This window comes from Sporosarcina sp. P18a (assembly GCF_002743135.1).
Classification (GTDB): Bacteria; Bacillota; Bacilli; order Bacillales_A; family Planococcaceae; genus Sporosarcina.
Window position 1 is genome coordinate 57,672 of the sequence record NZ_PDYQ01000007.1, and the last position, 57,671, is coordinate 115,342.

At 40.6% G+C, this 57,671-nt stretch carries 55 protein-coding genes and 1 pseudogene (2 of these 56 cut by a window edge); 30 read left to right on the forward strand and 26 right to left on the reverse strand.

The genetic code is table 11. The annotated features are described in order from the left end of the window. Together CSV75_RS14360 and CSV75_RS14365 are read left to right on the forward strand one after the other, a co-directional pair. Window positions 1–864, forward strand: the 3' end of a protein-coding gene (locus CSV75_RS14360; protein ID WP_099676383.1) for an AAA domain-containing protein. Its footprint begins 2,985 nt before the window's first position; 864 of the gene's 3,849 nt are visible here — the last part of the coding sequence; the start codon falls outside the window, past its left edge; the stop codon is at window positions 862–864. A 4-nt stretch (window positions 865–868) separates the two neighbouring features. Continuing rightward, window positions 869–1,603, forward strand: a complete 735-nt coding sequence (locus CSV75_RS14365; protein WP_099676384.1) for a hypothetical protein — start codon at window positions 869–871, stop codon at window positions 1,601–1,603. Between the two features lie 41 nt (window positions 1,604–1,644). Here the strand turns inward: CSV75_RS14365 and CSV75_RS16475 are convergent, their stop codons facing one another. Then, window positions 1,645–1,803: a hypothetical protein gene (locus CSV75_RS16475; protein ID WP_199171374.1), complete on the reverse strand. Its 159-nt coding sequence runs from the start codon at window positions 1,801–1,803 to the stop codon at window positions 1,645–1,647. A 234-nt stretch (window positions 1,804–2,037) separates the two neighbouring features. Between CSV75_RS16475 and CSV75_RS14370 the strand changes: the two genes are divergently transcribed. The 3 genes from CSV75_RS14370 to CSV75_RS14380 all read left to right on the forward strand — a co-directional run bounded on the left by CSV75_RS14370 (window position 2,038) and on the right by CSV75_RS14380 (window position 4,936). Further along, window positions 2,038–2,322, forward strand: coding sequence for a con-10 family general stress protein (locus CSV75_RS14370; protein ID WP_099676385.1), 285 nt, complete (start codon window positions 2,038–2,040; stop codon window positions 2,320–2,322). Between the two features lie 161 nt (window positions 2,323–2,483). After that, window positions 2,484–3,842, forward strand: a complete 1,359-nt coding sequence (locus CSV75_RS14375; RefSeq protein WP_099676386.1) for a sodium-dependent transporter — start codon at window positions 2,484–2,486, stop codon at window positions 3,840–3,842. Window positions 3,843–4,132: 290 nt separating this feature from the next. Beyond that, a complete protein-coding gene (locus CSV75_RS14380) occupies window positions 4,133–4,936 on the forward strand; it encodes an alpha/beta hydrolase family protein (RefSeq protein ID WP_099676387.1) in 804 nt (267 codons plus the stop codon). Between the two features lie 191 nt (window positions 4,937–5,127). On the opposite strand, the gene CSV75_RS16770 is transcribed toward CSV75_RS14380, so the two are convergent. After that, window positions 5,128–5,310 carry a hypothetical protein gene (locus CSV75_RS16770; RefSeq protein WP_158231677.1) on the reverse strand — a complete coding sequence of 61 codons (183 nt, stop codon included), beginning with the start codon at window positions 5,308–5,310 and terminating at the stop codon, window positions 5,128–5,130. 98 nt (window positions 5,311–5,408) lie between these two features. Here CSV75_RS16770 and CSV75_RS14390 point away from each other — a divergent pair, with 98 nt between their 5' ends. The 7 genes from CSV75_RS14390 (at window position 5,409) to cax (ending at window position 14,481) form a co-directional block, all read left to right on the forward strand. Continuing rightward, window positions 5,409–7,349: an alkaline phosphatase family protein gene (locus CSV75_RS14390; RefSeq protein ID WP_099676389.1), complete on the forward strand. Its 1,941-nt coding sequence runs from the start codon at window positions 5,409–5,411 to the stop codon at window positions 7,347–7,349. A gap of 208 nt (window positions 7,350–7,557) precedes the next feature. Further along, the gene (locus tag CSV75_RS14395) at window positions 7,558–8,583 is read left to right on the forward strand and encodes an ABC transporter ATP-binding protein (RefSeq protein WP_099676441.1); all 1,026 of its coding nucleotides are present in this window, start codon (window positions 7,558–7,560) and stop codon (window positions 8,581–8,583) included. Continuing rightward, window positions 8,558–9,577 carry an ABC transporter ATP-binding protein gene (locus CSV75_RS14400; RefSeq protein WP_099676390.1) on the forward strand — a complete coding sequence of 340 codons (1,020 nt, stop codon included), beginning with the start codon at window positions 8,558–8,560 and terminating at the stop codon, window positions 9,575–9,577. The genes CSV75_RS14395 and CSV75_RS14400 overlap by 26 nt, the downstream gene beginning before the upstream one ends. After that, window positions 9,574–11,202 carry an ABC transporter substrate-binding protein gene (locus CSV75_RS14405; protein WP_099676391.1) on the forward strand — a complete coding sequence of 543 codons (1,629 nt, stop codon included), beginning with the start codon at window positions 9,574–9,576 and terminating at the stop codon, window positions 11,200–11,202. Before CSV75_RS14400 ends, CSV75_RS14405 begins: the two co-directional genes overlap by 4 nt. Before the next feature lie 93 nt (window positions 11,203–11,295). Further along, on the forward strand, window positions 11,296–12,300 hold the full coding sequence (locus tag CSV75_RS14410) for an ABC transporter permease (RefSeq protein ID WP_099676392.1): 1,005 nt from the start codon (window positions 11,296–11,298) through the stop codon (window positions 12,298–12,300). Window positions 12,301–12,317: 17 nt separating this feature from the next. Then, window positions 12,318–13,214, forward strand: coding sequence for a nickel transporter permease (gene nikC / locus CSV75_RS14415; protein WP_099676393.1), 897 nt, complete (start codon window positions 12,318–12,320; stop codon window positions 13,212–13,214). A 220-nt stretch (window positions 13,215–13,434) separates the two neighbouring features. Next, window positions 13,435–14,481, forward strand: coding sequence for a calcium/proton exchanger (cax, locus tag CSV75_RS14420; protein WP_304442355.1), 1,047 nt, complete (start codon window positions 13,435–13,437; stop codon window positions 14,479–14,481). 689 nt (window positions 14,482–15,170) lie between these two features. On the opposite strand, the gene nspC is transcribed toward cax, so the two are convergent. The 6 genes from nspC to speD are packed head-to-tail and all read right to left on the reverse strand — an operon-like array spanning window position 15,171 to window position 21,524. After that, entirely contained in the window at window positions 15,171–16,307 is a 1,137-nt protein-coding gene (gene nspC / locus CSV75_RS14425) for a carboxynorspermidine decarboxylase (protein WP_099676394.1), read from the reverse strand. A gap of 10 nt (window positions 16,308–16,317) precedes the next feature. Beyond that, the gene (locus CSV75_RS14430) at window positions 16,318–17,517 is read right to left on the reverse strand and encodes a saccharopine dehydrogenase family protein (protein ID WP_099676395.1); all 1,200 of its coding nucleotides are present in this window, start codon (window positions 17,515–17,517) and stop codon (window positions 16,318–16,320) included. Window positions 17,518–17,533: 16 nt separating this feature from the next. Then, complete coding sequence (gene speB, locus CSV75_RS14435; protein ID WP_099676396.1) at window positions 17,534–18,394, reverse strand: agmatinase; 861 nt, start codon at window positions 18,392–18,394, stop codon at window positions 17,534–17,536. Beyond that, entirely contained in the window at window positions 18,384–19,235 is an 852-nt protein-coding gene (gene speE / locus CSV75_RS14440) for a polyamine aminopropyltransferase (RefSeq protein ID WP_099676397.1), read from the reverse strand. Before speE ends, speB begins: the two co-directional genes overlap by 11 nt. Continuing rightward, the gene (locus CSV75_RS14445) at window positions 19,235–20,713 is read right to left on the reverse strand and encodes an aminotransferase class I/II-fold pyridoxal phosphate-dependent enzyme (RefSeq protein WP_099676398.1); all 1,479 of its coding nucleotides are present in this window, start codon (window positions 20,711–20,713) and stop codon (window positions 19,235–19,237) included. The genes speE and CSV75_RS14445 overlap by 1 nt, the downstream gene beginning before the upstream one ends. Further along, window positions 20,700–21,524 carry an adenosylmethionine decarboxylase gene (gene speD, locus CSV75_RS14450; protein ID WP_099631735.1) on the reverse strand — a complete coding sequence of 275 codons (825 nt, stop codon included), beginning with the start codon at window positions 21,522–21,524 and terminating at the stop codon, window positions 20,700–20,702. The genes CSV75_RS14445 and speD overlap by 14 nt, the downstream gene beginning before the upstream one ends. A gap of 384 nt (window positions 21,525–21,908) precedes the next feature. On the opposite strand from speD, the gene CSV75_RS14455 reads away from it, so the two are divergent. Together CSV75_RS14455 and CSV75_RS14460 are read left to right on the forward strand one after the other, a co-directional pair. After that, on the forward strand, window positions 21,909–22,316 hold the full coding sequence (locus CSV75_RS14455; protein ID WP_099676399.1) for a PaaI family thioesterase: 408 nt from the start codon (window positions 21,909–21,911) through the stop codon (window positions 22,314–22,316). 42 nt (window positions 22,317–22,358) lie between these two features. Beyond that, the gene (locus CSV75_RS14460) at window positions 22,359–23,267 is read left to right on the forward strand and encodes a DMT family transporter (RefSeq protein WP_099676400.1); all 909 of its coding nucleotides are present in this window, start codon (window positions 22,359–22,361) and stop codon (window positions 23,265–23,267) included. Between the two features lie 22 nt (window positions 23,268–23,289). Here the strand turns inward: CSV75_RS14460 and CSV75_RS14465 are convergent, their stop codons facing one another. Next, window positions 23,290–23,445 (reverse strand): DUF1540 domain-containing protein, encoded by a 156-nt coding sequence (locus CSV75_RS14465; RefSeq protein ID WP_099631738.1) that lies wholly within the window; start codon window positions 23,443–23,445, stop codon window positions 23,290–23,292. Window positions 23,446–23,540: 95 nt separating this feature from the next. On the opposite strand from CSV75_RS14465, the gene CSV75_RS14470 reads away from it, so the two are divergent. Further along, window positions 23,541–24,857: a cytochrome P450 gene (locus CSV75_RS14470; RefSeq protein WP_099676401.1), complete on the forward strand. Its 1,317-nt coding sequence runs from the start codon at window positions 23,541–23,543 to the stop codon at window positions 24,855–24,857. Between the two features lie 53 nt (window positions 24,858–24,910). Here CSV75_RS14470 and CSV75_RS14475 read toward each other — a convergent pair whose 3' ends face one another. From CSV75_RS14475 to CSV75_RS14485, 3 genes are all read right to left on the reverse strand, one after another. Continuing rightward, window positions 24,911–26,644, reverse strand: a complete 1,734-nt coding sequence (locus CSV75_RS14475) for an AAA family ATPase (RefSeq protein ID WP_099676402.1) — start codon at window positions 26,642–26,644, stop codon at window positions 24,911–24,913. A gap of 270 nt (window positions 26,645–26,914) precedes the next feature. Further along, window positions 26,915–27,454 carry a GDYXXLXY domain-containing protein gene (locus CSV75_RS14480; RefSeq protein ID WP_099676403.1) on the reverse strand — a complete coding sequence of 180 codons (540 nt, stop codon included), beginning with the start codon at window positions 27,452–27,454 and terminating at the stop codon, window positions 26,915–26,917. After that, a complete protein-coding gene (locus tag CSV75_RS14485) occupies window positions 27,444–28,526 on the reverse strand; it encodes a DUF2157 domain-containing protein (RefSeq protein ID WP_099676404.1) in 1,083 nt (360 codons plus the stop codon). The genes CSV75_RS14480 and CSV75_RS14485 overlap by 11 nt, the downstream gene beginning before the upstream one ends. A gap of 244 nt (window positions 28,527–28,770) precedes the next feature. Here CSV75_RS14485 and efeO point away from each other — a divergent pair, with 244 nt between their 5' ends. The 6 genes and pseudogenes from efeO (at window position 28,771) to CSV75_RS14515 (ending at window position 37,046) form a co-directional block, all read left to right on the forward strand. Then, window positions 28,771–29,619 (forward strand): iron uptake system protein EfeO, encoded by an 849-nt coding sequence (gene efeO / locus CSV75_RS14490; protein WP_099676405.1) that lies wholly within the window; start codon window positions 28,771–28,773, stop codon window positions 29,617–29,619. Between the two features lie 4 nt (window positions 29,620–29,623). Continuing rightward, a pseudogene (gene efeB / locus CSV75_RS14495) lies at window positions 29,624–30,900 on the forward strand (iron uptake transporter deferrochelatase/peroxidase subunit). Then, entirely contained in the window at window positions 30,875–32,626 is a 1,752-nt protein-coding gene (locus CSV75_RS14500) for an FTR1 family iron permease (RefSeq protein WP_233191684.1), read from the forward strand. Before efeB ends, CSV75_RS14500 begins: the two are co-directional and overlap by 26 nt. 319 nt (window positions 32,627–32,945) lie before the next feature. Then, window positions 32,946–34,760 carry an assimilatory sulfite reductase (NADPH) flavoprotein subunit gene (locus CSV75_RS14505; RefSeq protein WP_099676443.1) on the forward strand — a complete coding sequence of 605 codons (1,815 nt, stop codon included), beginning with the start codon at window positions 32,946–32,948 and terminating at the stop codon, window positions 34,758–34,760. Between the two features lie 25 nt (window positions 34,761–34,785). Beyond that, window positions 34,786–36,510: an assimilatory sulfite reductase (NADPH) hemoprotein subunit gene (cysI, locus tag CSV75_RS14510; RefSeq protein WP_099676406.1), complete on the forward strand. Its 1,725-nt coding sequence runs from the start codon at window positions 34,786–34,788 to the stop codon at window positions 36,508–36,510. A gap of 191 nt (window positions 36,511–36,701) precedes the next feature. After that, on the forward strand, window positions 36,702–37,046 hold the full coding sequence (locus CSV75_RS14515) for a DUF6568 family protein (protein WP_099676407.1): 345 nt from the start codon (window positions 36,702–36,704) through the stop codon (window positions 37,044–37,046). A gap of 71 nt (window positions 37,047–37,117) precedes the next feature. On the opposite strand, the gene CSV75_RS14520 is transcribed toward CSV75_RS14515, so the two are convergent. The 6 genes from CSV75_RS14520 to CSV75_RS14545 all read right to left on the reverse strand — a co-directional run bounded on the left by CSV75_RS14520 (window position 37,118) and on the right by CSV75_RS14545 (window position 41,805). Beyond that, entirely contained in the window at window positions 37,118–37,783 is a 666-nt protein-coding gene (locus tag CSV75_RS14520; protein ID WP_233191685.1) for a precorrin-2 dehydrogenase/sirohydrochlorin ferrochelatase family protein, read from the reverse strand. Next, a complete protein-coding gene (locus tag CSV75_RS14525) occupies window positions 37,734–38,495 on the reverse strand; it encodes a sirohydrochlorin chelatase (RefSeq protein ID WP_099676409.1) in 762 nt (253 codons plus the stop codon). Before CSV75_RS14525 ends, CSV75_RS14520 begins: the two co-directional genes overlap by 50 nt. Then, window positions 38,492–39,268 carry a uroporphyrinogen-III C-methyltransferase gene (gene cobA, locus CSV75_RS14530; protein WP_099676410.1) on the reverse strand — a complete coding sequence of 259 codons (777 nt, stop codon included), beginning with the start codon at window positions 39,266–39,268 and terminating at the stop codon, window positions 38,492–38,494. The genes CSV75_RS14525 and cobA overlap by 4 nt, the downstream gene beginning before the upstream one ends. 12 nt (window positions 39,269–39,280) lie before the next feature. Next, window positions 39,281–39,877 carry an adenylyl-sulfate kinase gene (gene cysC / locus CSV75_RS14535; protein ID WP_099676411.1) on the reverse strand — a complete coding sequence of 199 codons (597 nt, stop codon included), beginning with the start codon at window positions 39,875–39,877 and terminating at the stop codon, window positions 39,281–39,283. 11 nt (window positions 39,878–39,888) lie between these two features. Further along, a complete protein-coding gene (gene sat, locus CSV75_RS14540; RefSeq protein ID WP_099676412.1) occupies window positions 39,889–41,031 on the reverse strand; it encodes a sulfate adenylyltransferase in 1,143 nt (380 codons plus the stop codon). A 66-nt stretch (window positions 41,032–41,097) separates the two neighbouring features. After that, window positions 41,098–41,805: a phosphoadenylyl-sulfate reductase gene (locus CSV75_RS14545; RefSeq protein ID WP_099676413.1), complete on the reverse strand. Its 708-nt coding sequence runs from the start codon at window positions 41,803–41,805 to the stop codon at window positions 41,098–41,100. A gap of 545 nt (window positions 41,806–42,350) precedes the next feature. On the opposite strand from CSV75_RS14545, the gene CSV75_RS14550 reads away from it, so the two are divergent. Then, entirely contained in the window at window positions 42,351–43,067 is a 717-nt protein-coding gene (locus CSV75_RS14550; RefSeq protein ID WP_099636944.1) for a YebC/PmpR family DNA-binding transcriptional regulator, read from the forward strand. A 39-nt stretch (window positions 43,068–43,106) separates the two neighbouring features. Here the strand turns inward: CSV75_RS14550 and CSV75_RS14555 are convergent, their stop codons facing one another. Next, window positions 43,107–43,481 (reverse strand): SLAP domain-containing protein, encoded by a 375-nt coding sequence (locus CSV75_RS14555; RefSeq protein ID WP_099676414.1) that lies wholly within the window; start codon window positions 43,479–43,481, stop codon window positions 43,107–43,109. 221 nt (window positions 43,482–43,702) lie between these two features. Between CSV75_RS14555 and CSV75_RS14560 the strand changes: the two genes are divergently transcribed. The 3 genes from CSV75_RS14560 to CSV75_RS14570 all read left to right on the forward strand — a co-directional run bounded on the left by CSV75_RS14560 (window position 43,703) and on the right by CSV75_RS14570 (window position 46,161). Beyond that, entirely contained in the window at window positions 43,703–44,170 is a 468-nt protein-coding gene (locus CSV75_RS14560; RefSeq protein ID WP_099676415.1) for a low molecular weight protein-tyrosine-phosphatase, read from the forward strand. Further along, entirely contained in the window at window positions 44,167–44,868 is a 702-nt protein-coding gene (locus CSV75_RS14565; RefSeq protein WP_099676416.1) for an RluA family pseudouridine synthase, read from the forward strand. Before CSV75_RS14560 ends, CSV75_RS14565 begins: the two co-directional genes overlap by 4 nt. Before the next feature lie 75 nt (window positions 44,869–44,943). Then, the gene (locus CSV75_RS14570; protein WP_099676417.1) at window positions 44,944–46,161 is read left to right on the forward strand and encodes a carboxylate--amine ligase; all 1,218 of its coding nucleotides are present in this window, start codon (window positions 44,944–44,946) and stop codon (window positions 46,159–46,161) included. Window positions 46,162–46,206: 45 nt separating this feature from the next. Here CSV75_RS14570 and CSV75_RS14575 read toward each other — a convergent pair whose 3' ends face one another. After that, complete coding sequence (locus CSV75_RS14575) at window positions 46,207–47,940, reverse strand: methyl-accepting chemotaxis protein (protein WP_099676418.1); 1,734 nt, start codon at window positions 47,938–47,940, stop codon at window positions 46,207–46,209. Window positions 47,941–48,226: 286 nt separating this feature from the next. On the opposite strand from CSV75_RS14575, the gene CSV75_RS14580 reads away from it, so the two are divergent. Together CSV75_RS14580 and CSV75_RS14585 are read left to right on the forward strand one after the other, a co-directional pair. Then, on the forward strand, window positions 48,227–49,270 hold the full coding sequence (locus CSV75_RS14580) for a lipid II:glycine glycyltransferase FemX (protein ID WP_099631763.1): 1,044 nt from the start codon (window positions 48,227–48,229) through the stop codon (window positions 49,268–49,270). A 38-nt stretch (window positions 49,271–49,308) separates the two neighbouring features. Then, window positions 49,309–50,490, forward strand: coding sequence for a DEAD/DEAH box helicase (locus tag CSV75_RS14585; RefSeq protein ID WP_099631764.1), 1,182 nt, complete (start codon window positions 49,309–49,311; stop codon window positions 50,488–50,490). Window positions 50,491–50,653: 163 nt separating this feature from the next. On the opposite strand, the gene map is transcribed toward CSV75_RS14585, so the two are convergent. From map to CSV75_RS14600, 3 genes are all read right to left on the reverse strand, one after another. Continuing rightward, window positions 50,654–51,403, reverse strand: coding sequence for a type I methionyl aminopeptidase (gene map, locus CSV75_RS14590; RefSeq protein ID WP_099631765.1), 750 nt, complete (start codon window positions 51,401–51,403; stop codon window positions 50,654–50,656). 94 nt (window positions 51,404–51,497) lie between these two features. After that, entirely contained in the window at window positions 51,498–51,839 is a 342-nt protein-coding gene (locus CSV75_RS14595; RefSeq protein WP_099676419.1) for a magnetosome magnetite crystal formation protein family, read from the reverse strand. A gap of 101 nt (window positions 51,840–51,940) precedes the next feature. After that, window positions 51,941–52,678 carry a hypothetical protein gene (locus CSV75_RS14600; protein ID WP_099676420.1) on the reverse strand — a complete coding sequence of 246 codons (738 nt, stop codon included), beginning with the start codon at window positions 52,676–52,678 and terminating at the stop codon, window positions 51,941–51,943. A 231-nt stretch (window positions 52,679–52,909) separates the two neighbouring features. Here CSV75_RS14600 and CSV75_RS14605 point away from each other — a divergent pair, with 231 nt between their 5' ends. Next, the gene (locus CSV75_RS14605; RefSeq protein ID WP_099631768.1) at window positions 52,910–53,455 is read left to right on the forward strand and encodes a GNAT family N-acetyltransferase; all 546 of its coding nucleotides are present in this window, start codon (window positions 52,910–52,912) and stop codon (window positions 53,453–53,455) included. A gap of 345 nt (window positions 53,456–53,800) precedes the next feature. On the opposite strand, the gene CSV75_RS14610 is transcribed toward CSV75_RS14605, so the two are convergent. The 3 genes from CSV75_RS14610 to CSV75_RS14615 all read right to left on the reverse strand — a co-directional run bounded on the left by CSV75_RS14610 (window position 53,801) and on the right by CSV75_RS14615 (window position 55,966). Continuing rightward, window positions 53,801–54,379 (reverse strand): beta-class carbonic anhydrase, encoded by a 579-nt coding sequence (locus tag CSV75_RS14610; protein ID WP_099676421.1) that lies wholly within the window; start codon window positions 54,377–54,379, stop codon window positions 53,801–53,803. 106 nt (window positions 54,380–54,485) lie between these two features. Further along, window positions 54,486–54,626 carry a hypothetical protein gene (locus CSV75_RS16480; RefSeq protein ID WP_169535197.1) on the reverse strand — a complete coding sequence of 47 codons (141 nt, stop codon included), beginning with the start codon at window positions 54,624–54,626 and terminating at the stop codon, window positions 54,486–54,488. Window positions 54,627–54,733: 107 nt separating this feature from the next. Further along, entirely contained in the window at window positions 54,734–55,966 is a 1,233-nt protein-coding gene (locus tag CSV75_RS14615; RefSeq protein ID WP_099676422.1) for an aminopeptidase, read from the reverse strand. A 185-nt stretch (window positions 55,967–56,151) separates the two neighbouring features. Here CSV75_RS14615 and motA point away from each other — a divergent pair, with 185 nt between their 5' ends. Further along, window positions 56,152–56,961: a flagellar motor stator protein MotA gene (motA, locus tag CSV75_RS14620; protein ID WP_099676423.1), complete on the forward strand. Its 810-nt coding sequence runs from the start codon at window positions 56,152–56,154 to the stop codon at window positions 56,959–56,961. Beyond that, window positions 56,945–57,671 carry the 5' portion of a flagellar motor protein MotB gene (gene motB, locus CSV75_RS14625; RefSeq protein WP_099631772.1) on the forward strand. 41 nt of this gene lie beyond the right edge of the window, so 727 of the gene's 768 nt are visible here — the first part of the coding sequence; the start codon lies at window positions 56,945–56,947; its stop codon lies off the right edge, out of view. The genes motA and motB overlap by 17 nt, the downstream gene beginning before the upstream one ends.

Consider the following 57,671-nt stretch of genomic DNA (forward strand, 5'->3'; position numbering starts at 1 on the left):
GACCATCATCAGTTACCGCCACTTGTAGGTCAAGAAACGATGGACGAACTGGTAGATCAGCAAAAAGATCCTGAAGTGCAACGTGAAATGAAAAAACTACTTAATGAATCATTATTCGAACGGTTATTCCGTACGTTGCCCAAGCAAAACAAAACGATGCTCAGTATTCAGTACCGGATGCATGAAAAAATCATGCAAACTATCGCACCATTTTATAAAGACGGGGACTATCAATTACAATGCGGGCTTCCCAATTCAGACGAATTGCGTGATCATCTGCTCGAAAGCAGTAATATCACTAGAAAAGACCATTTGCTATGGCTAGATACACCCAATACACCTTCATTTTTCGAAAATCAAGTCAAAGGGGGGACAAGTCGTTTCAATGAAGCGGAGCTCACCATCGTTCAAGATACGTTGCTAGATATTGAACAAGCGACGGAAAAAGCTAAAAAAGACGGCCTAATGAAGCCAGACGAAAAGAAAAGCGTCGGTGTTATTAGTTTTTACGGTGAACAAGTGAAGCGAATTGATCGATTGATCCAACAAGAAATTCGTCCCAAACAATTACATTGCCGAACAGGTTCGGTAGATAAGTTCCAAGGTATGGAAATGGATATTATTATTTTGAGCTTCGTTAGAAATCATGATAATAAAAATGGTGACATTGGATTCGCTAAAGATTATCGACGTCTGAATGTGGCTTTATCACGTGCAAGAGAACTGCTCATTATCGTTGGGAGTTCTGATATGTTCACCATCCATACTAAAAATGCCACTACGAGGAATATGTATAAACACTTGCTAGAAGTTGTAGATCATCAAGGTGGATTGCGCAAAATAAACCAAATCCAGGGGAGATGAGTATATGGATTTGCTTCGAAAAAAGTTGCAACAAGAACTCGAGCAACAGCCCGATATCCAAATACAACAATCAGACAGCTGGGGATTGCCGGTCGAGCTAATTAATATACCTTACACAATCATTAAGCGTACGACGATGGACATATTAATGAAAATGATCTTATTAACGATTCAAAGGTTAGATGTATCTGAACCCAAGGTAATTGCAGATTTTCTTGCCGTCGAACCACTGTTTATAGAGAATTTGTTTGGAAAGATGGAAGCTGCACAGATGATCAAGTTGCGTGAAGACAGTTTTGAATTGACGGGCCTAGGAGTAAATCAATTACAATCAGGTATATACGAACATCCACCTGAAGAGGCTGAAAAAAAGTTTTATTATAGTCCTTGCCACAATTCAATTTTATGTGAACAACCTGAAAAAGTTTTCACGGCAAAAGGTAAAGAGTTTAGATTAGCAAAGAAATTCCCGAGAAGTCCGCAACGACTGGATGATGAACAATTGCGGGTGGCACTACTTGCTACTCGCGTAGAAGTTACAGAAGGTTCACTTCAGAATGTGGTGGATAAAATAGAGATCCCACAAAAGCTTGATAACCAACATATTCCTTGTGTGGAGTTCTATGTTTATAATCGTGCGGAAAACAGCTATTTCACTAGAGTGTGGAATACTTTAACGGAAGAATGGGACGAGCATTTGGAAAAGCTTCTAGATGATCAAGCGCCACTTCGGAAATAAATAAAAAAAGATCAGGGATACTTTCCCCTGATCTTTTTTATTTAGGACTTACGCTTTTTTTGTGCGGGAGCTTTACGTAATTCGGCGAATTCTTTCGCGATTTCTTCATGCATATCACGTGCCGCAATCGTTTGGTTCTTTGGTGTTTGTGGTAAGGAGCCGGCCGATTTACTTCCTTTAGTATGTTCATCTCTTCCCATTTGTCAATCTCCTTTCTGTAAGTACCTTCATACGTAAGTTGGTTCAAAAATGAAAAGTTATACGTGAAAATAGGGATAGCGTTTGGCAAATTCATTTAAATGGGGAATGAATTCTATTCTGTAAGTCTTTCATTCGAAAAGAAGCTGTTTAAGATGTCGTGTGTTTAGCACGTAGTATATTGGGAATATATTCATTAAGCTTTGTAAGTTGAATAATAAGGAGGAAGAATATATATGGCTAACCAACATCATACAGAACAAAAGAAGAAAATGACTTTGAAAGAAGCGGGACGTAGAGGCGGTCAAGCAACCTCTAAAAAGCATAACAAAGAGTTCTATGAACAGATTGGTCGTAAAGGTGGGGAAGCCACAGCTAAAAAGCATAGTAGCGAATTTTATAAAGAAATTGGTCGTAAAGGTGGAAAAGCTACTTCCGAGAAGCACGATAAACAATTTTACGAGAATATTGGACGTAAGGGCGGTGAAGCTAGAGCACAGCAGAATAAGAGTATGAACTAAACAGCAAAATGAAACATATTTTGTTAAGAAGACGTAACCGAATGAAGTATTTCGATTTCGGTATGTCTTTTTTTGTTGTGCATAACTATAAAGGATACAAATATGCTATTGTTTCTAATAGTGCAGTACAGTATAACTATAATAAGCAGAAGTAAAAGGAAATGGGTGAAAAAGTGGAACAACGTAAAGAACAATGGTCTTCGAAGCTTGGATTTATTATGTCCTCGGCAGGTGCAGCAATTGGCCTTGGAGCAATCTGGAAATTCCCATATGTTACAGGAATGAGTGGTGGCGGTGCGTTTTTCCTATTATTTGTAATATTTACAGTTTTGATCGGATTACCGATGTTGATTTCCGAATTCATTATTGGACGTGGTTCAGGTAGAGAAGCAATTAATGCCTACAAGAAGTTGGCGCCAGCCAGTGCATGGCCGTGGATTGGTAAGCTCGGTGTTGCTGGATGTTTTCTTTTACTATCTTTCTATAGTGTAGTCGGCGGTTGGGTATTCGTATACAGCGGGTTATCTATTGGTGGCAAGATCATTAGTGAAGGTGCTTCCTATTCGGATCAATTTGGTTCAGTTGTCGGTTCACCAATAACGACATTGATCGGTCTGTTTCTATTTACGATCATTAACATATTAGTTGTATCTTCCGGTGTACAAAACGGGATTGAAAAAGCGAATAAATATATGATGCCTTTATTATTTGTGTTTTTTATCATTTTAGTTATTCGTTCATTGACGTTGCCTGGTGCAATGGAAGGTGTATCGTTCTTTCTGAAGCCTGATTTCTCTAGCATTACAAGAGAATCCGTGTTATATGCACTTGGCCAGTCTTTCTTTTCATTAGCCGTCGGATTTTCTTGTATGGTAACGTATAGTTCATATTTGAAAAAAGATGTTAGTTTGACTTCATCTGCTAGTTCCGTAGTGGGGATGAATTTATTTGTTTCATTACTAGCAGGTTTAGCTATTTTCCCAGCAGTCTTCGCGTTCGGTCAAGAACCGGCTGCAGGACCAGAATTACTATTCATGGTGTTACCGGCAGTCTTTTCACAACTTCCACTCGGGCAAGTATTCTTGGCGTTATTTTTAATTTTGTTTTTGTTTGCAACATTGACGTCCTCGTTTAGTTTGTATGAGATTATTGTGGCAGCCATGACTGCAAGTGGCAAGCGGACACGTAGGTCAGTGACTTGGTTGATTGGTGCGGTTGTTTTCATTGCCGCGATTCCTTCTGCATTGTCTTCGAGTACGTTGTCAGAGTTCTTACTATTCGATAAGAGCATTTTTGATGCGACCGATTATCTGGTTAGTAATATTTTACTACCAGCAGGATGTTTGCTGATTGCGTTGTTTATCGTCCACAAGATGGACCAAGTGTTGGTGCGCGATGAATTTACATTGTATAATACGCAATCCAAAGGCTTCTATCCGCTATGGCACTTTTTAATGAAGTGGGTAGTGCCATTGACTATTATTGTGGTGTTCTTGAATACACTCGGGATTGTGAAATAAGGTAGGTACGGTAAAGAACTATTGATCCAACTAGTTCGCTAATGCAATGAATGTTCCTCGTGCTCATTATAATGAAACTAACTCTCATACTTTGGGAAGTTTCCTCTTCCGAAATGAAAACCGGTCACAATAAAAATAGCATTTTGTTCTTTAAGACTCTCTTCTACGAGAGTCTTTTTTAATATGAAAAATAGAGATTCCTACAGGTTGATTTGACTTATTCATATCAAAATTATATAATACCTATTAAACATGTTGGAATAATATATTCTGACAGGAGTGGGGAAGAAATGCAAAAAATGATCGCGATTCGTTCTGGGGAAAATAATTTATCTGGTGCATTGCATCTGCCTGAATATAGAAAAGAAGCCATACCACTACTTATATTTGTTCATGGATTTGTGGGCAGTAAAGTAGGGGAGCACCGTTTGTTTGTAAAAGCTGCACGGTACTTTACGGAGCGTGGATATGGGGTATTCCGCTTCGATTTTAGCGGTTGTGGTGAAAGTGATGGGGATTATGCAGATGTAACTATAACCAATCAATTGAAGGAATTACAGGATGTCATAAATTATTTAAGTTCAATCCGAGGGATAGATAAACAACGCATTACGATAGTGGGACACAGTATGGGTGGAGCTGTTGCATCACTTACGGCAGCGAGCGATACACGAATTAAGCAATTAATTCTTTGGTCTCCGGTAGGCACGCCATACGAAGATATTACAGGGATTCTTGGACCGAAAGCAGTTCATGAGATTGTTAGACAAGGCAGTCATGATTACCATGGGTTTATGATCAGCCAAACGTTCTTGAAAGATTTGAAAAAACATCACCCAATTGAATCAGTTCGTTCATTTACGGGGCCAACGCATATTATTCATGCAAGGGCCGACGAGCAAATTCCGAAAGAACATGCGGCGCGATACGCTAATTCACTCAATAAACGCGTAAATGCCGAGCAAGTAGTTGAACAGTATATCGACAAAGCAGATCACACCTTTTCTGGTTATTCTTTTGAAGATGAACTATTTGATAAAAGTTTGGCGTGGCTAAAAGGTAATTCGGCAGAAAGGTTTGTAGTGCAAAAATAAAGTGATTGAGATCTCCCGCAGAGTATAAATATGGCGGGAGATTTTTTTGAAATAAAATTAGGGTGACCTGATCTGTTCCCGCCGATGGTTTAGCAACTTGAATGAAACGCTCATTCAAAATGTCCCACTTTACAACAAATTCCAAATTTATACAAATTCAGAGCGGCGGTTCTTGAACGATAAATAATAAGCTATGTCGGCAATGTCCACCGCCTATATTTTGAATGCAGTGCGAATCTACTCAGGTACCTAAGGAAATCAGTCCCTATGGTATCAGGAGGTTGGGACTGAAACCCTTCGTAATTTTGCAGCGCTGCATTCAAGTTATTGACGTACTTCTGATGATGTTTACTATGGTGGATTTCATTTTTCACCTCCAGGAAAACGGTAAAAAACTATTCACGATTTTTTAGTTAGCAAGTTTACCTTGTTTTCATCAAGGGAATAGTTTGATAAAGCGAGGGATGTCAATATGTTTAAACCTATAAATATCTTTTTCATTATTATTTTATGTAGCATGACCGTTACTACAACTCATTCAACTGGAAAAGCCGCTGAGACAACTGGCACAATTAGTGTCGTGTCATTTGACGGCTTGGGATATGGGGATGCACAACGTTACATAGCTAAAGGAATCATGCCCAATTTAGAAGAATTTCAGCAACAGGCAGCCTACGCCACAGATTTTGTTACCATTACACCATCATTGACGGCACCATCACATGCAGCAATGTCTACTGGTGCTGAACCTTCAAAGACAGGTATTGTCAGTAATCAGTTCCATTCATCAGGAGAAAAAGTGAAAGATGACCAAAGTGGGTTTTCACAGACGTTAGGTGTTACGCCTATATGGAAAGAGGCAAGAAATCAAGGGAAGGTCACAGCAACCGTCTCCTTTCCCGACTCGAATCCGGATAACGCATCTGCTGCTACGTACGCTGTTTATTCGGGTGGAACCTTAGCAGAATCGAAACTTCATGACTTGGAGTTTTCAGAGATTAAGGATGGACGCGTTGAACAAATAAATGCAAGAACTTCCAAGGTAGAAGAAGCAGTTATTTCATTGGATATAAAAAACTCGCCTACTCAAAAGTTATACATTTTGCGAACAGATGAAAAAGAATCGAACTATTATATTTCCATGGATAGAAAGAAGTTGGGCGAAGAAGTATCACCCAATGATTGGATGGCTGTCGCGCTGAACTTACATAATCTCGATAGCGCAGGATTTTATGTGAAACTAAAAGGAGATCCTGAGAACAAAGAAGAACTTCAGCTATTTCAAGGTACTGTAATGGGCGGACTATACAAAGGACCTGGTCAATTTGCAGATAAGATTCAATCTGAATTCGGATTTTACCCAGCAGCTGATGAAATTGATGCGTTCAAAAATGGGGATATAACGAGGAAGGAATATGAACAAGTTGGCGAACGATTTGCGAATTGGGTGACGGATGTCAGCTTTTATATTAAGGAGCATTATCAGCCCGATCTGCTATTTTACTATTACTCCCTAGTAGATAATGAATTACATGAATTCCTATTAAGAGAACCCGCACAACCTGGATATCAATTAGCGAATGTGTTGGAAAAAGAGGCATATGTCAGCTGGGCGTTTGGCCAAGCAGATCGAGCAATCGGTCGAATTAAAAACAATCTTAATGATGACGATCACTTATTGATTGTTTCCGATCATGGGTTGGAACCAATTCATACCAGACTTTCGCCGAATAAGGAATTGGAAAAGGCAGGACTACTTGTAAAAGATAAAAAGGGAAATATAGATGCATCTAAAACCAAAGCTTATGCAGAAGCGAGTGGAACGATCGCTCATGTCTATGTAAATTTGAAAGGCAGAGAGAAAAAAGGAATTGTGAAAAAAGAAGAATATGAACAGGTGAGGAATGAAATTGTATCGACCTTTACTAATAGGACCGTTTTTACTAGCCTAACCCAAGATCCGGAAAAGGTAGCACAACCTATTTTACGTTGGCTTACTAGTAAAGGTAAAAACGTTGAAAAGGTTTATATGTATCCGACTTTGTCTGTATTATCTAGCGAAGAGCAGTCACAGGTGTATCCATATGAGACTATTTGGACAGACGACTCAGAAGGGTATTCTGAGTTAAATAATAATAATAGTGGAGACGTGTTTTTATCTGCAGCTCCTGGATTTTTAATGGGGAAAGACGCAAAAGTTGCTGTCGAACCAACGCAGGAATTAGGGAGTCATGGCGGAAATCCTGAGCGTTCGCAATTACGGCCAATATTATATGCGTCAGGACCTATGATTCCACCGGGGGAAATGAACAAAAGAATTACGATGACAGATATTGCTCCAAGCGTATATGAGTTATTGGACTTGCAAATTCCCGTTTTTGTAGATGGAGAAGCCATTTGGTCAAGGGAATAGTTATATAGGTGAAATGAAAAGGATAAAATTCTGAACCATTTTGTTTTTCAGGAAGTGCGTAGGTAGAACATTACCTATCGCACTTCTTTTGTTATTAACAGAAGTCTCTTAACATATTACTTTATTAAAAAAGCATCTTGCGTTTAATCAGAATAAAAGTATAATAGTGATTAATTGGTTATTTCAGAAAATGGAAAAAGGTGAGCAAATGAAAGAAAGAAAGAAATTACTTGAAGTGAATGATTTGCAAACGACCTTTTTCACGGATTCAGGAGAGATTCCAGCGGTAGATCATGTAGACTTTTATGTAAGAGAAGGGGAAGTCTTAGGGATCGTTGGAGAGTCAGGTTGCGGAAAGAGTGTCACCTCTTTATCTATCATGCAGTTAATACCAAGTCCACCAGGGAAAATCACCGGAGGGGAAATCCTATTTGAAGGTCAGGATCTCCTGAAAAAAACAGAGAAGGAAATGAGAGAGATTCGTGGGAACGACGTCGCGATGATTTTTCAAGAGCCTATGACTTCTTTGAATCCGCTATTCACTATTGGCAATCAGATGTCTGAAGCCATTTCACTTCATCAGAAAAAGTGGTCGAAAAAGCAAATTAAGGAACGGGCAATCGAAATGTTGAAATTAGTCGGACTACCCCGCTCTGAAGAAATTATGAAAGAATATCCTCATCAGTTATCTGGTGGTATGCGACAACGTGTCATGATTGCAATGGCGCTTGTATGCGATCCGAAAGTCCTCATTGCGGATGAGCCTACAACAGCACTTGATGTAACTATTCAAGCACAAATTCTCAAATTGATGCGAGAGTTAAACGAGCGCATGAATACAGCAATTTTACTCATTACACATGACCTAGGAGTAGTGGCTGAAACCTGTGAACGCGTCGTAGTCATGTATGCAGGACAAGTCATTGAAGAAGCAGCGACAGAAGTGATTTTTAAGAATCCTTGTCACCCATATACACGAGGATTGATTCAATCCGTGCCGGATATGCGCAATAAAAAAGATCGTCTCTATTCGATTCAAGGTAACGTACCAAAACCAGGATCTATTGAAAAGGGATGTAGATTTGCAGCGAGATGTGAAAGCGCTTTCTCGAGATGCTGGACAGAAACACCAGAATTGTACCGAAACTCCGACAATCATCAAACAAGATGCTTCTTATATGACGAACGAGAAGGAGTGATAAGTGCAAATGAACAAACCATTGCTAAGAGTTGAAGGGTTGAAAAAATACTTCCCGATTCGCAAAGGATTGATTGGTAAAACAGTAGGTCATGTCAAAGCAATCGATGATGTTTCATTTCATGTAAATGAAGGAGAGACGCTCGGGATCGTTGGAGAAAGTGGTTGCGGGAAGTCTACGACAGGGCGGACGATAATGCAATTGCTGGAACCTACAGAGGGAGTCGTCGAATTCCAAGGGAAAGATTTGACGAAGCTCTCGGCTAATGAAATTCGAGCGGTTCGTCGAGATATTCAAATGGTCTTCCAAGATCCTTATGCCTCTTTGAATCCTCGTCATACAATCGGAAAGATTTTAGAAGAACCATTGATTGTCCATGGTGGGGGCAATGCAAAGGAACGTCGTGAAAAAGTCGTAGAGTTCCTAAAAATTGTCGGTTTGAGTGAATACCACGCAAAACGCTACCCTCACCAATTCAGTGGGGGGCAGCGTCAGCGAATTGGTATAGCACGTGCTTTGATGACGAATCCCAAATTGATTATTGCAGATGAACCAGTGTCTGCGCTTGACGTATCCATTCAGGCGCAAGTATTAAACTTAATGCAAGATTTACAAAAGGAATTCAGTTTAACGTATATCTTCATCGCACATGATCTTGGTGTTGTACGCCACATCAGTGATCGTGTGGCAGTCATGTACTTGGGAAAAATTGTGGAGATTACTGAAAGTGAAGAGTTATATGCAAATCCACTCCATCCGTATACACAGGCTTTACTGTCTGCGGTACCTGTACCAGATCCAAATTATAAAAAGGAACAAATCATTATTGAAGGGGATATGCCAAGCCCCGCGAATCCGCCAAGCGGTTGTGCATTCCACACTCGCTGCCCTTTCAAAATGGATGTGTGTACGAAAGTAATTCCTGTATTAGCAGAGGAGAAAATTGGTCATTCTGTTGCTTGCCATCTTTATACGTCGGAAAGCAACGATGATATAGAAAGAAAAAAACAATTGGAGGGATCTGTATGAGAAAAGGGAAACTGTGGTCGTTCGCATTGATCATGCTTCTTGTCTTATCGACTGCTTTGGCAGCTTGTTCAGGCGGTGATGATCAAGAAGGCAGTGGCGACAAGGACAAAGATGCTGCAGATAAAGGCGGCAGTGAGAACAAAACGTTAGTATTTGGACGAGGTGGAGATTCAACATCTCTTGACCCATCCCGCGTAACAGAAGGGGAAACATTTAAAGTAACGGTCAATTTATTCGAAACCTTATTAAACTTTGGGGAGCAGGATACTACGATTCAACCAGGACTTGCTAAAGAGTATGATACAAGTGAAGATGGATTGACGTATACATTTCAATTGGAAGAAGGCGTGAAATTCCATGATGGCACTGATTTTAATGCAGAAGCAGTCGTAAAGAACTTTGAGCGTTGGGCTAATGGAGATTCAGATACATTCCCATACTATAACTCTATGTTCGGTGGATTTAAAGACGATGAAGAGCACGTAATTGAATCTGTTAAAGCAGATGGAGATTCCACAGTGATTATTACATTGAAGCGCCCACAAGCGCCATTCTTGAAAAACCTTGCGATGAGTATGTTCGCTATTTCAAGTCCCACGGCTTTCGAGAAGGGCGACGATGAGTATGAGCGTAACCCAGTCGGAACAGGTCCATTCAAGTTTGTAGAATGGAAGCCAAATGAAACCATTACAATTGAAAAGAACGAAGACTATTGGCAAGAAGGATTGCCGAAATTGGATCGCATCATTTTCCAAGCAATTCCTGACAACTCTGCCCGTCTGAATGCTTTACTTTCCGGTGAAATTGATTTAGCAGATGGAATCAATCCAGCTGATGGAGTAAAGATAGAAGATAACGATGCATTGCAGTTATTCGAGCGTCCTTCCATGAACGTAGGATATCTTGGATTAACAGTAAATCGTGAACCATTTGATAAAAAAGAAGTTCGTCAGGCAATGAACTATGCTATTGATAAACAATCAATCATCGATTCATTCTTTGAAGGACGTGCAGAAGTAGCGAAAAATGCTATGCCTTCCTCTATCTCCGGTTATAACGATGATGTAGAAGCATATGCATATGACCCGGAAAAAGCAAAAGAGCTATTGAAAGAAGCAGGTCTTGAAGATGGATTTGAAATGGAGCTATGGGCTATGCCAGTTCCACGTCCATACATGCCAGACGGCACAAAAGTAGCTGAAGCTATTCAAAGCAACTTGGCTGACGTAGGTATTAAAGCAAAAATCGTTTCGTATGAGTGGGCGACTTACCTGGATAAGGCGAGCAAAGGGGAAGCAGATGCTTTCATGCTTGGTTGGACTGGGGATAATGGAGACGCAGACAACTTCCTGTACGTATTGTTGGATGAAGACAATATCGGAAGTAATAACTACACGTACTTTAAAAACGACGAAACACATAAGCTATTCCTAGAAGCGCAAACAGAAGTAGACGAAGACAAGCGTATTGAGTTGTATAAGCAAGCTCAAGAAATTCTTCACGAAGAAGCTCCTTGGGTACCACTTGCACACTCTATTCCATTATTAGGCGGAGCGAAGGAACTAACAGGGTTTGTTCCGCATCCTACTGGTTCTGATCTGTTGTCGAATGTAGAATTTAAGTAAAAATAGGTAAATTACATGATGAAAGAAGAGGGAGATGCCAGCATTCTCCCTTTCTTTGATTAATAAATAATAAAAGCCGGAGGGGTGAAAGAGTTGTTCAACTATACGATTAAGAGGCTTTTACAGCTGATTCCTGTCCTGCTTGGTATGACATTTTTAGTTTTTATGTTGATTCGCGCAATTCCTGGTAATCCAGCGCAAGTTATTTTAGGACAACAAGCAACAAAAGAAGCGGTGGAAGCTTTGACGATCAAGCTAGGTCTTGATCAACCATGGTATACACAATACTTCAGTTATCTTGGCGGCATTTTACAAGGTGATCTAGGGGAATCCATGCGTACTCGACTTCCTGTGGCGGACGAAATTTGGCCTTATCTAGCAGCTACATTAGAGTTGGCCTTATTTGCGATGATTATCGCGGTCTTTGTAGGGATTAATGCGGGTATTATTTCTGCTTGGTTCCAAAACTCGTGGTTTGATTATTCAGCAATGGTATTAGCACTAGTCGGTGTTTCCATGCCTATTTTCTGGTTAGGATTAATGGGGCAATGGGCATTTGCAATTGAATTGCAATGGTTGCCGACAACTGGGCGTGAAAATGTCCGTGATCCCGTATCTGCCATAACCAATTTATACATAATTGATACGCTCATCCAGGGCAGGTTTGATCAATTATGGGTAGTCATTAAACATTTGATCTTACCTGGGCTAGCGCTTGCGACCATTCCGATGGCGATTATCGCCCGGATGACGCGTTCGAGCATGCTAGAAGTGATGCGTTCTGACTATATTCGTACAGCACGAGCAAAGGGTCAGAAAATGTTTTGGATAGTATATAAGCACGCATTAAAAAATGCAATCATTCCTGTTTTGACAGTTATCGGTCTGCAAATTGGTCTACTCCTAGGTGGAGCTATTCTGACAGAAACAATCTTCGCGTGGCCTGGAATTGGACGCTATATCTATGATGCAATCAACTTTAGAGATTATCCCGTTATTCAATCAGGCATTCTTATCGTAGCATTTATCTTTGTCATGATTAATCTAATCGTCGATTTACTATATGGACTGATCGATCCAAGGATTAAGTATGATTGAGGAAGGAGGAACAGTTCATGTCAGAGTTTACACCTAAGGTAGACGGAGTGGTGGAAGCAGAATTAGAAAAAACAATAGGACCTTGGCGGGAAGCTTGGGTAGGTTTTCGCAAAAGTAAAGTAGCAGTCGTAGGCGCAGCCATTGTGGTATTCTTTATCCTCCTTGCACTCTTCGGTCCTCTTGTCACAAAAGAGGGCATCAACGAACAATTCATGACAGATCGACTGCAACCTCCTTCTTCGGAGTATTGGTTTGGAACGGATGACTTTGGCCGTGATATATTCTCACGCATTATCCACGGTGCTCGTATTTCGTTATCTGTCGGATTCTTCTCGGTCGTCGGTTCGATTGTAGTGGGGAGTTTTCTTGGGATCATTGCGGGTTATTACGGCCGCTGGATCGATACTATTATCTCTAGGATATTTGATATTATGCTTGCTTTCCCTTCTATCTTACTGGCTATTGCGATTGTATCCGTATTGGGACCAAGCTTACGTAATGCGTTGATTGCGATTGCAATCATTAACGTACCGAACTTCGGACGATTGATACGATCCAAAGTATTGAGTATTAAAGAAGATGAATATATTATAGCGGCAAAGGCAATTGGTATGAAAGACTTTAGAATTCTGTTTTCGCATATTTTACCTAACTCAATGGCACCTGTTATCGTACAAGGTACATTGGCGATTGCTACAGCTATTCTCGAAGCAGCAGCACTCGGATTCCTAGGATTGGGGGCAGAAGCTCCATACCCTGAGTGGGGAAAGATGTTAGCTGACTCCAAAGATTATTTACAAAATGCTCCCTGGACAATGATTTTCCCGGGACTCGCCATTATGCTGACCGTATTAGGCTTTAACTTGATGGGTGATGGGTTACGTGATGCGTTGGATCCGAAAATGAAGAGTTAAGCTGTTTTTTTATGATGAATATAATCTAAAACGATAATGGATAGAGGACAGTCTAATGTACAGACTGTCCTCTATCCTTTTTTAATTCTAATAGGCAATAATTTTTTATGCGCTATTTGCCATATCTATACTCGGTTGAAAAGTCATTTTTTAACCAGTTTATTTGCCCTCAGAATAGGGAATGCTTATAACAAATTGATTATGAAAAGAGGTGGAGACACTGAATAAAGTATTTACTGTCATGGCATTTACAGGTGTACCTTTAGTATTTATTGCATCATTCTTGAATTGGTCGGATTTATGGATGTTTGCATTGTGTTGTTACAGTATTATTGCTCTAGCTGGATTCATTGGAAGAGCAACAGAAAGTTTAGCGATTGTCAGTGGACCACGAATTGGTGGTTTATTAAATGCAACATTTGGTAATGCAGTTGAACTTATTATTTCCATATTTACATTGAAAGCTGGATTGATTGCAATCGTACTAGCATCGTTGACAGGTTCAGTATTAGGAAACTTATTATTAGTTCTCGGTCTTTCGTTTTTCGCAGGCGGTGTAAAGTATAAAAGACAAAACTTTAATATTTTTGATGCCCGATTTAATTCCGCATTATTAATTTTTGCGATTGTCGTAGCATTTGTCATTCCGGAAGTTTTCTCAATGACGATGGATACTAGAACTGGACTGAACTTAAGTGTCGGTATTTCCATCATTCTCATCCTGATTTACTTGGCGGGTCTAGTATTTAAGTTATTTACTCATCGAGGCGTGTTCGGTTCAGAAAATCATGAGACAGAAGAAGTGCCGGAGTGGACAAAGAAGAAATCTATAGTGGTCCTGTTAGTTGCGACAGTAGCAGTTGCATTTGTTTCTGAAAAGCTTGTGCACACATTTGGTACGCTAGGTGAAAAGTTTGGCTGGTCAGAATTATTTATCGGTGTAATTATCGTTGCTATTGTTGGTAACGCGGCAGAGCATTCTTCTGCAATTACATTGGCAATGAAAAATAAAATGGATGTATCTGTAGAGATTGCAATCGGTTCTACATTGCAAGTAGCGATGTTTGTCACACCGGTTCTAGTATTAATATCATTACTGATGCCTACCGCAATGCCGCTGGTATTCACGTGGCCCGAGTTGGTCGCGATGATTACTGCCACATTACTAGTCGTCAATATATGTCATGACGGAGAGTCAAACTGGTTTGAGGGTCTCGTGCTATTTTCAGCCTATCTAATTATGGGCATTGGATTCTTCTTACTATAAGTGGTAAGTATTAGGTTTAAGAGCAGGATAGAGGTAAGTAACGTTGATCTGCGTTCTAGGCGGACGCGTTCAGGAGGGCCCGCGGTGAACCAACTAGTCGCGGTGCTCCTTTAGTTGTTTCACCTGATCGGGCTGATCCTCCTCGAGTCGCCGCCTTCCACTTCGATCAACTGGCGTTATCTTCTGATGGTCGCGAGTGGAATGAAAAACTAATGTACTATTCTAACTTGAACTGGAATATAAAAAGTATCAGTGTGTTGATTGATAATTCTAATGAGACCTTAAACTATTATAGACTTTTACTCATTACTTATTTGTATCAAAGTGTAAAAACCCGATTTGCATTTTTCAGCGAATCGGGTTTTTACATCTTAAACGAAATAGTCGAATGGAGTAAAGAAAATGATGTAATTTTGATTAGTAGTTAGGAACTTGAACTCCACTTTCTAAAATCAGAAAAAGACACCAGTTGATTGTAGTGGAAGGTGGCGGCTCCCGATGGATAAGCGTGCGCCTTGGGACCCCGCAGGTAGCGAAAGCCGTAATGAAGAACGGCTTTTGCGAGTAAAAGCGAAGCGTTAGGAGCACGTCTTTGCACTTAGCGGACGAGGAGGCTCAAGCCACGCCCATGGGAAAGCGTCCGCCTGGAACGCAGATCAACTTGTTCTCACTTTTCACACTCACTACTCTTAAGACAACCGCTGCCTAAAATCCTCATAACCAAATTGCTTCACAACGTTGATTTCATCATCGACAGTATGTAGAACAATCGATGGCAAATTAACGCCATTGAACGTATTGTTCTTCACCATCGAATAATGTGCCATATCGCAAAATACTAGTCGATCACCAGGTTGTAATGGCTGATCGAATGAATAATCACCAATAACATCACCTGCAAGACAAGTTGGCCCGCCTAATCTATAGGTATGGGCTTTTTCATTTGGTGTACCTGCCCCGATAATCTCAGGACGATAAGGCATCTCTAAAACATCTGGCATATGGCAAGAAGCCGAAGTATCAAGAATAGCAATGTCCATCCCATTATGCATCGTGTCAAGTACTGTTGCGACGAGGAAGCCTGTGTTAAGGGCAACGGCTTCACCCGGTTCTAGGTACACTTCAAGATTATATTTATCTTGCATGAAACGAATGCAACGGATTAATGTCTTTAGATCGTAATCGGCACGAGTGATATGATGACCGCCACCGAAGTTGATCCACTTCATCTTCTGTAAATAGGGACCGAACTCTTCATCGATGATTTGGATCGTCCGCCACAACGTATCGGAGTTCTGCTCGCACATCGTATGGAAGTGCAGGCCGCTAATACCTTCGAGTTCGTCAGCTTTGAAATTATCTAACGTAACACCAAATCTCGAATAGGTGAAGCAAGGGTTGTACATATCCACTTCAATCTCCGAGTACTCGGGATTGATTCGGATTCCACATTCAATGGACTTTTCCTGCTTCTGAACTCGGCTCTTAAACAGCTTCCACTGCGCAAATGAATTGAATACCAAATGATCAGAGTAGCGAAGGATTTCCTCAAACTCATTCTCGTGGAAAGCAGGGGCATACGTGTGCACTTCTTTCCCCATCTCTTCAAAGCCGAGACGCGCTTCAAATAAACCACTTGAAGTAACGCCATGCAAATACCGACCGATTAATGGATAAACTTCGAACATCGAAAACCCTTTTTGTGCGAGTAAAATCTTGCATCCTGTTTGGTCGATAATAGATTTCAATTTTTCTAAGTTAGCAATCAGCAATTTTTCATCCACAACATAACTAGGTGAAGGGACTGCTTGGACATCAAATTTCATACTATTCTCCTCAATCTATCAAAGTTGGATTGAAATCTTCGTGCCAAGGTAAACCATACTCATTCAACGCATCCATAAATGGATCTGGATCGAATTCTTCAATATTGAAGACCCCTGGCTTTTTCCATTTGCCTGTTAACATCATCATCGCACCGATCATAGCTGGAACACCTGTTGTATAGGAAATAGCTTGTGATCCCACTTCTTGATAGCACTCTTGGTGATCACAAATATTGTAAACATAATACGTTTTTGGCTCACCGTTCTTCGTACCTTGATAGATACAACCTATATTCGTTTTTCCATTCGTACGTGGTCCGAGAGAAGCAGGGTCCGGTAGTACCGCTTTTAAGAATTGTAGTGGAACAATTTGCTGACCTTCAAAATCAATCGGTTCGATGGATGTCATACCCACATTTTCAAGTACACGCAAATGCATCAAATACTTTTCGGAGAACGTCATCCAGAAACGGATTTTATTTACACCGGTAATATTTTTCGCTAATGACTCAAGTTCCTCATGGTATAGCAAATAGACATCTTTTGGTCCGATTTCAGGTAGATCATAGACGCGTTTCACTTCAAGAGGTTCTGTTTCGATGAACTCTCCATTTTCGTAATAGCGTCCGTTAGCTGTGATTTCACGGATATTGATTTCCGGGTTAAAGTTAGTTGCGAACGGATAGCCGTGGTCGCCTGCATTGGCATCGACAATATCAATAGTATGGATTTCATCGAAGTAATGCTTCAATGCATATGCGGAGAACACACCGGTTACGCCAGGGTCGAAACCGCTGCCGAGCAATGCGGTAATACCTGCTTCTTCAAACTTCTCTTTATAAGCCCACTGCCATTTATATTCAAATTTCGCTGTATCAAGCGGTTCGTAGTTTGCAGTATCCAGATAGTCTACTTTTGTTTCAAGACATGCATCCATAATCGTCAAGTCCTGATAAGGCAATGCGACATTAATGACGATATCTGGTTTAAATTCATTGATTAACGCGACAAGTTCAGGCACGTTATCTGCATCTACTTGAGCTGTTTGGATTTTCGTTCGTCCACCGTCCAGCTTTTCTTTCAATGCATCACATTTAGATTTCGTGCGACTCGCGATACAAATTTCTTCAAATACATCGGGTACCTCACAACACTTATGCACGACAACACTTGCCACGCCGCCAGCTCCAATAATTAATGCTTTTCCCATTAAAGACACCACCAATTTAGTTATTTTTGTTTATAGCAATCGTTAATTCACGTAACACTTTACAAGCCACGGCTGTTGATGCGCCGCTTTGGTCGTAGATAGGGGACAGCTCGTTGATATCACAGGCAACGATATTCAAACCGCTGACCGTCAAAATTGCTTGTAGCAATTCAACAAAGCTGACGCCACCCGCTTCCGGCGTACCAGTTCCCGGGAATACGGAAGGGTCTAAGACATCGAGATCAATCGTCAAATAGACGGGTTTATCCTGTAACTTCTTAACCGTATCTTCAAGTCCATCAAAATTAAATTTATTCATAAAGACATGTAGCTTAGCCGCCCATTCAAATTCTGAACGATCACCGGAACGGATACCGTATTGATAGATTTTATTATCTCCGAGCAAGTCCCAGATTCTGCGAATAACCGTAGCATGAGATAGGCGTTGATCTAAATATTCTTCGCGCAAGTCTGTATGTGCATCGAATTGAATGACATGTAAATCAGGATGCATTTTCGCAACAGCACGTACAGCTCCCAAAGTGACTAAATGTTCACCGCCAATCATGCAAGGGATTTTCCCATCCTTCAAAACGAGTGAAGTGAACTGTTCAATTTGCTCAAGAGCACGCTCCGTGTTCCCAAAACTTAATTCCAGATCACCGCCGTCGAATAATGAGTAATCCGTTAAATCTGCTTCTTGATAAGGACTATATGTCTCAAGACCGAATGATTCGCTTCGCATCACTTTACTAGCGAATCGTGTACCAGGACGAAAAGATGTTGTGGAATCAAAAGGAGCACCGAAAATTACGAATGAAGCCTCCTCGTAGTCTGCTTCGAACCCTAGAAATGTTTCTATATTTTTATTTAGCATGGGTTAATAGCTCCTTAACATAATTCGGTAAAGCGAATGAGCCGACATGAAGTTTTGTATTATAATATTTTGTTTGCAAACCAAGTGCATTCCATGCATTAGCATCCAAATCATCTATCGGGTCATATTTTTTGGAAGCAAATCCGAACAGCCAGTGCCCCGATGGATAGGTTGGTATGTGTGCTTGATAGACTTTAGAAACGGGGAAGAATCCCATAATACTTTTATGTGCTCGTTGCATACCGCGTGCATCTTCGGCGTAAAAAGCACTTTCATGCTGATTTACAAGAATGCCTTGGCTATTCAAAGCCTTGTAGCAATTGCCATAAAACTCCTTCGTGAAGAGTCCTTCACCTGGCCCGAATGGATCGGTGGAATCGACAATGATCAAATCATAGGCATTTTCTTGCTGACGAACGAATTTCAGACCATCCTCAAAATAGAGTGTAACGCGCGGATCAGTCAGTTGGGCTGCGGTTTGTGGTAAAAATTCCTGACACACTTTCACAACTTGCTCATCAATCTCCACCATATCGATTTGTTTGATTGATGGATAGCGCGTCAATTCGCGTACGGTCCCACCATCACCTGCACCGATAACCAACACGTTCTCGATGGACGGATTGGTAGCCATCGGCACGTGAACAATCATATCGTGATAAATGAATTCGTCTTTTTCTGTCACCATGACATAACCGTCTAATGTCAAAATTTTACCGAACTCTGTCGTTTGGAAGACATCAATTTTCTGGAATTCACTCGTCGCAGTATATAGATGTTCTTCGACACGAAATGAAAATCGTGTATGGGGTGAATGATCTTCAGTAAACCATAGATTCATTAGACGTCCTCCTTTACTACATTAATCCAATCAACTTTTGCATCTTCGGTACCCGTCAAGAAACATCCCTTGTCCTTACAGTAATTGATGTATTCAATTATTTCATTTGTGATTCGTTCTCCGGGTGCCAGAATTGGAATGCCAGGGGGATAGCACATGACGAATTCGCTTGCCACGCGTCCTGAAGAGTCGGAAAGTAATAATGTCTCTTTATCCGCGTAAAAAGCCTGTTGGGGCGATTGAACAATTTGCGGATTGATATATTCGTGGTCGAATAACGAACTAGGATCCTTTTTATAACGACGATTGATTTCTGCTAGTGCTGCGACCAATCGTTCAAGATCGAGTGTACGGTCCCCGACTGAAATATAGGCAAGGATATTCGCTACGTCCCCGAACTCAATTTGGATATCGTATTCATCGCGTAAAATATCATATACTTCAATGCCAGCCAGACCCATTTGACGCGTATGAATCGACAATTTGGACTCGTCAAAGTCATAGATGGTATCGCCGTTTATCAGCTCTTTAGAGTATGCATAATAGCCGCCGATCTGATTGACTTCATCGCGGGTATACTGCGCCATCTTGATCACTTTATCGAAGATTTCCTGCCCGTGTAATGCCAGGTTTTTCCGTGAAATATCCAATGACGACATCAATAGATAAGAACCGCTCGTAGTCTGCGTTAGGTTAATAATCTGTCGCGTATAGCCTTCACTCACCGCATTATTGATTAATAAAAAGGAACTTTGTGTTAAAGATCCACCTGATTTATGCATACTGATAGAAGCCATATCCGCGCCGACGGACATCGCGGAAGCAGGCAGTTTATCGTTAAAATAAAAATGCGTGCCATGTGCTTCATCCACTAGCACGAGCATACCGTGTGCATGTGCTATATCAGTAATGGCTTGCAAATTGGAGCAAATACCATAATAGGTTGGATTATTAATGAGAATCGCTTTGGCGTCTGGGTGGTCCACGATGGCTTTCTTAACTTCATCTACTGCCATACCGAGTGGAATGCCAAGATCCTCTTGCACTCCCGGATTCACATAGATAGGAATAGCACCACTTAAGATCAAGGCATTGATTGCACTGCGATGAACATTACGCGGCATGATGATTTTCTCTCCTGCTTTACAAGCTGTCATGACCATCGCTTGTACAGCAGAGGTCGTCCCGTTTACAAGCAAGAAAGCGTGTTTCGCGCCGAACGCGTCCGCTGCCAACTCTTCAGCTTCACGTATGACAGAAACGGGGTGGCATAAATTATCAAGAGGTTTCATGGAATTCACGTCGTGTTGTAAGCAAGTCTCCCCGAGAAAATCTGCGAGCTCCTTATTGCCTCGACCGTGCTTGTGTCCGGGTACATCAAAAGGAACGACACGTGCTTCTTGATATTGTTGCAATGCTTCCATAATAGGAACGCGATGTTGTGATAATTTCAATGGTCTCTCCTCACTCATTTTCATAGACGTTGGAACCGCTGTAGATTTCAATCATCTCTTTGCGAAGATTATGAGAAATTTGAAGGCGTTCCTTTGGCGGTAATTCCGAAACATCTTTGTTGAATAGGTAATCTTGTAAATCAATCTCTTTAATGAGTAATTTCGTATGGAAGATATTCGCTTGGTAAACATTTATATCGATTGCATCATATTTTTGCAATGTTTTCTGGTCAATGAAGTCTTGAATGGATGTAATTGCATGATCCATGAAAAGTTTTTTACCGTCTACTGACCGTGTAAATCCACGCACGCGATAGTCTGCGGTAATAATATCCGAATCAAAGCTTCCGATCAGGTAGTCGAGCGCATTCAACGGAGAAATCTCTCCACACGTCGACACATCTATATCTACACGAAATGTCGCAATGGAGTTATCGGGATGATACTCGGGATACGTATGGACAGTCACGTGGCTCTTGTCTAAATGACTGACGACGGAGTCTTTATCTGGCAAGATAGGAATCGCGCCTTGATTACAAGAAGGATCAATTTGTGATGCAGGGAATTTTTCCTCTGAAATCATCAACGTTACACTAGCACCTTGTGGGTCGTAATCTTGTTTACTGACATTCAATACATGCGCACCAATCATTTCAGTAACATCGTAGAGAATTTTCGTTAAACGTTCTGAATTGTATTGCTCATCTATATAGGCGATATACTCACTTTGCTCTCTTCTACTCTTTGCATAGCTCACATCGTAAATGTTGAAGCTAAGAGTTTTGGTGAGGTTGTTAAAGCCGTAGAGCTTCAGCTTATTTTCCAACCGAAACATCCGTCCTTTCAAAATTGCTTTTTTAAAAAGTATCATCACATAAAAAAGTCCCTCTCCAATCCACATGAAATAATACAAACATGACAGATTGGAGAGGGACCTTTACTCTGTTTCGCTTGTTGATATAAGAATAGATATTCACTCTATTCCATTACATAACAGGTGATTGGATTGGCGTAATGCTCACAGGTACTCTTTCTAAATTAAAAAACTTATGAAATTGATTTCATTATAAAGGAAAAAGAATGAAAAATATATACTTTTTATAGAAAAATATTAGAAAAAGCTTTTTTATGGCAAATGGTAAAATGCTTTGAATTGTCGTCAGAACGTCTTTACGATATGGTATATAAAACAATTACTACATTCTATGGAGGTAATGAAATGCACGATACAACAGTGGAATATTTGGAACAGGTTCGACAAGATTTCGAAACAAGTCCTTTTTGGAAATTTGCCGGTCTGCAAACACAAAAATTAGAAGCGGGTCAAGTGGAATTATATTTACCTTATCGTCAAGAGTATGATAATGTACGTGGAACTATTCACGGTGGTATGTATATGTCCGTTCTCGATACGACAATGGGAATGCTTTGTCGGTCGATGGGTGCAAATGATGTCATGACGATACAAATGACGACACAATTCCTAAAGCCGGTCGTTCAGGAAACCATTTATTCAAAAGCTGCGGTTATTAATAGAACACGCTCCACGGCCTTAGTTGAAGGAACGTTATTCAATGAGAAAGATGAATTAGTGGCTCATTGCACTGCTACTTTTAAGTTGAAATGATTGTTATTTACTCTGTAATTTCAAATCAAGGCAGGTTTTCATATGAATAAGAAAGCTTTCTATTTAGGTTTATTCACCGTTGTCGCATGGGGCTCCAGTTTTGCTGCTATTCGAGTGAGTTTACTAGGAGGGTACTCACCTGGACATTTAGTGTTGACACGGTTTATCGTCGCTTCATTAGTATTTATTTTATATGCATTATGGCCGGGAACGAAAATTCGTCTGCCTGCAAAACAGGATATAGGGAAGATCATGCTACTAGGCTTCGCAGGAATCAGTATTTATCATTTTGGTCTGACCTACGGAGAACAAACGGTATCAGCTGGAACGGCCGGTCTGTTTATCGCAACGGTGCCGATTTTCACTTCGATAATCGCAGTGATTTTCCTAAGTGAGAAAATTAGTCGATTAGGTTGGATTGGAATGGCAATCGGATTATCAGGTGTTGCGTTGATAACGATAGGAAGTTCGGAAGGTGCGTTGGAAGTATCGGTAGGTGCGTGGTTCATTATTATTGCTGTTATTTCTACTTCTATATTTTTTGTCTTTCAGAAACCTTTATTCAACCGTTACACACCTGTCGAGTTGACAGCATACTTCACATGGGCGGGTACTTTGCCGTTTTTATATTTCACCCCTGGCTTGCTAAATGAAATACAAGGGGCTACGCTTGAAGCTACATTATCAACGATTTATATGGGGGTTATTCCAGCAACGATTGCCTATGTAACCTGGTCTACTGCGCTGTCGATTGCAGATGCAGGGGCAGTTTCGAGCCTTCTCTATATAGAGCCAGTCGTGGCGATATTGGTTGCTTGGGTATGGCTACAAGAACTACCGAGTGGATTATCTATGATAGGTGGAGTGATTGCAGTTTTGAGTGTGATTGCTGTTAACTGGGAAGAGATGCGTAGGCGTACAACTTTACAAGAAAAAAGCAGCCAAGCATAAAGCGTGGCTGCTACGCGGTGGATCATCCTTTTGGAATGAACGTATTACAATCTGTTTCGGCTGAGTCTTTTGCTTTTCTTCCTTTTCGTGAAATTACTTTGATTTCATCTGCTCCACATTGGTTACCTGATTCCCAAAAATGACAATTTGTCACTTCGCATAATACGTCTTTTGCCAATTGACCCACCTCCTTTTTACTAGCATATCCAAAAATACTGTATACATACAGGAGATGGAGAAGTAACACATTATGATAATTTTGGAGGAGAGTTTATGGTTACTGTACAAGATATTGCGACACCACGATTACAGAACTATTTGGAATTCGTGCGTGATCCGATTGCTTTTTTTATGCGAGTACAGCCGCTTGGTGATGTGATTTCATTGAAGACAGGCATTTCACCGACGTTTGTGGTCAACAGTCCCGAAGCAATTCGAGAAATCTTAATTCGTCAAGACCAGTCATTTATTAAAGGACGGACAACGACTGTGTTGCAGAGAACAGTGGGAGAAGGTCTTCTGACGACGGAAGGTGAACGGCATGCGACGCAGAAGAAATATATTCAACCAGCGTTTTATAAAGAGGTGATGGAACGTTATGCCTATTCCATCATTGATGAAACAGAGAAGCTAGTCAAACGACTTGAGCATGAAGAGGAAGTAGATATACATACAGTAATGATGCGTTTGACATTGTCGATCATTACACGAACAATGTTTTCGACAAATGTCTCTACAGAGGAGAAAGAGCTTGCAGATGCCGTCACAACAACGATTGAGCAAAGCGTCAAAATTTTATTTAGTCCTGTAATGATTCCATCTTCTGTTCCGACTAAAGCTAACTTGAAACATAAAAGAGCGATACAAACACTTGAGGAAATGATTGACGATGTATTAGTCGCTGCAAAAGAACACCCTGAATGGTTTGAAGATTCGTTGCTTGGCATGATGATGGCAGTGACAGATGAGGCCGGAAACAGATTGCCTGACAAAGAAGTACGTGATCAGATGATGACGATGTTGCTCGCAGGACATGAAACAACGGCAAACTTATTAGGCTGGTTATTTGCTGAAATTGCACGGCTTCCTAAAGTAGAGAAGCGTCTGTTGGATGAATTGAATTCAGCAAACTTGGTAGGCAACCCATTTAATTGGATGCGAGAATTACCGTATACACAGCAAATTATTGAAGAAGGCTTGCGTCTTTATCCGCCTGCTTGGCTGATTTACCGCGAACTTGACGAACCGGTCGAGATGTTTGGAAAATCTTTTAAAAAGGGAAGCACGTTTATGATTTGTCCATATGCGATTCACCGAAATAAAGAGGTGTTCCCTGAACCCGACACATTTGACCCGGATCGGTTTGCGGCAGGTAATAAGTATGCGCCATTTAGTTATTTCCCATTCGGTGGTGGTTCACGCAGTTGTATCGGTTCTCGATTTGCTATGCTAGAAGCGACATTGATCATATCGCTACTTTATAAGAAGTTCATATTCCGCAATATGCGACCACATGCGCCCGTTCCGGAACTATTGATTTCATTGCGGATCAAAGATGGATGGCCGATGAGGTTAGAGAAGCGCTGTTAACCAACGCAAACTAAAAAACAGCGATCATCAAGAGGATGATCGCTGTTTTGCTTTCAGATAAACACTACCGCATCTTTAGGAGTCGACAACTCGACTATGCGCTGTACTTCGTCACCTTCAAGCGTTTCTTCTTTATATAGTGCATTGACTAACTCTTCAAATTGATACGCGTGCTCCTTAATGAGCGTTTCCGTCTTTTTTGCGGCTTGATCAAATAGCATTTGCATTTTTTCTTCACGTTCAGCTTTATTGAAGATCAAAGAAAATCCTTCTTGGAACAATCCAGTATTCACCATACGCTCAAGAATATCTTTGGCCTGTTCCACATCGCCTCCAACTCCGATACTGTGCTCTCCCAAATAGAGACGCTCTGCAATGCCGCCCGCTAAAATCATACTGACTTGATCAAGCAATTCGCTAGCAGTAGATAAATGTAATTCCTTTTGAATAGGGGCTACATAACCGAGTGCTTGACCCCTTGGAATAATCGTCGCTTTTCTTACAGAACCTGGCTTTGTAAGAGCAGCGATGATGGCATGTCCGGATTCGTGAATGGCTACACGACGCTTCGTTTCTTGGTCGCTTAACGTGCGTGCTGTATTTCCAAGGATCGTCCGGTCAATTGCAAAATCCAAATCATGCTTCTCAATTAATTTCCGACCTTCGCGAATAGCACGGCGGCTGGCTGTTTCGAACAAGCTGCATATTTCTGCGCCAGAAAAACCTGAAGTGCTATCTGCAAGTGTATCGAGTGACGCTGCCACATTAGGAGCTAACGTTTTGCCGTTTGTATGGATATCGATAATTTCGCGACGTCCTTTTGTATCCGGCAATTGAACATGAAATGTAAAGTCGATACGCCCAGGTCGCAAGAACGCATCATCCAGCATATCTTTTCGATTCGTAGCTGCAATGAATAAAACACCGTCATTATCATTACCACCGTCAAGTTGAACTAGTAGTTCCGTTAACGTCTTTTCAGATTCTTCTCCACCATGTTCTTTTCGTTTTCCAGCCAACGCATCTACTTCGTCTATAAAGATCACAGCAGGACGTTGTTTGCGTGCATTTTCAAAAAGTGTACGCACTCGTGAAGCTCCAACACCTACAAATAATTCTGTAAAGGCTGCTCCACTAGAAGAATAAAAAGTAGCTCCTATTTCTTTTGCGATAGCTTGAGCTAGTAATGTTTTACCAGTCCCCGGAGGTCCATATAGTAAAATACCTTGAGGCAAAGCAATGCCCATTTCATTTGCCGCTTCAGGGTTTTTGAATACTTCTAACGTCTGTTGGATTTCATCCTTCATTTCTTGAGGAATTCCACCGATATCATCCATTGTGATGTCAGGTAGAGGAGTCGCCTTTGACGCTTGATGCTTCATAGCCGACGCGCCAATATTGAGCTTACCTTTTTTATGAAGAATGAAAAGTGTCAAAAGAGCTGCCAATACAAGCCCACCAAAAATCCAACCGCCCATCGAACTCTCTGCTTTATATTGATACGTTACATTATATTTCTGTACTAAGTCATCCACTAATGTACTTTGTGGACGCACCATCGTGCTGTATGTTGTGTTATCTACAATGATGGATAACTTTCCTTTGGCCGTTTCGTTTAATAAGACACCAGCACCTGATTGTTCAGCAATCAGTTTTTCCATCTGAGCAAATGAAACTTCTTTTCCTCCAGTGGGGAGTAAATAGTTCCAAGTGACACCTGCTGCAATGGCCGTGACAAAGAGGGCTACGACAAAGATCTTTGATGCTAATTTTGAAATAGGCTTCAAGTTCAGCTCCAGCTCCTTTAGTGAATTACCTAAATTATACGTAAAAGTAGTAGTTTTGTATAGTGTGTAAACAGAAAAAATAGTTACAAATTCAAGAACTTGTGAGGAAATACCTAAAAAGACACAAGCGGAAGAAGTAAGTGGCAGTACTACACCCCGAAGCCTACTTCTCACTACCTTCAAAAAGATTACCAACTAAAAAAAGCCCCTACTCGAAATCGTATATACCACGACCTCCAGTGAGGGCTTCCGCTACTCCAATAAAGTGACCTATTTAGGCCGAACATCTTCTAATACAGCAAAACCATCACGAACTTTTATATCTGCAAGCAATTGACCTTTGCGTGACAAATCTTCTAACTGCATACCCGTATTTTCAGCTACATAGAAACGATCAGGGAGAAAGTTTGCGAAATACATTTGATTTTCATCGATATTGTGTTCACCGTAGTAATACATATCACCTTTTAAAAAAAGGCCATCGCTTGGTTTCTTATGTGTAACGGTCTTTAACCCATATACATCTCCTTCTTCTTGTTCTAAAACTGCATATACTGTCAGTCTTCCAGTATCATGTTTGGAGAATTCTTTAATGAGCGCAGGGTCAAGACTTTCTTTGGAGAATTCTTCAATCGCAAATTGAAGACTAACATAATCACCATAAAGAATATCGCGCGGGTCGACAGGTACTGTTTCCAATGTGATGGTTTTACCTGTCTTCACTGTGTATAAAGGTTTCCAAGTCATCGCTAACAGGACGATGATTGGGACGATTAAGGCAATAAGAAATAGATTCCGTTTATTCTTCATGACGTTTCACCGTCTCTCGTCGTGATTTTTCAAACCAGAATCCAAAGCCGATCAGCAGTAAACCACCTATGATGAAAAATAATGACTTTGGCATGAAGTCGTATGAGATATCCGTGTAATAACGATAGATTAACGCGCATGTGATCAAAATAGCTGGTAAGCTGTCTTTCTTCAGAAGGTAAATCAATAAGATAACGAATATAGCGGTGAAGATATAAGGTGCAGTATCACCAAATCGCAAATCATCCCATATGAATGGGAACGTTAGCATCATACCCGTAATTCCAAATAATACGGACCCCGTCCAAGACGACTCTGTACGATACTGTTTGAAAGGTGCGAGTGCGAGAAATACACCTAATACAAAGACAATCAAGACAGAAATCCATTCCTCAACATGGAAGAATTCTAGCATATTGACGATAAAAGCTGCACTAAGCAATACATTCATAACAAACAACGAACTTTTTCTTCTGAATCGCGTTTCATTCATCCAGAACAGTAGAGGAATCAATAGAAGTAGCCAAAAGGGACCGAAGCTTCCAACTTCATACGTTGTGAAAGCACTAAAGCTGTAAATAATAAAAAATGCACTAGCAAATACAGCGAGCAATTGATCTTTTACATAATAGGCAAGTGGCAAGATGCCGATCCCCCATAATAGGAAATCTGTATACACCGTATGTTGTAAATGAAAGCTCTGACCAATTAGGAATATTCCAGCTCCAAAAATGGCAGCCCCGATATAATACATACTGCGAGACGTTCTTTCGTAATTGCTTTCAAGCTTGTATCCTGCGAAGTATGCCAAGACCATGCCGACGATGATTAATCCGAGCTTAAAGAATGGCGTTAGTAAAGCCCAGTTACCTGCGATAAAACTCAGTATTCCGATCCCCACTAATATAGCCCCGAAAGCCAGCAAAATCCTCACGAAATTAGTGCCACCTTTAGATTCATATAGCGAGAGCATTTCGTCGGCATCCGTTTCTTTCATTTTGCCTTGCTTTTGTAGAAAAGAAAACTCTTGGTGCAAGAAAGTCAATTGTTGTTTCGTGACCTTTCTTTTCATACGGATTCCCTCCTTTCATACTAGTTACTAAGTAGACTGATAAATACATAATATGTTACAGAATATCAAGAATGAAAAGGTTCTCACAGAAATTATCTAGTTAAATATAGTATCTCGTATATTTTCTAAAAACACAATAAATACTAGAAAGATACATAATTATCCTTTAATTCCCTATTGACATTCATTTGAGAACGATTATCATTGGAAACATAAAATTAAACTTTGGGAAGTAGGAAGAAATATGAAACAAACACTAGTAACAGCTTTCGCTTTAACAACAGGAATTCTCCTATCAGGTTGCGGGGCAGCTGAAGAATCTGTCGAAAAAACGCCAGTAGCGACTGAAGAAGTCGACTTAACTGCTGAAACAGATGCATATAAAGAATTTGCGCTTGAACAAATGGATGAATTCGTTATAAACACAGAAAAATTTGTCACGGCTGTTAAGGCGGGTGATCTAGAAGAAGCAGAGAGAATCTATCCTGTGGCTAGAATGTATTTTGAACGCTCTGAACCGATTGCGGAAAGTTTCGGAGATTTGGATCCACGAATCGATGCACGTCTGGCAGATGTTCAAGAACAGGGTCAGGGAGAAGAGGAATGGTCTGGCTATCATAAAATTGAGTACGGTCTCTGGGTGGAAAATACAACTGAAGGATACGAAGATGTTGCCGACCAATTGCTTAAGGATGCAAAAGAACTGCGTGCACGTGTAGAAACAGTTGAAGTATCACCTGATTTAATGATCACTGGAGCAGTCGATTTACTGAATGAAGTTTCTACTTCTAAAATAACTGGTGAAGAAGAAATTTATTCTCACACCGATCTATATGACTTTAAAGCAAATATTGAAGGTGCAGAAAAAATCTATGAAATTCTGAAGGGTAAGATGGCAGCGAAAGATCAGCAACTAGTCGATGAACTCGAAACTAAATTCCAAACTATTAATAGTCTACTTGCTGAATATGAAGATGAAAATGGCGGCTATATATCCTATGAAGAATTAACAAAGGAAGATACAAAATCGCTATCAGAAGCGGTAAATCAATTAGGTGAACCATTAAGTATGATGGGCATCGTAACGGAGTGATATTATGACGGACCGAACTGAAGAAAGATTCTATGAAAAGAAAATTTCACGTCGTCAAATGATGAAATATACAGGTGCAGGTGCTGCTGGTGTTGCGATCGGAGCATCGGGTCTTGGCGGTGTTTTCAAAGTGTTTGGAATGGCTGAGGAGGAAGATAATCCACGCTCGAAGAATAAGATTAATTTTTATGGAAAGCACCAAGCCGGAATCGCGACTGAATGCCAAAGTTACATATATTTTGCTTCGTTACATGTCTTGGTGAATTCACAACAGGAATTGATGGATCTTTTTAAAATGTGGACTCCCATTGCTGTACGCATGATGAATGGCGAACAGATTGATGGTCAGACTTCCAATATGCTCATTCCATCAAAAGATACGGGGGAAGTAGTCGGATTAGATGCTTCGAATTTAACATTGACGTTTGGTGTTGGTCCGTCACTATTTGAAAAAGAGTCACTAGGTTTAGCGTCAAAAAAGCCTGCTGAACTGAAAGATTTACCTCACTTCCCGAAAGATCAACTAGATCCTGCATATACAGGAGGAGATATTTGTATTCAAGCATGTGCAGATGACCCGCAAGTTGCGTTTCATGCTGTTCGAAATTTAGTGCGTGCGGCTTCAGGAAAAGTATCATTGAAATGGACACAGGCAGGCTTTAATTCTTACCCAATGAAGGGAAAGAGAAAAGAGACGCCAAGAAACTTATTTGCGTTTAAAGATGGTTCAGTCAATCCAATGGATCCAAAGAATCCGAAATGAATGAAGTTGCTTGGGTTGATGCTGGTCAATCAAAAGATTGGATGACCAATGGCACGTACATGGCTGTCCGTCGAGTGCAGATGCATTTGGAAACATGGGACAGAACAGCACTGCAGGAACAAGAAGCGACATTTGGCCGCCATCGTGATACGGGGGCGCCATTAGGTAAAGAAAAAGAGATGGACGAAGTAGACTTGGATGAAAAGGATGCAAACGGTGCGTATATTATTTCTGAAAATTCTCATGTACGTCTGGCTAAAAAGACCAAACAGAAGATCTACCGTCGTTCATTCTCTTATAGTTCCGGTGTCATGGATTCAACAGGTACATTCGATGCGGGTTTATTGTTTATTTCGTTCCAAAAAGATCCTGAACAATTTATTGCAATCCAAAACAGTTTTGGTCGTAAAGATAAATTAAATGAATATATTACTCATCGCGGCAGTGCGTTATTCGCCTGCTTCCCTGGGATCCAAAAGGGAGGCTTTATCGGTGACTCACTCTTCTCGATTATATAAATGGATTGCAGTACTGTTGATTATTGCATTCATGCCGATTCGTCCAGCAATTGCCGATACAGAAACAAATTATAGTGATCTGTATATTTCTATCAGTGATTCCATTATGCAAACTAAGAAAGCAAACGATGCGGCGGCACTGACATCTTTACGAGAATTCGAAACGATTTGGAAACAACAGAATCTAGAGAGTTCGGAGTACACGTTGGAAATCGATAAAACGTTAAAAAAAGCAATACAAGCTGACTCGGAAACACGCGGAGTGCTATTGAGTTCATTATCTAAGGCGGTACATGAATTGGAAAAGTCGGAAAATCCAGTTGATGAACAAGCAGAGCGAGAAGAATTCGGTAAATTGATGGAACCGGCACTTGCTGAATTGAATCAGGCTATTAAGTTAGGTTCGCTAGAAGAAATCGAAGAGGCGAATCAGCAGTTCATTACTACTTGGACACGCAATGAACGTCCAGTGCGAGAGCAAAGTATTTCAGCATATGGTGCAATTGAAACGAGTATGGCATTCATGAGAATCGCGTTAGCGGAAGAAGAACCTAATCTTGATATGTTGCGGACGCAGTTTGATGAATTAACCGTCACGGTAGACCAGTTCGTCTCTGGGACGTTGAAAGAGACAGCGACTGAGGACTATTCTTTGACAACATTGATTGCACTACTAGATGAAAGCTCAGAATCAGTGCGAAATGGAGAGCTTGTTGAAGCGAAGAAAACATTGAGCGAGTTCATTAAAATTTGGCCGAATGTGGAAGGGGAAGTGCGTACGAAAAATGCCTCTCTTTATACAGAACTTGAAAATGAACTGCCTATGATGATTGGTCAATTGTCTAATAGTGGATATAACCTTGACAAGGCTGTGTATCAGTTACAAAATTTCAAACAGCAAATTGCCTTATTGCAAACGAATAACGGTTTCAGTTTTTGGGATTCAGCTCTGATTTTATTACGTGAAGGTCTTGAAGCGTTGTTGATCATTATGGCACTGATATCATTCTTAACGAATGCTAATCAACAAGCTATGCGTAAATGGGTGTATGTTGGAGTGGGTGCTGGCATGACGCTTAGTGTCGTAGTAGCGATTATGATGTCTACGGTATTGCATTCTGTCACGATTGGCAATGATCGTGAAATGATGGAAGGCTATGTTGGTCTCATTGCTGCAGCACTGATGATCGGTGTGGGGATTTGGATGCATCAAAAATCTACTGTCGCCTCGTGGAATCGTTATATATCTAGACAAATGGGACAGGCAATTTCAAAAGGTAGCATACTCGCTATGGCTTCGGTTAGCTTTCTTTCTGTATTTAGAGAAGGTGCAGAAACAATGGTCTTTTATGCAGGAATTGCGCCAAAAATGTCTACTGCGGAATTTGTGATGGGGATATTGCTAGCTGTTGTCATATTGGTAATCGTTGCGTTCATGCTTATGAAGCTCAGCCATCGAATTCCAATCCATCGCTTCTTCGCAGTGGCGACGATTTTAATTTATGTGCTTGCTTTCAAGATTATTGGTGTCAGTCTGCATACGTTACAGTTGACGAACGTGATCAACACAACGGTACAACCCGGGTTGCCGATTATTGACTTTATAGGTTTTTATCCGACCATTGAAACGATTACGGCACAACTTGGTTTATTAGTCATCATCTTAGTGGCTGCCTGGATACGAAAAGCAGGTAACCGTTCCAACGTACAACTTTCGAATTACTAAACTAGAATGTCCTAGAAGTTATTGTACTTCAACAGGGCATTCTTTTTACGTGTTTCTAAGTTCAAAGTTTTTGTTAATAGTTGTAGTAGGTTAACTAGTGATTTCGAAGGGAAACTGCCCTTTCGAAGTGCAAATCACCACAAGGAAAAACTATCAATCTGTACTATTACTATAGATACCACACTCTGTATTAAAAGCCTACTTGACTAATAGGAATAATCATAATACAATGATACCATCTTAAAAATAGTTGTCAGTCTAGTCAGATTTTCTGCAACATGAAGCAATAATAAAATAAGAGGTTGCGAGGGTGATGAATATGGCGTTACAAGTATCGAATAGTCCTTTTAGTGAAGAACAAGTAGAATTGCTCAATCGTTTATTACCGAGCATCACAGAAACACAGCAAAGTTGGTTGAGTGGGTATTTAACAGCTGTCAGCACAGCTTCAGTAACATCTGCTAGTGTTGCTGTATTAGAACGTCCAGCTATCAAAATTCCGACGGCAGTAAAAGAAATAACTGTTCTTTATGGCTCGCAAACAGGTAACGGACAGGGAATCGCTGAACAGGCGGCAGCCAAGTTAAAAGAACAATCTTTTGATGTGACAATCCAGTCCATGAATGATTTCAAGCCGAATAATCTGAAGAAAATCGAAAATCTATTACTGATCGTCAGTACGCATGGAGAAGGAGATCCACCTGATACAGCGTTGCCATTCTATGAGTTTTTGCATGGAAAACGTGCTCCGAAACTAGATCATCTCCATTATTCAGTATTGGCCCTTGGTGATAGCTCGTACGAATTTTTCTGTAAAACAGGCGCTGATTTCGATCAGAAACTATCCGAATTAGGCGCAGTTCAGTTAGCTCCACGAGTAGATTGTGATTTGGATTATGATGAGCCGGCAGCGCAGTGGCTATCAGCGGTAGAAGTGTCGTTAGAAATTCAATCTGGCGGTCAATCGGCTGCAGCTAGTGTAGAAGTGGAAAGCCCATCATCTACTCAGTACTCACGCACCAATCCGTTTAATGCAGAAGTACTTGAAAATATTAATCTAAACGGTCGAGGTTCTAATAAAGAGACGCGTCATGTGGAGATTTCATTAGAAGGATCGGGATTGACATATAAGCCAGGCGACAGTGTAGGGATTTTCCCAACGAATAATTCCGACTTAGTCGATGAGATTATTAAGTTAGGAAGCTGGAACGCAGAAGAAACAGTGGAAATCAACTCACAAGGGGAACACCGTGCTTTACGTATCGCATTACTTCATCACTTAGAGATTACCGTAGTAACTAAACCGCTACTTGAAAAACTGTCTAATTACTCTAAGTCAGAAGAGTTGAAGCGACTCCTAAATAAAGAAAATGCGGATGAGCTTCGTGCATATGTCGATGGACGGGACTTATACGATGCATTAACGGACTTTGGACCAGTAGAAGCTTCAGAACAACAACTGGTGGGAATTCTTCGTAAATTGCCAGCAAGATTATATTCAATTGCCAGTAGCCTAGAAGCGAACCCTGAAGAAGTGCATTTGACAATCGGTGCTGTTCGTTACGAAGCGCATGGTCGCGACAGACAAGGCGTGTGTTCTATCCAATGTGCAGAAAATCTTGAGCCGGGAGATACATTGCCGATTTATATCCATAAAAATGATAATTTCCGTTTACCAGCTAATTCGGAAACACCGATTATTATGATAGGGCCAGGGACGGGTATCGCGCCATTCCGTTCATTCATTGAAGAACGCAGTGAAACAGGAGCGGAAGGAAAGTCTTGGTTGTTCTTTGGAGATCAGCATTATGTGACCGATTTCTATTATCAAACGGAGTGGCAAAATTACGTGAAGGATGGCACGTTAACACGCCTCGATGTAGCTTTCTCACGTGATACGGATGAAAAAGTATATGTACAACATCGTATGAAACAAGCGAGTCAAGAACTGTATCAATGGATTGAAGAAGGTGCAGTGATTTATGTATGTGGTGATGAACAGAACATGGCAAAAGACGTCCACGCGACTTTGCTGGAAATTCTTCAACAAGAAGGCGGCAAATCACTTGAAGTAGCCGAACAATTCATCACACAGTTAGTTCAAGAGAAACGCTATCAGCGAGATGTCTATTAAGTAATTTGAAAGGGAGTGTGGAAGCATGTCTTCAACAACAAAACCAATCCATATACAAGATGGAGCACCAAGTGATGTAGAAGAAATTAAAATTAATAGTGATTACTTGCGTGGTAGTCTCATTGAAACGATGAATGACTCTATTAGTTCCGGAATTCCAGATGATGATAACCGTCTGATGAAATTCCACGGCAGTTATTTGCAGGATGACCGAGATCTGCGGGTCGAGCGTCAGCGCCAAAAATTAGAGCCTGCCTATCAGTTCATGATCCGCGTGCGGACACCAGCTGGCTTTGCCACGCCAAAACAATGGCTGGTTATGGATGAATTGGCACATAAATACGGTAATGGAACATTAAAATTAACGACACGCCAAGCGTTCCAAATGCATGGTATTTTGAAATGGAATATGAAGAAAAATATCCAAGCAATGAATGACGCATTACTAGATTCTATCGCCGCTTGTGGTGACGTTAACCGAAACGTCATGTGCAGTCCGAATCCGAATCAGTCATCGGTTCACGCGGAAATATATGAGTGGTCGAAGCGATTAAGCTTAGACTTGTTGCCACAAACAACGGCTTATCATGAAATTTGGTTGGATGAGGAAAAAGTTGTGGATACGGCAGGGGAAGAAGTAGAGCCAATCTATGGCGCGACCTATTTGCCTAGAAAGTTCAAGATTGGAATAGCGGTACCTCCAATGAATGATATTGATGTATTTTCTCAAGACATTGGACTAATTGCGATAGTAGAAAATGAAAAATTAGTCGGCTTCAACGTTGCGGTAGGTGGCGGCATGGGAATGGCGCATGGCGATGAGCAGACATATCCACAGTTAGCACGCTTAATCGGTTTTGTTCCTGCTAATCAAGTGGTGGAGGTAGCGAAGCACTTGATGATGATCCAGCGTGACAATGGAAACCGTTCTGTACGAAAGTATGCACGATTTAAGTATACAATTGATGCTCGAGGACTAGATTGGCTAGTCAGCGAACTTCATAGCCGTCTAGGCTGGGAGTTGGAAGAAACACGCCCTTATCACTTTGATCATAACGGAGATCGCTATGGATGGGTTGCAGCAGAAAATGATCGCTGGAATTATACATTCTTTATTGAAAACGGTCGAGTGCGTGATACAGAAAACTATAAATTGATGACCGCACTTCGTGAAATTGCAGAGATCCACACAGGTGATTTCCGCTTGAGTCCGAATCAAAACTTAGTATTAGGTGATGTAGCGGATTCAAATAAAAAGAATATAGAAGAAATTATTGCGAAATACGGGTTAGAATCACCAACAGAGCAGTCAGCGCTGCGTAAGAACTCTATGGCATGTGTGTCGCTGCCGACTTGTGGTTTGGCGATGGCAGAGGCCGAGCGATATCTACCTTCATTGATCACGAAAATCGAAGGCTTGCTCGACGAGGCAGGGCTAGGGGATGAAGAGATCGTAACGCGTATGACGGGTTGCCCGAATGGTTGTGCACGTCCAGCGATAGCGGAACTAGGTTTCATCGGTAAAGGACCCGGCAAGTACAATATGTATTTAGGTGGCGGTTTTTCGGGACAACGCCTGAGCAAGATCTACCGTGAAAATATTGGAGAAGAAGAGATCTTAAGTGAATTAGGACCTATATTAAAACGTTATGCGAAAGAACGCGATGACGGAGAGCACTTCGGAGACTTTGTAATTCGTGCTGGCATTGTTGCAGAAACTACGGACGGAACCAATTTCCATAAGGTGTAATTAGTTATGTAGAGCAGCTGGAGTAAAATCTAGCTGCTCTTTATCACTTTATGAAATAGAGTGTAGAGATGAATGGTATAGTAAGAAGAATTTCCGAATCTTTTTCTATTTGTGAATGGATAGGCTAATTTGTTTGAGTCATTACACAATACGGTATAATACTAATAGTAGGGAAAGGAGATGGATTTAAGATGAGTTATGAAGAAAATGTAGCTGGTTTTGATAAAATTGATTCGGCTAGAGCAGAGGAATTAGTAAAAGGTGATGGAGAGGCTATAATTTATGTGGGTAAATCCGTATGTCCTTATTGCCAAATATTCGTTGAAAAACTAAATAAAGTAGCCAAAGAAACGGATGCACATATCTATTACGTTAACAGTGTTGAAAACGCTGATATGAAAGGCATTTCTGCTTTCCGAAATGAGTATGACATTCCGACAGTACCTGGCTTCATTTACACAAATGGAGACACTGTAAACGTTAAATGTGATTCCTCAATGTCTGAAGAAGAAATTAAATCTTTCATGAATAAGTAATCAATTTAAAACACTATAAAAAAATCCTTAATTCGCACATGAATTAAGGATCTTTTTTATTTGTATGATTTTTACTGAATGAGCTGTTTTGAAGGAAAGCTTTGCTGCAGTTCGTTCATGAATGTTTGGCGCTCTTCGATATTATGAAGATAAATGGGCTCAATAGCTTCTTTCAGCCATGTCCTACGCTCCGCACGATCCGTTACGTACTGCTTCACATAGTGTCTGACATCTGCCAAGAAATCTAGATAGTCTTCATACCGTTCGTCATACGCTTCCGCAATTTCGGTACGGATTTTTTTGGCCAATGAAGGACTTGCTCCACTTGTCGATACGCTGACGATCAGTTTACCGCGAGTCATGACTGCTGGAATTTGCGCGGTACCTAGTGTTGGATTGGAAGCGTGAACGACTAGTTTACCCGCTTCTTTCAATTGCTTGGCAAGACGATCATTTACAGCTTCGTCATCCGTTACGAGAAAGGTGAGAAAAGCATTTTCAACGTCTTCCCATTCCGCTTCTTTCGTGATAAGCGTAACCGTACCTTGTTGTTCTAATTCTTCAAAAGACGGGTGGAATTCAGGGCTGATAATAGTAGGATGAATACCGAAACGATGTAGGTTGAGTACTTTGTGATACGCGACGTGCCCGCCACCGACTAGGAATATATTTGATTCATCCATGTTTTCAAGCATGATGGGGAACATAGAGACCACGTTTCCTTTCTGTTGCTTCATCGGCCCTTTCATTCAGAATCGCATGAATCACTGGATCATAGCCTAATTCCGAGCATAGATGAATAGCGGTTGTTGTTTTAGTTTTCTTTAGTGTTCGTTCAATTGATTTCATCAAAATACCAGTGAACAATAAATACGGTAAAATATACAGATTCTTAGGCTGATGTTCTAATAACCGTTCAAGTTCATCTTCATAAAAGGGCTCGCAAGCTGCTAGATAACCGACACTGACATGTTGAAGCTTAGTTTTCTCTTGGAAGATCCTTTTAATTTCTGCAAAATCATCTTGCGTAGCAGGATCACTGCTGCCTCTTCCAATTAATAAAATGGATGCATCCTTAGGAATGAATTCTGTTGCTTCATGCAAACGTTCGATTAGCACATTGACCATTCGTTCATCCACACCAATCGGATCACCGTAGTAAACAGGAATATCAGGGTAATTCATCATGACTTCCTGTAGCTCAGTAGGAATATCCACGTTGGCATGACCTGCGCGCAATAACAGAAAGGGTATAGCTATAATTTCTGTTGCACCCCGTGCGATACAGCGTGCAACACCTTCAGCAATCGACGGTTCGGCGAGTTCTAGAAAACATGCTTCCTGGATAGGGGCCGCTTCGGTTTCCATTGTCTTCTCAATAAATGCCAAAGCAGCCTGCTGTCCTTTCTTTACGCGGCTGCCGTGGCAAATATATAGGATTGCTTTCATACTATCGCCTCGTGTAAACGACGTTCTTTACTGGATTCTTCAAACCACTGTAATTCATTACGCAAGCGAACCACTTCACCGATCACGATCATACTCGGATTTTTGACTTCTTCTAGACGTGCCGTTTCCGTCATGGTGGAAAGCGTAGCAGTAACCGTGTGCTGTGTCTCTGTCGTTCCCCAATGAATGAAAGCAACAGGTGTATCTGGATCTTTACCGTGCTGAATCAGTTGTTGTTGAATATACGGAAGATTGCTGACACCCATATAAATCGCAAGTGTATCGATTCCTTTTGCTAGGGCCTGCCATTTATCTGCTTCATCTGCATCTTCTTTACGATGTCCTGTGACAATAGCAAATGAAGCACTGTAATCACGATGAGTAACAGGGATTCCTGCATATGCTGGAGCTGCGATTCCGGACGTAATGCCCGGAATCACTTCGAATGGGATGTGATGCTTCACCACAAACGCTGCTTCTTCTCCGCCGCGACCGAATATAAATGGATCGCCGCCTTTCAGACGTACGACTTGTTTACCTTGCTTCGCATGTTTAACCAATAAGAAATTGATCATATCCTGCTGAACAAAATGATGCTTAGGAAGTTTGCCTACAAAAATCAATTCCACATCGGGCTTCGCATGAGTTAAAATCTCTTGATTGATCAGTCTGTCATAAAGAATTACATCCGCTTGCTGTATAGCTTTCACTGCTTTGACGGTCAATAAATCAGGATCTCCAGGACCTGCTCCAACTAGCCAAACTTTGCCCATTCTACTCACTCCTTAATTAATCCATTTTTTATCGCGTAAGTAGCCGATTAATTGCTCGACACACTCTTCAATCGTATATTGATCAGTTTCTAATGTAAGTTCAGGTTTTACTGGTGCTTCATAAGGCGATGAAATCCCGGTAAATTCCGGAATGACACCGGCACGAGCTTTTTCATATAAACCTTTTGGATCGCGTTTCTCACAAGCCTCAAGGGGACAACTGATGTACACTTCAACAAATTCATCTTCTTCCACTAAACGTCTAACGCTGTCACGGTCTTCTTGGAAAGGGGAGATGAATGCGGTGAATACAAGCTGTCCGCTGTCAATGAATAATTTCGAGACTTCCCCAATGCGACGAATGTTTTCTTTACGTGCTTCATCAGAAAAGCCAAGGTCCTTATTTAAGCCATGACGCACATTATCGCCATCAAGTACATACGTGTTAGCACCAAGATCGTGCAACCGGCGTGCGGCTGCATTGGCGATCGTGGATTTACCAGAACCGGATAGGCCAGTGAAGTAAAGTACTGCGCTATGATGTTTATTTTTTGTCCGTTGTTCTTCTTTTGTGATTAATTGGTCATGCCATACAATGTTTTCTGCCATATCGTCATCCCTCACTTTGCCAGTTCTTTTTCTTGTAATCCTTTGATCAGTACATCAACCACTTCTTTGCGACTGAATTCCGGTGGAGGCAAGATGCCGTTTTTCAACATTTCACGTACTTTAGTTCCTGAAAGGATGACATGGTTTTCACTGGAGTGCGGGCAAGTTTTAGGTGTTGCCATATTGCCGCAAGTTTTACAGAAGAAACTATGTTCAAAGAACAGTAACGTGATGCCGATTTCTTCCGCCGTAAAGTTCGAGAAAATTTCTTGTGCTTCGTAAGTGCCATAATAATCTCCAACTCCTGCATGGTCACGGCCGACGATAAAGTGTGTACAGCCGTAATTTTTACGCACAAGGGCATGGAAAATTGCCTCGCGTGGTCCTGCATAACGCATTGCGGCAGGGAAGACAGCCAACTTCACACGATCTTCAGGGTAGTAGTCACGCAGTAATACTTGATAACTCTCCATCCGTACATCAGCGGGAATATCGTCAGACTTTGTTTCACCAACTAGCGGGTTGAGCAATAGTGCGTCTACGATTTCGAGTGCGGTTTTTTGAATATACTCATGCGCACGATGCACAGGATTACGCGTTTGGAATCCGACAACCGTCTTCCAACCATTATTTTCAAATGCTTGACGAGTTTCAGAAGGATCAAAATAAAACTCAGCAAAATTTTTCTGTTCTATTCGTCTAATCAGTTTAATCGGTCCGCCAAGATAGATGTGGCCACGATCAAGTAATTTCGCTACACCTGGATGTGCACGGTCAGCTGTCTTATAAACTTTTTCCGCTTCAATTTGTTGATCAGGTTCGAAGATATCCGTAATTTCAAGTGTGCCGTATATATCACCTTGATAGTCGAGTAAAACCGTATCGCCTACGGAGTAAGCCGAACTGTCTTTTACAGGTAGTGTAATAGGTAAACTCCATATCGTACCATCCGCAAGACGAATATCATTGACGACAGCGTGATAATCTTCAGAAGTTAAAAATCCAGTTAGCGGGCTGTATGCACCCGTTGCGATTAATTCCAAATCACTTACTGCTGTGGCATCAATTGAGACTGTTTTGTGCAATCCCTTAGTGGAGAGAGTGGGATCATATAAATTAACTAAATTACCGCCATGTGGTTGTATTGTTGTCATTTGTAAACACCTATCCTTTTCATTTTAATAAGTCATATAGAAATACTAGGCTTTAAGTTAAAAAATTTACGTATGCAGTCCACATTCTGTTTTACCACTACCAGTCCAGCGTCCAGAACGCATGTCTTCTTCAGTAAAAGCTGGTTTTGTACAGTTTGCGCAACCAATACTCGGGTAACCTTGATCATGAAGTATATTATAGTCCAGTTCATTTGTGTGGGCGAAACGCCAAACATCTTTCCATGTCCAATGAATAAGCGGACACACTTTAATTTTCTTGAAACGGTTATCTAAATTCAGATACTCCGTAGATTTTCTCATTTCAGATTGTTCCCTACGTAATCCTGATATCCAAGCAGTGGAAGGTGCAATCGCTTCTTCCAATGGTTTTATCTTCCGCAAATCACAGCATTGGTTCGGATTGGTTTTCCAGAGATCTAAACCATATTGATCTGTCTGTTCTTCAATAGTCAATCCAGGTTGTTGCAAATGGATTTGAAGCTGAGGATAACGCTTCTTCACTTTTTCTATCGTGTCATACGTTTCTTTAAAATGATAATTGGTGTCTAAGAAAACAATTTTGGCATCGGGCTTCACGCGTGAAATTAGTTCAATCAATACAATTCCTTCAATACCAAAGCTACAAGCATAGACTAGCTTTTCTCCGTAGTGATCATAAGCCCATCGCAACACTTCGGAAGCTCCTTTGGTCTCGGAGTCTGCTTTAAACTCTGGTAAGACCGGTGCATCTTTCCACGATTCAAATGTGACCATTTTATCCCCCCGCTAACTGTTATATTATTAACAGTTTACCAGACAATTAAAAATAGTCAATGCAAATTAGAATAGTAGGGATTAAAATTTATTTGCGTAAATAGTAGAGCCTATCTATTCGATGTAAGGTCCGTTGCATAGTAATTTATAACCGATAATGGATAGTATTTTTTAAAACAGCTTTTCTTAAGGGGTATAAAGGACGTTTCGTATAGGACTAGCAGTGTAAGTAGAGAGTTCATTATCCTCACTTTGGCGCAAGTAGATAGCTCATCGCTACGTCTGCGCAACAGGCATGGCTGGATAGTGGTTCTGCCAAAAAGATTTCTAGTTTCGGTACGTACTTCGCGGCAGTATATTGAAAGAATTTAATGCTAGTCACACTTCATTACAGGAGAAAACTCGTAAAAGACCAATATCCACTTAGGGCGAAGATCAGCGGTGCCTACCTGCGTCTATTTATCTTTTTACTTTTCATGTCAAAAGGCAATTGGTATACTTAATAGTAGCAAACCATTAAAACTAAAGGAAAGAGTGTGCACTCAATGGGTCGTAAATGGAATAATATTAAAGAAAAGAAAGCGTCTAAAGATGCGAACACAAGTAGAATCTATGCAAAGTTTGGCCGTGAAATATATGTGGCAGCAAAATCAGGAGATCCAAGTCCCGAATCGAATCAAGCACTGAAATTTGTACTGGAGCGTGCAAAAACGTACAGCGTACCAAAAGCAATCATCGACCGTGCAATCGAAAAGGCAAAAGGTGGCGGTGAGGAAAACTTTGATGAACTTCGTTACGAAGGATTCGGACCGAATGGCTCAATGGTCATCGTGGATGCGTTGACAAATAACGTCAATCGGACAGTTTCCGAAGTGCGTGCGGCATTTGGTAAAAATGGAGGCAATATGGGCGTGAGTGGTTCTGTAGCTTATATGTTTGATCCCGCTGCGATTATCGGTGTAGAAGGCAAAACGGAAGAGGAAGTATTAGAGTTATTGATGGAAGCAGACGTTGACGTAAACGATATCGAGGAGGAAGATGGGCAAGTAGTTGTATACGCTGATCCTTCCCATTTCCATGAGGTGCAGGAAGCATTCAGTCAAGCAGGTATTACAGACTTTACTGTAGCAGAGTTGTCCATGATAGCTCAGAATGAAATTTCATTAGATGCAGAAGCGCAGGAACAGTTTGAAAAAATGATTGATGCACTCGATGATTTAGAAGATGTACAACAAGTTCACCATAATGTTGAATTAACATAAAAAACAGCTGTTCCATAAGGAGCAGCTGTTTTTTATGTATTACTTTACGGTGACCTTCCATCCATCAGTCGGTTCTTCAGTGCAATCTACACAAGTCGGTAAAAAGACGAAAGACCAGGGCGTTGCTGCGAAAGGTGGAATATCGAGGGACAATGAAAATGTCTCCTCAGCCGCTGTTTCTCCACGTTCATTTACTACACATACTGTAGCTTCACGGATAGATAATAATTCATCGCGATTATTTTGCAAAAATACCGTAGCGACTATTCCTCCATTACGTTTTCTCTTTATCAGTATAGGTGTAGCTGTAAATTCTTCATGTACAGTTCTTTTAGTTTCAAATTGATAAATAAAAGCCTGTTTTTGTTGGTCTGATAAAGTAGCTTCCCACGTTTTTTCAAACACAATATGCATAGGATAGACCCCCTTTCTCCTATATCGTTCCCTAGATATTGATATTTAAGTCCTATTATATCACAGAATAATAATAAATATTAATTACGACTTAATTCTCTTGTATAAGATATATATTTCGTAGTGTTCGGAATTGTCGCTGATTACTATACATAAAATGAAGTAAATTATCGAATGATGTATACTAGAATAGAAATATAATTATAAAGGGAGAGAGTCGTATGATACGTGTATTATTCGTTTGTCTCGGGAATATTTGTCGCTCACCTATGGCAGAAGGTGTATTTCGTAAGATGATTCATGATGAACGATTGGAGAATCACATCGAAGTAGACTCGGCAGGAACAAGCGATTGGCATGTCGGGAAAGCTCCACATGAAGGAACGCTGTCCAAACTGGCGGAATTTCAAATTTCGGCAGATGGGATGGCTGGACGTCAGTTGAACATAAAAGATGCAGGGGAATTTGAATACATTATTGGAATGGATGAAGAAAACATCCGAAATATTCATAACATATTTGGTGATCATGACCACCAGCGTGTGCTCCGTTTTTTGGATTTGACTAGTCATCAAAAAGACGTTCCAGATCCGTACTACACGGGTGATTTTCAGGAAACATATGACTTGGTGCTTGAAGGTTGTCAGGCATTATTGGAACTTATAAAAAAAGAGGCATCCTTTAAATGAAGATACCTATCCTATATGAAGATAACCATCTCTTAGTCGTGGAAAAGCCGGTCAACGTACCGGTGCAAAAAGATGAGAGCGGAGATTTAGACGTATTGACTATATTAAAGCAAGATATTAAAAGACGTTATCAAAAACCGGGAAATGTATATCTTGGCTTAGTACATCGTCTTGATCGTCCGGTTGGCGGTGTGATGGTATTTGCTAAAACATCCAAAGCAGCATCTCGTCTATCTGATCAGCTTCGTCGTGGCGTCATTGAACGGAAATACTTAGCAGTTCTCCGCGGTGTGCCTCGAAAAAAACAATCTACTCTTCAGCACTATTTATACAAGAATCGTCTGAAAAATCAAGTGTATAGTGTGAAGCCAAATCATCCAGAAGGGAAAGTAGCTAGTTTGGAATATCAGGTACTTGATAAAAAAAATGATCGCAGCTTGGTAAGTGTACGTCTACATACAGGACGTTCACATCAAATTCGAGTACAAATGGCCACAGAAGGCCATCCACTCTATGGTGATCAGAAATACGGAAGTTCAATGAATAAGCGTGGCGAACAGATTGCGTTGTGGGCGCACAAACTAGAATTTGAACATCCGACAACAAAGGAAATGATGCAATTTACCTCGGAAGTACCGCGAGTTTATCCTTGGGAATTATATTCTACTCATGATCAAGTTTATAAAACGTATGGTTAGTGAAGAACGGTCCTTTCTTGACTTACGAATTCAGTACAACTACACTAAATGGAAAAACGTCTGTTGGAGGAATATATGAGTAAGCATTCTTTTATCCCGATTATTGTCGGAACTAATATTAACGCCTATAATATGGCGATTTCATTTCATGAAGAATATGGCATTAAACCTGTAATTGTAGGTAGAGAATCATTGCCTTTCACAAGCTATAGTACAATTACAGATATCCAGGAATTACACCCAGGTTTGCATGACCCTAAAGTATTCGTCCAGTTTTTACGTGAAATTGCTAAAAAGTATCGCACGGCTGATCAGAAATTAGTGCTTGTCGGAACAGACGATCTATATGTCCGTTTGATTATTGAGCAGCGAGAAGCTTTGAAAGAAGATTTCTTGTTCAATTATATCGATGAAGAAATTATGAATGCCGTCTATATTAAGAAAAACTTCTATGAATTATGCGCGAAGCATGGAATAGATACACCCTCTACATACTTCCATTCATGTGTATCTGATGAACCATTTACAGAGGAAGTACTGTTCCCGGTCATCATCAAGCCTAGCGATGGTGTTCAATACTATCGCCATCCGTTTGAAGGGTTGCAGAAGATCTATAAAGTTGATACATATGAGGAAATCAATCGCATTATCCAAATGGTAAAAGCCAGTGGATACACAGAAGATCTGATTATCCAAGATTTCATTCCAGGCGATGATACGTATATGTGGGATGCTGTATATTACGCTGATCAGCATGGTAAAGCGCAGTTAATCACATTGGCCCAGGTGGTATTACAAGAACGTGCGATGACGGCGATCGGAAACTATACAGCATTGATTACGCGGTATGATGAAGAAATTATGACGAAATTAGCTAACTTCCTTGAAGCGATTGGCTATGTCGGTTATGGGAACTTCGATTTGAAATACGATGAACGCGATGGCAAATTTAAAGCGTTTGAAGTGAATATCCGTCAAGGGCGTTCAAGTTATTATATTACGCAATGCGGTGAAAATATGGCGAAGTATTTAGTCGATGACTTAGTATACGGGAAAGAAAAATCCCTTACATATCTAGATGATCATTTCCTATTTACTGTCGTACCGAAAGCAGTATTAAAAAAGTTTGTCGATAATCCGCCTATGGAAAAAGAGATTCGGTCACTTATCAAAGCAGGAAAGTATGGTAATCCTTTATTCTATAGTAAAGATAAACATATGAAGCGTAAATTGTATTTACTGATGCGCCAAATCAACTATTACAAGAAATATAAAAATGCTGTTGAAGAATAAAACATCCCTGCCTACGCGCAGGGATGTTTTACTTCACTTAACTAATTAGCTAAATCGATCAACAAGGTCGTGCATATTCTCCGCTTCTGTATGAAGATCGAGGGAAGCGTGCATAATCGTGCTGATTGCAGCTTTTTGTTCATCGATGGATGCATTGACTTGTTCGGTAGCAGCAGCTGATTCAGTTGCGACAGCTGCAATTTGATCTATTGCTTGAACAACGTGTTGTCGATTTTCATCCATACTATTCATATCATTTTCCATAGTCTTCAATAGCGATGTGATGTTGAGAATGGAATCGGATAGTTGTTCGAAAGCATTTTTAGTTTCCAGAATCGTACCTTCTTGATGACTTGTCAAATCTAATGTGTGTTTCATTTGGTTCTCGGCAGTCATCGTATCTTTCCTAATATGCACGAGCAGATCGCGAACTCTCGTAGTTGCCTCGTTTGTGTCTTCAGATAAATGACGTACTTCATTGGCTACTACAGCGAATCCTTTTCCATGTTCTCCTGCGCGAGCGGCTTCAATACTAGCGTTTAATGCTAGTAAGTTCGTTTGCTCTGAGATCGAGGAAATCGTTTGGACAATTGCTTGTATTTCATTCATTCTAGATACAAGTTGTGAGAAGTTACCTTGTAAGTCGTTAATGACGATGTTGAAATTCTGAGAGTTTTCTTCCAAAGTCTCTGCCTTTTGCATACCTGAACTTTGTAGAGTGTTCATGCTATGCATTTCCGTCACAACGTTTTCGTATTGCTCTGATGCATTGGAAATCAATGTGGATAATTGACTAACTTTTGTAATCGCGATATCTGCTTCTTCGGATTGCACAACTGCCCCTGAAGATACTTCAGAAATAGCGCTATGAATTTCGTCAGCCGATGCGGTCGCTTCTTCCGTGATTGCGCTAAGTGTTTCGGAAGATGTTCTCATACGATCTGAAGAAAGTCTTGTATGACCGACCATCTCATTCAGATTATTTTTCATCGTATTAACATTTTCAGCTAAATGACCAAGCTCATCACGTGAACGGATCGGAATGTCTTCTCCGGATAATTTACCTTGCGCAATTTCAGCCGTAATGTGGCGGATATTCTTAATATAGGATGTTAGACGTCCTGAGAAGATTGAGAATAAAGTAACACCCACTATGACAGAAATAATAACTGATAGTAAGGTATACCATAAAACATTTTTCGCTCCAGCATTAAAGTCTACTAGGTAGGTTCCCGCCACTACAATCCATCCCCAATTTGGATCTTGTAGGCTGTACGTGATTTTTGGCGCTTCAACATTCAAGTTACTTGGCAACGGCCAGTCATACTGTACATAACCACCTCCGCTTTTAGCTTCTGAGATTACTTCTCGAATGAAGTAACGACCATCTTTTGTTTTGGCTTCATAGAGACTTTCTCCTTCTTTCTGCGGATGTACGAGCAAAGTGCCTTCCTCATCCACTACGTAAAAGTAGAAGTTCTCCCCGTATTTCGCTGGGTTTTCTAAAGATCGAGTACCGTCAGTGGCCATAGGTCCCATAATTTTGTCTTTAGCCCGTTTTTGGGCGTTCTCTAAACTTATTGTACCGTTCTCTACTTGAACATTGAGCTCGTCGATCAAGTCTAGGATCGCATACGTTCCGTTCTGTAACCCCATTTCTCCAACAGATTCAAGTTCTTGCTTTGCTACGAAGTAATTGACAATACCAACAGCTAATAATGGAATTAAAATAACTAGTGCTGCAAGCGCTATCAACTTGTTACGTACTGAACCTTTCAATATGTAATGCCCCCTTTTGCATGTTTGCTATATGAAACCTTTCTACCCTTTTTATAGTATAGGCTATTCTAATTAATAACGGAATAGCTTGTCTCAATTAATAGTAATTTATTACTTAATTTTCAAACTCCGTTGGTAAATGACAGGGAAGTACTCTTCGATTCTTGACTTGAAAAATACAGTAGGCTACACTTAATAGAGCTGTGGCTGTGCGGTTCTTTAAGATTTTCAAACGATTAAAACGGAAATTGTACGGAGTCATAGTAATGTAAGGAGTGTTCGAGCAGTGCCGATTTTAGATAAAAGCAATGCGGAAGATGTAAAAAGATATGAAACGTTTATGAGAAATTCTCCATTTCGTTCAATTACACAAGATCCCAATTGGGCAAATGTGAAAGACGACTGGGGTAATGAGCAAGTATATGTAGAACGGGACGGAGAAATTGTAGCCGCTATGTCCTTATTGATACGGAAAGTGCCAGGCGGATTTTCATTACTATATGCACCACGTGGACCTATTTGCGATTTACATAATCAGAAGTTGGTTGCAGAATTGATTCAAGAGGCAGAGGTGCTTGTAAAAAAACATAAAGCCTTTGCATTAAAAATGGACCCAGAACAACTGTATACAGATGAATTGGACAAGCTATACCGTGATGCGGGTTACATAGTACGCAACGAAGGCGCGGGTAAAGAAGATTTAATACAGCCCCGTTATAATATGATTGTTAAATTGACTGACGAAGATGAAGATTCTTTAATGCTTAAGTTCCGTAGCAGAACGAGAAGTAAAATCCGAAGCTCTGCACGTAAAGGTGTGGAGATTTCCTATTCACGCAGTGATGAATATTTAAAGAAGTTCTTTGAAATTCATGAAGAAATGTCTGTTCGTAATCAGATCTCCATTCGATCATATGATTATTTCGTCAAAATGCGAGAAGCATTCGATGATTTACGCATTTATATAGCAAAGCACGAAGACGACTATTTAGCTGGTGCTATAACTATTAATTATAATGGGAAGTTGTATTACTTATATGCCGGCAGTTCCAACACGAAGCGCAATCTAAATCCAAGTTATCTAATGAACTATGAAATGATGAAGTGGGGATTGGAAATCGGAGCGGAACAGTATGATCTTGGTGGGGTATTCGTACTCGACAGTGAGCAGGATGGCTTATATAATTTTAAAAACAGTTTTTGTCAGGTGGACGGAGTGACAGAATTTATAGGTGAAATCGATAAAGTATACAAACCGTTCATTTATAACCTATTTGTAAAAGTAGTGCCTAAAATTCAGAAGTTGAAAAAGAAGCTTCAAAAAAAATAACCGGTTGAAATCCTCAACTATAGAAAAGAGTGAACCGAATGAATTTTTTAGATGAGCTGAATGAATCTTTACGCACAAAATGGAAATTTAAACAACCTATGCCGATTCAGTCTCAAATGATACCCGAGATGTTGTCTGGTAAAGATATAGTAGCGGAATCACCAACAGGGACAGGTAAAACACTTGCCTATACATTACCTGTGATTCAAATGGTTGATGGGAATCTACCGAAGACACAAGCGTTAATCATCACACCATCACAAGAGCTGTCCATGCAGATCGTCAATGTGATACGCGAGTTGGTGGAAGGTACTCCAGTTACCGTAACACAGCTGATTGGCGGTGCAAACATGCAACGTCAAGTCGAAAGACTGAAGAAAAAACCGACAATTGTAGTCGGTACACCAGGCAGATTAAATGAACTAGTAAGAGAAAGAAAGCTGAAAATGTATGATATAAAATACTTGGTTATTGATGAAGGAGATCAACTTCTGTCGCGCGAATATCGAGTACTGGTGAAAAGCTTGATTGAAGCGGCAAATCCTGAACGTCAGTTGGCCGTTGTGTCCGCTACAATTACAGATGAAATCGAACTAGTAGCTAAGCAAATGATGAAGGATCCAATTCGTTTACAAGTCAATGCGGATGAGATTCCAAATAGTGGTCAAGTAATTCATTCCTACGTAAAAGTGGATGAACGCAAAAAGACCGATGTACTTCGAGGAATCTCTGCAATATCAGGCGTGCGCGCATTAACATTCATGAATAATGTAGATCAATTACGCATGAAAGAGCTAAAACTACTTTACAATGATGCACCAATTGCAGTCCTTTACTCTGATATGAAGAAACTAGATCGCCAGAAAACGTTAGAAGACTTCAGAAAAGGTACTATTCGTATACTGATTGCAACAGACTTAGCAGCGCGAGGATTGGACATCGAAGGGTTGACACACGTCATCCATGTCGACGTACCGCACACGGCTGAGCAATACGTGCACAGATCAGGAAGAACGGGCCGTGCAGGAGCAGATGGAGAAGTCCTAACACTCCTATCTTACTCGGAAGAACGCGACTACCGTAAAGTTTCCAAAGGCATCAAAACCGTTCAAAAAGTTTGGTACAACGGACAACTGATCGAAGGAAACTCCAAAACAGTGGAAGAAATGAAAAAAGCGGCACCAAAGAAATCAAAGCCGAAAGTTAAGAAAAAGAAATAATAAAACGAAACATCCAAACGATGATATGCAAAGACTGAGGACTGCCCGGGTATGAGGAGGCTTTTCTTCAGTCTTTTCTTTTTACTACTATATCTATTAACCAAAACTTTGTAACATAAAAATGAGTGTGCACGGAACCGTCCGCACACACTCATTTCCACTATCAATCAAGTTGAGTCAAAATTATAGGCTGATCTTTCGTCACGACAATCGTATGCTCAATTTGGGCAACTAATGACTTATCAGGCGTAACAAATGTCCAACCGTCATCCAATTCAATCACATGCTCAGCCGCCTGCGAAACGAATGGCTCCACTGCCAGAACCATACCATCCTTCAATAATGTTTTATCCCAAGGATCATAATAATTCAGAACATGCTGAGGCTCTTCGTGAAGAGACGTACCAATTCCGTGACCGGTTAAATTTTTAATCACATGTAAGCCATGATCTTTCGCCTCGCGCTCCACAGCTTTACCGATTTGATTCAAACTAGAACCTGCTTTTACTTTCAATAACGCGCGGTCCAAAGCTGATTTTGCTACATCGCATAACTTTTGTTTTTGCTCGTCAGGTGTACCTGCCACGAATGAAATACCCGTATCTGCAAAATAGCCGCCAGCTGATCCGGAAACATCTATATTCACAAGATCACCGTCTTGGATCTCGTAGCTTCCTGGAATGCCATGCGCTACTTGATGGTTGACGCTGATACATGTATAGCCAGGGAAGTCATACTGGTCGATAGGAGCAGAAACCGCACCTTTTTCAGCGAACAGACGACCTGCCATATCATCAAGTTCTTTCGTCGTGATGCCAGGTACCGTAGCTTCTTTCAACGTTTCACGGATTTCTGCAACAATTTTACCTATTGCCCGTAACCCCTCTAATTCTTCATCATTTTTTACAATCATGTTCACAAGTCCCTTCTTCCGTACAATTTATTCAATTCTACTATATCATACTTTATTATTGTTTTTTTAATGATTAGCTTGTTCATTCCATTCCTTATTTCAGGACTTTTACACCTTGATAGACATTCCAAATCAAGACGATTACAAACAATAAACTATATAAAGTGATGAATAAAACAGGAATGAATCCCCAGAACATCATATTGCTGTTTGCATTTATCATACTATCAGGATTAAAGGAAAAGATCGAAAAGGACATAATAATGAAGCCAGCAATTAGTAATACCATAGGGATGATATGTGAAACGAGTGCCTTTTTTGCATGACGGCGAACTTCGAATTCATCCGCAACGAAATAAATGATGATTGGCAGTAGAAGGGGGGCGAAAAAGACACTAAAATAACTAAGTGATGACAATAACTTTGAATTTGACATAGCGTAACCTCCACTCTTTAGCATGATAGTCCACACTCTAACCTATACCCTAGTTTACGGTATAATCACGAAAAAAACACGGCTGCCTAATTGGCACCGTGTTATAATTGTTTGGGCTTTGAAAAACGCTGACCCATAAATAGTATAAAACCAATTACCGCGGAAAGAAATAAAGCGGCTGTTGAAACAAATAGTTCATCGGTTCCATTTTTTATTGCAATACCGATGAAAGACCAAATGATAATTAAATTAAACATAGAGTCATGGTAGTGATACATAAAATGTAGGGCAATCGCTGTAGTTAGAGTCAAGAACAATACTGTCCATAGTGGATCACTCAAACCCCATCCTGTCCAATCGTGGAATTTGAAAGCATAGTTAGAATTCGCGATGACAGCGATGAAGATCCATGCCATGTAAGCCGAGATCGGAAGTCGTTCGCGATCCGTTCCCTCTATTTTTGCATAACTGAAATACAACATGAGTAAACAAATTAATAAAGCAATTACGCTGACGATGGCCCAATAATAATAACTATAATGCCATAATAATAGCCATGCGATATTTAAAAAACAGCTGACCGAGAACGAGATTGCACGTAAATTGGCGACAGATGATGAAAGTCTAGCTACTGTTTTGGAAAACATGTATAGCCAACAGACAAGTAACAAATCTAGCACTATCCAAATTGAAAAAACGTACTCTGCAGGCATGAATAGAACCGGTACCCGATTAGCAATTTCCCAAGTAGTCAGTCCGTTAAGTGGGATTAAATTTGCAGCGATATGAGTTCCAATCATGATGAGTAGCGAAAGTACCATCAAAATAATTCTTAGCATGATAAAATCCTCCTGAACAACAGTATACAGAGAATACGGATCGATGGAGTGGGAAAGTATGAATTTTCCTTTACAAATGAGAAAATGTGGCATTCTATTGTCTTGTACATGTAAAAAATCTATAATAAGAACTAATGAATTCAGATAACTAGAACTGATTCTTCATTTCATTCGCACCGATTGGATAAAGTAGAAGATAAGAACAGAATGCTTCGAAAAGGATGAGGACAAATGATTTTACTCGAAGGGGAGCAATGCTACCTACGAATACTCACGGAAGATGACGCGTACCAATTCACCCAGCTACTTATTGCCAATAAGGAATACTGGACAGAATTTGAACCAAGACATGATAATACGTACTACACAGTAGCAATGCAGCGAGATAAAATTCGGGAATCTCTTTATCAAATGCGTGACCGACGAGAGTACAACTTCGGAATTTTTGATTCGGAAACAAGTATGATTATTGGCCAAATTTCATTGTATAGTATTAAACGGTTACCGTTTTCCAGTGGTTTTGTGGGGTATTCCATTGATCAACGGCAAACTGGAAGAGGTATTGGTACTGAAGCAGTCTCACTCATTAATCAATTTGCGTTTGAAAAAGTGAATCTGCATAGGGTGGAAGCATATGTATCTCCTCGTAATGTAGGTTCAGTGAAAGTATTGGAAAAAGCACAATTCCAGCGTGAAGGATTATTGCGTCAATTGCTGTTCATTAATGGTGTGTGGGAAGATCATTATATGTATGCCATTGTGGAAGGGGATTATTGAAAGGGTAAGACCCTGTTGGAAAAGTGGATGATTATATGGAAAAACCGGCTCTTCGAATAGAAGATGCTGGTTTTTCTTGATTTTTGAGGTTTGGTGGCGGTGTGGACGTGTTTCGCTCAACGTTTGGTGTAAGCGCTCATAGTTCATGACTATCCGCTCTATCAAACGGGATACCTGCTCTATCAAATCAGTCAACCGCTCTATGTCACCTGGAAACCGCTCATACCCTCACCCCGAGCGCTCACAGTCGACCCGGAACCGCTCTAAAGCTCCTAAAGCCCATCCCTCCATCAGTAAACAAACCGGCCCTTCACGTAGAAGAGGCCGGTTTTTCTTAAAGCTATTTTACTGAGACAATTCTTGTGCTTTGTAACCATCTTCAATAACGTCCAGCTTGCCGTTTGCAGGGTCGATTACAAGACCATGCACATTTACGTCGGTTGGGATGAGAGGGTGGTTACGGATGGCGTCCACACTCTTTTTCACGCTCTCTGTCACATCGCTGAAACCGTGCAACCATTTTTCCATCTCGATTCCGGAATATTTCAATGTTTTGAACATGTTTGGATCCACACCGCGGTCAATCATATTTCCTATAATGTGATCCGTGTTGATAGAGCTCATGCCACAATCATGATGACCGATGACATAGATTTCATCTGCTTGTAATTCATAAACGGCAACTAACACACTTCGCATCAGGCCGCCGAAAGGTGATGTAATAATCGCACCAGCACTTTTAATGATTTTAGCGTCGCCATTTTTCAAGTTCATTGCTTTAGGGAGAAGCTCGATTAATCTGGTATCCATACACGTAAGGATGACAATCCGTTTATTAGGAAATTTCGTAGTGGAAAATTCCTCATACTTTTTTTCCTCAACGAAGCTTTTGTTATAAATCATAATTTCGGATAATGATGTCATTGCTATAATCTCCTCCGTACTGTTTATAGTATGTAAAAGAAAAGAGTCGCCATTTTAGGCAACTCTAATCATGAAATCCATTTCCATTCAAACTGGAATTGAAAAATTAGTTTCTACCTTCTGGTTTCGGATCAATAGTAATGGAGTCGTTTGAATCCATTGATCCAGATAAGAAGTGCATCGTAAACAAGGATGCAAGTCCAAGAACAACCATGTAACCGATAACTGTTGTATACATTAAAGCCATTTGAAAGCCCCTCTTTCTGAAATGTATTATGTTCTCTTATCTATTATACATGATTTTCAAGAAAATATTAAGAGCTACTGTAAACTTCGAATGAAAAGTGACGGATTTTAGAATGCCCAATTGCCTTTACGGAAAACAGGTTCTACTGTTCCATCTTCTAGTATTCCATCAATATCCATCTTTTCGGATCCAATCATGAAGTCGACGTGTGTCAAGCTTTGATTCAATCCATTAGCTTGTAGCTGTTCGGAATCCATTTCTTTCCCACCGTCTAGGCAAAATGCGTAAGCACTTCCAATGGCCAAATGATTCGAAGCGTTTTCATCAAATAATGTATTATAGAATAACACATTCGAATTAGAAATAGGTGAGTCATGCGGAACTAGTGCTACTTCGCCAAGGAATTGTGAGCCTTCATCAGTATCGACAAGTTGTTTCAGAATTTCCTCGCCTTGAGTAGCTGTAACGTTTGTGATTTTGCCATCTTTAAATTGAAGCGTGAAGTCCTCGATAATTGTTCCTGCATAGCTAAGTGGTTTAGTGCTAGTAACAGAACCATTCACTCCAGTTTTCAACGGTGCCGTAAAGATTTCCTCAGTTGGCATATTGGCCATGAATTCATGCCCAGCCTGATTGACACTACCAGCCCCGCACCATAAGTGCTTTTCCGGTAATTCTATTGTTAAGTCGGTGCCTGGAGCTGTATAATGAAGTTTGCGGTAATGTTTACCATTCAAATAATCTACTTTTTCATGCAAGTTTTCATTGTGCTTTTTCCATGCCTGCACTGGATCTGGCTGATCAGCCCTTACAGCACGTAAAATAGAATCCCATAGAGCGGGTACTTGTTCTTCCGTAGGTAGTTCAGGGAAAATTTTAGCTGCCCATGCTGTCGAAGGTGCAGCAATTACTGTCCAACTGAATTTATCTGCCTGCATAGCTTGGCGGAACTTGCTAAGCGCAGTGCTGGAGGCTTTCTGATTATCGCGAATTCTACTGGATTCGATACCGTTTAATAAGTCAGGGTCTTGCGATACGATTGACATGAAAGCAGCGCCTTTTTCAGCTAGCTGTTCACGCTCCATCTGTTTCCACGTAGGGAACTCGGGAAACGAATCCGCTGGTGCTTTTTCATAACGTAGACGTGTGACGACATCATCGATCCAATCTACGAAGACTTGTCGTGCTCCTGCATCATAAGCTTTTTCAACAATCAATCGAACAAATGAAGTATTTTCAGTAGAAGCGCTGATGAATAGATATTGGTCTTGTTGAATATTTACACCCACCTTTACAGCTAAGTCGGCATAATTGGAAAGTTGATTTTGAAATTGATTCATCATGACATCTCCTTATTACGTAATGTGACAATTCTAACAAGTGAAGTTCACAGTTCGCAACGATAAAGCAATCGGGATAGGATGAAATACTCTTAACTCCCTAAGAATAGTCGACAGTTTTCCCTAAACAACGTCAGAAATCAACCGAAATAATAAGAAGAATGTAGTATTTGGAGGCTTTATACATGGATTTATCCACAATTGTAGGTTTAGTATTAGGATTTGCAGCTCTCCTCGTCGGGATGACGCTTAAAGGGGTAACGCCCGATGCATTACTTAACCCGGCCGCTATTCTAATCATCATAGCAGGAACGATTGCCGCTGTTGTCATCGCATTCCCGATGAATGAATTAAAAAAGGTACCTAAATTATTTAAAATTATTTTTACTCAGCAAAAGCTTGCATCGGATGCAGAATTAATTCGTCTATTTTCTTCTTGGGCTGATATTGCTCGTCGAGAAGGGTTACTTGCCTTGGAAGCAAAAACAGATGAAATTGATGATCCGTTTTTGAAAAATGGTTTGGGTTTGGCGATTGACGGTCAGAATGCCGATTATATTCGTGATGTATTAAGTGAAGAGGTGGAGGCGATGCAGGAGCGACATGCAGTAGGTGCACTGATCTTCTCGCAAGCCGGTACATATGCTCCTACATTAGGGGTTCTCGGTGCTGTTGTAGGACTGATTGCCGCACTAAAAGACATGAATAATATCGATGCGTTAGGCCACGCGATTTCTGCTGCATTTATTGCGACATTGCTTGGGATTTTTACGGGATACGTCTTATGGCATCCGTTCTCCAATAAACTTGTACGAAAATCAAAAGAAGAAGTCCGTCAGAGGACAATGGTGATTGAAGGAATTCTTTCCGTATTGGAAGGGGAAGCACCGCGTGTCATCGAACAAAAATTGGCATCTTATCTTTCTGTAGAAGACCGGAAGAAGCTAGCTATTGATGGTAGCGAAGGAGCTGGTAAAGTTGGCGAAGAAGCGTAAGAAAAAGAAGCACGAAATTGAACATATTAATGAGTCCTGGCTATTACCTTACGCCGATCTTTTGACATTATTACTAGCATTATTCATCGTATTATTTGCTACGAGTTCAGTAGATGAGGGACGATTTGCAGAAGTCTCTAAAGTTTTCAGCGAAATATTTGAAAGTGGTAGCGGAATCATGAGTGAGAGCGCGCCAACCACTACCCCTGTTCCACACGACTCAGTAGGGGAGCTTGATGAAAACTCCTCTTATATGGAAGATCAGCAATCCTTAGGAGAAACGCAAGATGATTTGGACGAGTATATTGCTGTGAATGAATTAGAGACCCAGTTTGAGACTGAAATGACAAGTGAAGGCTTATTGCTCACAATTCGTGACAGTGTGCTGTTTAAATCAGGAGAAGCAAAAATTACTCCAGAGTATAAAAGACTGGCGAATGATATCTCTCGGTTGCTAACACTGGATAGGCCTCGCCAGGTGGTCATCACAGGTCATACAGACAACATTCCGATCAACAATGCAGAGTATTCATCCAACTGGGAGTTAAGCGTTATGCGTGCTGTAGAGTTTCTTAAAATCATTGTGGCAGACAATGAAGTCGACCCGAATCTTTTCAGTGCGAAAGGATACGGAGAGTATAAGCCAATTGTTCCGAACAATACGATAGAAAATCGCAGTAAAAACCGAAGAGTGGAAGTACTCATTCAGC

What these genes read in the sequence shown, in the direction of transcription:
- CSV75_RS14570 (WP_099676417.1), top strand. Translation starts at nt 44,944, where the DNA reads ATGAGTAAGCATTCTTTTATCCCGATTATTGTCGGAACTAATATTAAC.
- CSV75_RS14370 (WP_099676385.1), top strand. Translation starts at nt 2,038, where the DNA reads ATGGCTAACCAACATCATACAGAACAAAAGAAGAAAATGACTTTGAAA.
- CSV75_RS14555 (WP_099676414.1), bottom strand. Translation starts at nt 43,481, where the DNA reads ATGCATATTGTGTTTGAAAAAACGTGGGAAGCTACTTTATCAGACCAA.
- cysC (WP_099676411.1), bottom strand. Translation starts at nt 39,877, where the DNA reads ATGGCAGAAAACATTGTATGGCATGACCAATTAATCACAAAAGAAGAA.
- CSV75_RS14390 (WP_099676389.1), top strand. Translation starts at nt 5,409, where the DNA reads ATGTTTAAACCTATAAATATCTTTTTCATTATTATTTTATGTAGCATG.
- CSV75_RS14520 (WP_233191685.1), bottom strand. Translation starts at nt 37,783, where the DNA reads ATGAAGCAACAGAAAGGAAACGTGGTCTCTATGTTCCCCATCATGCTT.
- CSV75_RS14405 (WP_099676391.1), top strand. Translation starts at nt 9,574, where the DNA reads ATGAGAAAAGGGAAACTGTGGTCGTTCGCATTGATCATGCTTCTTGTC.
- CSV75_RS14505 (WP_099676443.1), top strand. Translation starts at nt 32,946, where the DNA reads ATGGCGTTACAAGTATCGAATAGTCCTTTTAGTGAAGAACAAGTAGAA.
- CSV75_RS14600 (WP_099676420.1), bottom strand. Translation starts at nt 52,678, where the DNA reads ATGCTAAGAATTATTTTGATGGTACTTTCGCTACTCATCATGATTGGA.
- CSV75_RS14460 (WP_099676400.1), top strand. Translation starts at nt 22,359, where the DNA reads ATGAATAAGAAAGCTTTCTATTTAGGTTTATTCACCGTTGTCGCATGG.
- CSV75_RS14395 (WP_099676441.1), top strand. Translation starts at nt 7,558, where the DNA reads ATGAAAGAAAGAAAGAAATTACTTGAAGTGAATGATTTGCAAACGACC.
- CSV75_RS14585 (WP_099631764.1), top strand. Translation starts at nt 49,309, where the DNA reads ATGAATTTTTTAGATGAGCTGAATGAATCTTTACGCACAAAATGGAAA.
- efeO (WP_099676405.1), top strand. Translation starts at nt 28,771, where the DNA reads ATGAAACAAACACTAGTAACAGCTTTCGCTTTAACAACAGGAATTCTC.
- cobA (WP_099676410.1), bottom strand. Translation starts at nt 39,268, where the DNA reads ATGGGCAAAGTTTGGCTAGTTGGAGCAGGTCCTGGAGATCCTGATTTA.
- CSV75_RS14380 (WP_099676387.1), top strand. Translation starts at nt 4,133, where the DNA reads ATGCAAAAAATGATCGCGATTCGTTCTGGGGAAAATAATTTATCTGGT.
- CSV75_RS16475 (WP_199171374.1), bottom strand. Translation starts at nt 1,803, where the DNA reads ATGGGAAGAGATGAACATACTAAAGGAAGTAAATCGGCCGGCTCCTTA.
- nspC (WP_099676394.1), bottom strand. Translation starts at nt 16,307, where the DNA reads ATGAAATTTGATGTCCAAGCAGTCCCTTCACCTAGTTATGTTGTGGAT.
- CSV75_RS14545 (WP_099676413.1), bottom strand. Translation starts at nt 41,805, where the DNA reads ATGGTCACATTTGAATCGTGGAAAGATGCACCGGTCTTACCAGAGTTT.
- CSV75_RS14430 (WP_099676395.1), bottom strand. Translation starts at nt 17,517, where the DNA reads ATGGGAAAAGCATTAATTATTGGAGCTGGCGGCGTGGCAAGTGTTGTC.
- CSV75_RS14615 (WP_099676422.1), bottom strand. Translation starts at nt 55,966, where the DNA reads ATGAATCAATTTCAAAATCAACTTTCCAATTATGCCGACTTAGCTGTA.
- nikC (WP_099676393.1), top strand. Translation starts at nt 12,318, where the DNA reads ATGTCAGAGTTTACACCTAAGGTAGACGGAGTGGTGGAAGCAGAATTA.
- CSV75_RS14525 (WP_099676409.1), bottom strand. Translation starts at nt 38,495, where the DNA reads ATGAAAGCAATCCTATATATTTGCCACGGCAGCCGCGTAAAGAAAGGA.
- CSV75_RS14445 (WP_099676398.1), bottom strand. Translation starts at nt 20,713, where the DNA reads ATGAAAATGAGTGAGGAGAGACCATTGAAATTATCACAACATCGCGTT.
- CSV75_RS14455 (WP_099676399.1), top strand. Translation starts at nt 21,909, where the DNA reads ATGCACGATACAACAGTGGAATATTTGGAACAGGTTCGACAAGATTTC.
- CSV75_RS14550 (WP_099636944.1), top strand. Translation starts at nt 42,351, where the DNA reads ATGGGTCGTAAATGGAATAATATTAAAGAAAAGAAAGCGTCTAAAGAT.
- motA (WP_099676423.1), top strand. Translation starts at nt 56,152, where the DNA reads ATGGATTTATCCACAATTGTAGGTTTAGTATTAGGATTTGCAGCTCTC.
- cysI (WP_099676406.1), top strand. Translation starts at nt 34,786, where the DNA reads ATGTCTTCAACAACAAAACCAATCCATATACAAGATGGAGCACCAAGT.
- CSV75_RS14470 (WP_099676401.1), top strand. Translation starts at nt 23,541, where the DNA reads ATGGTTACTGTACAAGATATTGCGACACCACGATTACAGAACTATTTG.
- CSV75_RS14610 (WP_099676421.1), bottom strand. Translation starts at nt 54,379, where the DNA reads ATGACATCATTATCCGAAATTATGATTTATAACAAAAGCTTCGTTGAG.
- speE (WP_099676397.1), bottom strand. Translation starts at nt 19,235, where the DNA reads ATGAATCTATGGTTTACTGAAGATCATTCACCCCATACACGATTTTCA.
- CSV75_RS14375 (WP_099676386.1), top strand. Translation starts at nt 2,484, where the DNA reads ATGGGTGAAAAAGTGGAACAACGTAAAGAACAATGGTCTTCGAAGCTT.
- CSV75_RS16480 (WP_169535197.1), bottom strand. Translation starts at nt 54,626, where the DNA reads ATGGCTTTAATGTATACAACAGTTATCGGTTACATGGTTGTTCTTGGA.
- CSV75_RS14365 (WP_099676384.1), top strand. Translation starts at nt 869, where the DNA reads ATGGATTTGCTTCGAAAAAAGTTGCAACAAGAACTCGAGCAACAGCCC.
- CSV75_RS14480 (WP_099676403.1), bottom strand. Translation starts at nt 27,454, where the DNA reads ATGAAGAATAAACGGAATCTATTTCTTATTGCCTTAATCGTCCCAATC.
- CSV75_RS14560 (WP_099676415.1), top strand. Translation starts at nt 43,703, where the DNA reads ATGATACGTGTATTATTCGTTTGTCTCGGGAATATTTGTCGCTCACCT.
- CSV75_RS14515 (WP_099676407.1), top strand. Translation starts at nt 36,702, where the DNA reads ATGAGTTATGAAGAAAATGTAGCTGGTTTTGATAAAATTGATTCGGCT.
- CSV75_RS14400 (WP_099676390.1), top strand. Translation starts at nt 8,558, where the DNA reads ATGAACAAACCATTGCTAAGAGTTGAAGGGTTGAAAAAATACTTCCCG.
- CSV75_RS14595 (WP_099676419.1), bottom strand. Translation starts at nt 51,839, where the DNA reads ATGTCAAATTCAAAGTTATTGTCATCACTTAGTTATTTTAGTGTCTTT.
- CSV75_RS14485 (WP_099676404.1), bottom strand. Translation starts at nt 28,526, where the DNA reads ATGAAAAGAAAGGTCACGAAACAACAATTGACTTTCTTGCACCAAGAG.
- CSV75_RS14565 (WP_099676416.1), top strand. Translation starts at nt 44,167, where the DNA reads ATGAAGATACCTATCCTATATGAAGATAACCATCTCTTAGTCGTGGAA.
- sat (WP_099676412.1), bottom strand. Translation starts at nt 41,031, where the DNA reads ATGACAACAATACAACCACATGGCGGTAATTTAGTTAATTTATATGAT.
- speB (WP_099676396.1), bottom strand. Translation starts at nt 18,394, where the DNA reads ATGCTAAATAAAAATATAGAAACATTTCTAGGGTTCGAAGCAGACTAC.
- map (WP_099631765.1), bottom strand. Translation starts at nt 51,403, where the DNA reads ATGATTGTAAAAAATGATGAAGAATTAGAGGGGTTACGGGCAATAGGT.
- CSV75_RS14605 (WP_099631768.1), top strand. Translation starts at nt 52,910, where the DNA reads ATGATTTTACTCGAAGGGGAGCAATGCTACCTACGAATACTCACGGAA.
- speD (WP_099631735.1), bottom strand. Translation starts at nt 21,524, where the DNA reads ATGTTTCGGTTGGAAAATAAGCTGAAGCTCTACGGCTTTAACAACCTC.